The following is a 57,671-nucleotide window of genomic DNA, read 5'->3' as shown; positions in this document are numbered from 1 at the left end:
CCTTCGTACCGGGGTGGAGACCGGCAACCCTGACGCCGTGCTGGACGGGGAGCTGGAAGATTTTGTGGTCGCGTTTCTGATGGGCGTGCGCCGGAATGTCACCGATACCGATTGATAGTTTATGGCCCTTATGAGATTTTTTCGGATACAATTGATTGCAGCGGTAGTTGTCTTGCTGCTGGCTACTCCCGGGTGCGCGACCTCTCTGAAGAAGGGGCAATCCGGCCAACAGGGGATCAGCCGGATCGGTTTCACGATTCAGGTCGGCGCGTTTCGCGAGGTTAAGAACGCGGAGCGGCTCGCAGCGCGGCTACAGGAAAAAGGGGTCGAGGCGTTTTATTTTCGCAAAGAGGATGGGGTCTACGCGGTCCGTTTCGGTGATTTCCGTACCCGCAACGCGGCGCGGCAGGCTGCGGCAAAGCTGCAGCAGGAGAAGCTGCTCACCTCCTATTTTATCGCTTCACCCACGGAGCCGGTGCTGAAGAAAGGGTATCCGGCTGAAGTCAGAAAACCGGCGGAGCACGGGACCGTAAAACGGCACGCCTCCGCAGGTGGCGACATGGGCGGGATCGCGGCCCGGACCGCCGAACGGTTCGTGGGGATTCCGTATCGCTGGGGGGGCGACACGGTTGTCGAGGGGATGGATTGCAGCGGTTTCGTGCGTGCGGTCTACAACCTGTGCGGAATCAATATCCCGAGGACCTCGCGCGAGCAATACCGGGTCGGCGAGATTGTGGGGATCGACGATCTTAAAGATGGCGATCTGGTATTTTTCGGGGAATCCGAGGACCGGATCAACCATGTCGGTATTTATATCGGGGACCGTAAATTCGTCCATGCCCCGCGGCGCGGGGACGAGATCAAGGTATCGGCGCTCGATGAGGCGTATTTTTCCAAGCGGTTCATCGGCGCCAAGCGGTACTTTTAAATTGCTGCTCTAATAACGGAACGGATTGGATTCACAAGAGAGGGACCTATGGCAAAAATCAAGCCTTTCAGAGCAGTGCGGCCGGTCAAAAACCTGGCGAGCCGGGTTGCAGCTCCGCCTTACGATGTCATGGATGCCGCCGAGGCCAGGGAAATGGCTGCAGGCGAACCGGACAGCTTTCTGCATATTTCCCGGCCCGAGATCGACCTTGCTCCGGATATCGATCACTATAGCGAGGCGGTGTATGTCCGGGGGAGGGAAAACCTTGCGGAATTGATGAATCGAGGCGTACTGTTTCAGGACAAATCAGACTGCTACTATGTCTATCGCCAGCAGATGGGCGATGTCATTCAGACCGGACTGGTGACCTGCGCCTCGGTCGATGACTATGTCAGCGGCGTCATCAAAAAGCATGAACATACCCGGGCCGACAAGGAAGACGACCGGGTGCGCCACATCGACTATCTCGACGCTAACGATGAACCGGTTTTCTTTACCTACCATTTTGACAAAGGTATTGCCGACCTGGTCTCCCGGGCTGCTTCCGCTGCTCCGGAGTACGATTTTATTGCCAGCGACAATGTTCGCCACACCTTCTGGATCATAGACGATCCTGCGACCATCGAACGGCTCACCGCCATGTTCGCCGTGATCCCGAACATGTACGTAGCGGATGGCCACCATCGCAGCGCCGCAGCCGGCAGGGTTCGCGATCTCCGTGCCGCCGGCAACCCTGCGCACAGAGGGACCGAAGAGTACAATTATTTTCTGGCCGTTATTTTCCCGGACAATGAACTGAACATAATGCCCTACAACCGCGCCGTGCGCGATCTTAACAATCTTACGGTGGCTGAGTTCATGTCAAGGGTGGCGGAGAATTTCGATGTAACCCCGGTTTTATCTTCCGTGGCCCCTAAAGAGCGGCATCAGTTCGGGATGTACCTGGCGGGCAAGTGGTATGAACTGGTCGCCAGGGATGATTCTTTTGATGAAACCGACACGGTCAACCATCTCGATGTCTCCATCCTGCAGAATAATCTGCTCAACCCGGTGCTCGGTATCCGCAATCCCAGGACCGATCAGCGCATCCATTTCGTCGGCGGTATCAGGGGGGTGGAGGAACTGGTCCGGCTGGTGGACAGCGGCGACTATGCAGTGGCATTTTCCCTTTATCCAACTTCGATCGGGGAGCTGATCTCTCTTGCCGATGCCGACAAGATCATGCCGCCGAAATCCACCTGGTTTGAGCCGAAACTGAGGTCAGGGCTTTTTCTCCATCTGTTGAAATAGTTTTTTCCAGTGGTTTAATTTAAAAAAATAATGGAATCAAGAGGAGTTAACCAATGAGAACTGTTGAAAAAGTAATTGCCGTTCTGCTGCTTGTCGTTGCCATTGTCATACCGGCGTGCGCTCAGAAGGAGGCGCAGTCAGCAGGGACCGTCAAGTCCGCGATCCCCGAACTCAAGGCCAAGAGCGTGACCACACCGACCGGGCTTTCGTATCAGGATGCCAAGGTCGGCACCGGCGCCTCGCCAATAAAAGGAAAGCCGGTAAAGGTTCATTACACCGGATGGTTGGTGAACGGGACCAAGTTTGACAGCTCTGTGGACCGGAACGAGCCGTTTCAATTTGTTATCGGCGCCGGCCAGGTCATCCCGGGATGGGATGAAGGGGTTATGACGATGAAGGTCGGGGGCAAACGGCGTCTGACCATTCCGGCAAACCTCGGTTACGGCGCTCGCGGCGCAGGCGGGGTTATCCCTCCCAATGCCACACTGATATTTGATGTGGAACTGCTGGATGTTCAGAAATAGCATAATCTTCAAGGCCCTGCTGGGCCTGATTCTGCTGGGGGGCGCATCGCCAGCCGGTGCCCTGGCTGCTGGCGGCAAGACCGTAACCTGGTATCTCGACGGCGCCAAGGTTGAACAGGAACTCCCCGTGGAAAATTCTTACCGGGAATTGCTCCTTCCGCCTACGATGCGGCCCGGCTCATTCCGGGCCAGGCCGCTTGTCGGATGCCGGCTGGCCCGGGTGGAGCTGGAACCGGTAAAGCCGGGCAAGAGCGATGAAAAGGAGCTGGCCCGCCTGGATGAACGCCGGGAGGAGCTGCGGGACCGTCTCAAGGCGCTGGGGGTGAAAGAGGAGATATTCAAGGCCACAGCCAAGTCCCAGGGGAGCAAAGCGCCGAAACGCACCCGGACCAACCCGGAGCCGCTGACAGCGATCCGCCAGGGGACCGATTATGCGATCTCCCGCCTGGAAGAGGTCTATCGCGCCAGGCGCAAGGTGGAGCGTGACCTGAAAGAACTGGACCGGAAGGTCGTGGCCCTGAAAAAGAGTGAAAAGGTCTCCGGAACCGTTGCCCGGATCTGGATCGAGGGGCGGCGGGGCAAGGTCGGCATCTCCTACATTACGGGTGACCGGGGCTGGACCCCCTATTACGATGTCAGGATTGCCGGGGATGCGGCAGACGTTACCATGATGGCAAGGGTTCCGGATAGCGCCGGTGCCGACACCGTACAACTGGTTGCTGCCGGGATCTCCGGGGCCGGGAGCAGCGTACCGCTTGCGGTCAGGCCTGGCAATCCTGCCCGGGTTAATTCGGTGCGGTTGCCGGTGACGGCAGTGAAACCGATGCCGGACTTGCAGAAAAGTGTGGCAGTAACGATAACCAACAGTACCGACCGGTTTCTGCCGCCGGGAGATGCTGCCGGTTTCTGGCAGGAGGAGTTTCTCGGCCACAGTTCATTTGCCGGGCTCAAGCCGGGAGAATCGTGTTTGCTGACCTTCGGCGCAGTCGGGGAACCGCGGAGCGATATAAAACAATCGGAATGAATCCAAGAAAAGAGGACACCTATATGCATCGCTGGAAATCATGCCTGCTGCTTTTTGCCGGGGTTGCCGCATTAAGCGCCTGCGGCGGCGGTGGGGGGAATTCATCCGGGACCACCGCCTCGTCGGACCCGATCGTGTTTTATCCCCACATGGCAGTTTTACTGAACAATACCGAGCTTTATACCTGGGGCGGGAACGAATCCGGCCAGCTCGGCAACGGCAATACCAACAACAGCTCGTCTCCGGTGAAGGTGCCGTTGGGGTTTGCCGGTTACAGCGGCAACGGAGTCTCAGTCGGGTCCAACCATACGCTGGCGTTTCAGAAATACAGCACGGTCAGGGCCTGGGGGTTCAACCGGTACGGCCAGCTCGGCAACGGCCTGACAGCCGACAACCAGACCCCCAATAGTTCTGTCCCGGTTACGGTCAGGAAATACGGGACCACTGCATCTCTTTCAGGGATTACCGCGGTTGCCGCTGGAGGGTATTTCAGCCTTGCCCTGGACCGAAACGGCACGGTCTGGTCCTGGGGTAAGAACGACCATGGCCAGCTGGGACGGTTGTCAAACCAGAATACCTTCGGCAATTACAGCAGCCAGATGGCCGACAAAGTTGTCGTGGCCGCTGTTTCCAGCCCGCTGTCCGGGGTTACGGCGATTGCCGCCGGCGGCAGTCATGCCCTGGCGCTGAAGAGTGACGGTACGGTCTGGGGCTGGGGTTACAACCAGTGGGGCCAGGTGGGAGACGGCTTGCCCCGCGACAAGCCGAACCGGTTCTATCCGGCCCTGGTGCAGTTCCTTGACAATCCGGACCGCGCGGTAAATGTGGTAAAGATCGCCGCCGGCGGGAGCCACAGCCTGGCGCTCGACTCGGACGGCTATATCTGGGCCTGGGGTTACAACTACTTCGGCCAGCTCGGTAACGGCGTGCACGGGGAAAATATCTTTTCCGAAATCCCGGTCAAGATTACCATTCCAGGGCTGACCTCTGCGGCGCTTATTGCCGCCGGCGCCAGTCATTCGCTGGCCTACGACCCGGTCAGCGACGTGCTGTATGCCTGGGGGTATAATGTGTTCGGCCAGTTGGGGGACGGCACGACGGAAAACAGGTATACACCGGTGGCAATAGCCAATTTTCGCCTGAAAGCAGTGACCGGCATATTGCCGCCGACGATTTCGGCAGCCTGGGATCACAGCCATGCCAGAATGGCCGATGGTACCTTGTGGAGCTGGGGTGAGAATTCCAGCGGCCAGCTGGGGGTTGGTAACCAGACCAATCAGTTCAGGCCGGTCCAGGTGAAGGGAATTTAGGCAGGTATCAGATAACGGATTTTCCAGGGGGGCGTTCATGCCCCCCTTTTTTTATTTCTATCAGGAGCCGAGAGTGAAATAAAATGTTGCACCTTTGCCCGGTTCGCCCGTGGCCCAGATCCTGCCGCCGTGCCGGTCTATGATACGTTTTACGGTGGCAAGGCCAATGCCGGTGCCGTCGAATTCCTCGGATCGGTGCAGCCTCCCGAACGGTCTGAAGAGCGAATCCGCCATTGACATGTCAAAACCGGCGCCGTTGTCGGCAACATAATAGATCGCTTCCCCGTTATCTCTTGAACAATCGAATTTGATAGCACCGTCCTCTTTGTAGGAGGTGAATTTCCAGGCATTTCCGATCAGGTTTTCCAGCACCAGCTTGAGCAGCATGCCGTCTCCGCAGGCATGCAACTCTTTGCCGATCTCGACGTTTACCTTACGGCAGGGATGACGTTCCTGAATCTCGGCAACAACAAGACTGGCGATGAGGGTCAGATCCACCGGTTCGCAGCTGATTTCGTCCTCGGTCACCCGGGCAAGCTTCATAAGTGCACCGATAATTTCGGACATCTCTTCCGAGCTGGCGATAATCCTTTGCAGAGCCTCTTGGGTTTGCGGCTCAAGGGTGTCGGAGGCGGTCATCAGAAGAAGCTGACTATAACCGCTGATTGAAGAGAGTGGGGATCTCAGGTCGTGGCAGACCGATGAACTGAATAGCCGCAGGTCTTCATTAACCATGGCAAGCTGGGCGGTCCGTTCCGCCACTCTCTGTTCGAGGCCGGCATTTAGTTCGCGGAGGTCGGCATCGGTCCTTTGGAGGCTGTCGGTCATGCTGTTGAAAGATGAGGCGAGCTTCCCCAACTCGGTATTTGCCGGGATATCGATACGGTAGTCAAGATTACCGGCGGCAATGGCCGATGTCTCCCGTTCCAGCAGGGCAAAGGTTTTCAGTATCCCTCGCAATGATGCCAGCAGCGCAGCCAGCACCAGCATGGCGCCGACAGTGACAACCCCGATACCCTGCCACCCGACCGAGCTGCTCAACTCTTGAATCTCTCGGTTGCTTTCGTTGAGCGACTCTTTCAAGTTGGGGGTCAGACCTTCTTGCATGGCCTGTTCGACGACAATGTCGGCGAGTTGTGCCGCCTTGATGACATCGCCTGCCTGCCGGCTCGACATTGCCTGCTGGCAAAGGATGGTGAATTTGATGTACTGGTTTTCCAGCGTAGTGGCCTGGGACAGCAGCTTGCTGCTCTCGGGAAGGCCCAGTTCAACCAGTTTTCGCGCTGACCTCCGGAAATCGTTCAACGCAGTCTGTGTCTCATTGCCGGCCCAGCCAAACGGGCGGAGCGAGTTGACCGGCGACACCAGGTCATCCATTACTTCCTTCAGCTGCTTGCTTAAACCGGCATTTATCCTGCTCAGCGCAACTGCGGAATCAACGGTGGATTGTACCCGTTCCAGCTTGCGAAGCGCTTTATAGTTTGACCACGGGAGCCGGCCCAGAGCCATGACCAGCAGATGGAACTCGGTGACGACTTTGCTGTTGCCGTCCTCCAGTGCATTGTCAATGCCTTTGAGCAGGGCATTTTCTTGCACGAGATACGAGGTTTCCGACAGCACGGCTTTGGCGCGGCCGAATTCTTTCCTCTGGCAATACTCTATGACATTGACAGCCAGGCCGTGCCATTCCCGATAATTGTCCCTGATCTGGTTCAGGAGTTTCAACTCTTCATTGTCAGTAAAGTCGCTGCTGTCCCGTTTATCGCGAAGTGCTGATTCCCATCGGGAAAAATGCTCTTCAGTGGCCAATGAGATCTTATCGAATTCTGCTTGAGAGGTGGCGGATTTCGATACCATGCAATCCACGACCTCTTTCATCTGTCTTGTAATTCCTACCCTGGCGGATGCGATTGATTCCAGATGGACAACTGAGGGCATCAGCCGGTCCAGCTGATTGCTGATCCTGATCGTGCTCCACCCCATGTATCCTACGGTGGCAAGCAAGACCGAAACAACCAGCAATAGCGCGATCTGCATATTGGTTTTAATGCTCATGGTCCGGAAGATTAGCTTCTGTATGACTAAATTGCCAGAAAATTTTGCCCGGGATTTGCCTCATTAAAAAAACTCTCAAGTTTTCATTAGTGCGGCCGATATCTCTTCATGAATATCTATAGGAATTGGGGTTACCAGTTTTTTTCTATTTCAATGTGAGGGCAACTTATGAATTCGTGGCCGGTGCTTCTGGTGGAAGATCAGCCTGATGATCAGTTTTTGACCTTGAGAACCCTGAAAAAAATGAAAATCAGCAATGTCGCAGTTGCCAACGAAGGAGAAGAGGCCCTACGAGTTCTATGGGGGGGAATAGCATCTGATCAACGGGCTTCATCGTTGCCAGAGTTGATCATTCTCGACCTCAGAATGCCGAAGGTAGATGGTTTCCAGTTTCTGGAACGGATGAATACGGATGACCGGATGAAGCGCATCCCGGTAATCGTTCTCTCCTCATCGCCCCAGGAGAGCGATAAGGCCAGATGCCGCGCACTCGGGGTAAAGGCCTATCTGAATAAACCGCTTGAACCTGATGCGTTTAACCTGGTGCTGAAAAAGATTTCTCTCTCCTGACGCCAAATCAGCTGTCACCGATCCTACCCCCTCGGACCCTCCCCTGAGCCTTGTCCGATCTATGTCCGTAGTTCTGGAATCTTTCCGAACCAGGAAAATTACATCGAGCACTTGACTCTGCGCAAAAGCGAGGCGTAATTAAATTACAGGACAATGGACGGTGCTGAATATTTTTTGAAAGGAGGATCATATGCCGCATAATTTAATCCCATCCATTGAGCAGAGGCTCTCCGGGCTTGTCGAAGTAACCAGAAGGGTTCAGGGGGAAATATCTTCCAGCAAGCCGAAATTCAAGCCAACGGTGACCATTTCACGGGAATTCGGTTGCGAAGCCTATCCAATGGCGGAAAAATTGAAGTCATTGCTGGAGAAGAAGACCGGCAGTTCATGGGCGCTCATGGACAAGGCGCTACTCGAAGAGGTGGCAAAGAATCACAATGTGTCGGAAGAGATCCTGAAAAACCTCGGCACTAAACCGAGATTTCTGGACGACATCATCTCAACCTTTTCTCCTAACTGGAAAAGCGACAAGGATCACTACCGGATTCTCTGCCGTCACATTATATCGCTCGCCACAGCCGGAAATGTAATCATCGTTGGCCGGGGCGGGGCAGTTGTCACCAGGACACTGGAAAACTGCTATCATTTCAGGCTGGTCGCCCCCGGTGAATACAAGGTCGGATCAATAGCCAAACGGCTCGGGATTTCGCTTAACGAGGCTCAGGAGATGGTGTTGAGCCGCCAGCAGGTTCGGGACAAGTTCGTGAAGGACTTCCTGAACCGTTCGCTGGATGACCCGACCCTGTATCATATGGTCTTCAATAACGCCAGGAGTTCAACGGAAAAGATAGCGGATACCATCGTTCATTACATGTTTTAAGATAATGGGAGATGGATAAGATCAGCAGGCGGTTTTCTCGGGAAGACCGCCTGTTCTGTTACTGGATGACCGAGAAATATGCCCTGTTGCTGCCATTATTCGGGGCCTGAATCAGTGCCGCGTTAGCCTCTGAAATCAGTTTTTCCTCTGCTATGTCCCCTTTGCAGGTTACTACCCCAATGGTTACTGAAAGAGGAAATTTCCCCTCCGGATGTGGAAAGCTGATTTCATTAATTGTGTTGAAAACCCGGTCAACTATGGTGGGCATCTCGCTGCTGACTGTTTCCGGGAAGAGGATCAGAAATTCGTCGTCAGAGTAACGGCCGATGGAATCATAGGAGCGCACGGTCTTCTGGATTCGGTTCATGGCGTTGCAGAGAAATTCATCCAGATTCTTGGGGCCGATCTCTGCAAGCATATCAAAGTAATTGTCGATTTTTATTATGGCCAGGCTTTGTGTGCGCCCTTTCCGCTTTGACCGGTTGAGTTCAGCCTCAATGAGTGAAATTATCTTGGAGCGATTCCAGGTGCGGGTCCCCAGATCATTGGCAGAGCTAGATATGAGAGCCCTTTTGCTCTCGATCAGTTTTTCCTGCAATTCAACGATGCGTCTGCCGGCGTCAATCCTTACCTTGAGATCCTGGGGAATGAACGGTTTTATTATGTAATCGTCGGCGCCTGCGGCAATCCCGTTTACCATATCGTAAAGTGATGATCTGATAGTGAGGAGAATTATATAGGTATACCCATGCTCGCCTTCAGCGGATTTGCGCATCTCTTTGCATACATCAATCCCGTCCATTTTGGGCATCATCCAGTCAAGGATGGCGAGCTTTGGGGCATCAGGCTTTCTGAGCATCTCTAGAGCTGCGGCCCCATCGTATACAATCTCGGTTTCATAACCCCATTTGCCCAGGGACAGTTCCAGAAATCCCAGTGCAACCGGGTCATCTTCTGCTACGAGTATCTTCATTTATTACCTCTGAAACAGTATGTTGGGGCAAGTAAACCCCTTTCTGAACAATTATATCGGCTATGCCGACAAAATCCAGTGCGGTAATCGATTCATTTATTAAATTTTTCTATTTTGATTGATGCAAAATAAATAGGCAATTTGCGCTGCCGGCACCATATTCAAGCAGGGCTTCTCCTCTACTATTAGTTATTCTGTGATGCAACTATCTGATTAAGCAGTAAAAAACAGTAACGATGCTTTATGGCACACCCTGTGCTAATGTGAAGACAAATATCTGACCGCACAAGGTAGTGCGACAAGAATACACGGCAATGGCGCCATCTCACTCCAAGTGAGAGGCGCCATTTTTTTTGGGATATGATTGAAAGGGGGTAGCCAGGTAATTGATTCAAATTGTGATTGCATGACGGAAATCAATAGACATCAAAGGAGATTGGACATGAAAAAGACGATTTCAACGGTTGTAATGGCAGCAACAATAACGCTCTCGGCAGCCGGAGCGGCACTGGCAACACCTTCCACCCAGATATGGATTCCATCAACGGATGTGCAGGCATTTAAGACCCTACACTTGGGAATCGACAACTATTTCCGCGCCTCCGGTGTGCCCAAATCTCCCCCATCATCAGCATCCACCAGGGATGCCAATGTCATGGACATAGGTTTGACCGCTGGTGTGCTTCCGTATGAGAAGATTCAGATGGAAGTCGGAGTTGACTACTTAGCAATTGCCAATGATCCGAATGACAACCATCCTTTTAGCGGCAACTTCAAGCTAGGCACTCCTGAAGAATCTCTGTTTAAACATTCGCCGGCTCTGGCCATTGGTGGCTATAACCTTGGGTTCTCCCAGGACAAGGGTAACGCTCCTTGGGTTGTCTCCGGGCAGAATATATTATACGGCCTTGCTGCCACTACCCTTCCGGCAATAGGTCCGGTTCCTTCACTGGGCAGAATTTCAGCCGGTTACTACCATGGCAGCGAGCGGGCTCTTGTTGATGCAAACAATCCAACTAAAGGTGCTAACGACGGTGTCCTCCTCTCTTGGGACAGGACCATGAGCGAGATATCCGACAAGCTTTGGCTTGCAGTGGACTATATGGGTGGCAACAACGTGGACGGAGCTCTGAACGTCGGCTTCTCTTGGGCCTTTTCCAAGAACGTATCCGTAATTTTTGCCTATGACATTTACACGCAGAAGGCTCTGGCCGGAAACAACACTTTCACAACTCAGCTGGACATCAATTTCCCCTGAAACCTCCTTCATGGGGCTTGGGGGGGCTCACTCCCCCCCCATTTTTTCAACAAGCTGGGATAAGGGATGAAAGGGGTACGAAAATGAAACTGATCGAAGCGATAATCAAACCATTCAAGCTGGACGAAGTTAAGGACGCCCTGAACGAGATCGGTGTCGAAGGTATTACGGTCTGCGAGGTCAAAGGTTTCGGCAGACAGAAAGGCCACACGGAACTTTATCGCGGCGCCGAATATGTGGTTGATTTCATCCCGAAGGTGAAAGTGGAAATTGCAGTTGCCGACGAGCAGGTGGCAAAGGTAGTGGAGACGATCGAGCGGGCAGCCAAAACCGGACGTATCGGAGACGGCAAGATATTCATCCTTCCGCTGGACGACGCGGTGAGGATCAGGACAGGTGAAAAAGGTCTGGAAGCGATCTGACGGATCAAGGATTCAAGAAATGATTGGAGGTTTACCCATGAAAGCAAAACTATCGATTCTCTGGCTGTTCCTGGCCATCAGCCTGCTCACTGCCCCGATTGCTCTTTTCGCCGAAGAGGCAAAAACACCGGCAGCATCGGCTCAGGCAACGATTTCTTCCGCCAAGAGCGCGGTTGCAACCCCCGCAGTTGCTCCCGCGGCACCGGCAGAGGCTCCCAAACCGAAAAATGTCGATCCGGTGCTTAATACGGGCGACACCGCATGGATGCTGATTTCCTCTGCCCTGGTCCTCTTCATGATACCTGGCCTGGCCTTCTTTTACGGCGGCATGGTCCGCCAGAAGAACGTGCTCTCAACCATCATGCACTCTTTTGTCGCCATGGGGATCGTAGGGGTGCAGTGGGCGATCATCGGCTACTCCCTCTCCTTTGGCCCGGATGCCTTCATGGGGCTGATCGGCAATTCCAGCAAAGCGCTGCTGAACGGTCTGATTACATTCAAGGATGGCAATCCGGTCTTTGCCTTGTTTCAGAACGTGACCACTGAACCGGGCTCCATACCTGAGTATGTCTTTGCCATGTATCAGTGCATGTTTGCCATGATCACTGTGGCCCTTATCTCAGGTGCTTTGGCAGAGCGGATCAAGTTCTCGGCTTACTGTGTTTTTGTTCTGCTCTGGACCACCCTGGTCTATGACCCGCTGGCACACTGGGTCTGGATGACCGACGGCTGGCTCTTCAAGAAGGGCGCTCTTGACTTTGCCGGCGGTACCGTTGTTCATCTCTCTTCAGGTATCTCGGCTCTGGCCGCCTTGATCTTCCTCGGCAAGCGGCACGGGTTTCCGACTGAGCGGATGGCTCCCCACAGCCTTCCTCTTACCATGCTCGGTGTCGGCATGCTCTGGTTCGGCTGGTTCGGCTTTAACGCCGGTAGTGCGATTGTTGGCGTCAACTGTTCGGATGCTGCCGGTGGCCTTGCCGGTCTCGCCTTTGCCACCACGACCATCGCACCGGCTGCCGGCGGGTTGTCATGGATGATCGCCGAATGGGTTCATTCCGGCAAGCCTTCTGCCCTCGGTTTCGGTTCCGGTGTAGTTGCCGGTCTGGTCGTCATTACACCGGCAGCCGGTTTTGTTCAGCCTGGCGCTGCCATCATCCTCGGTCTCGTTGCCGGAGTGGTCTGCTATGGTGGTGTGCTCATGAAAGCAAAGCTGAAGTACGACGACTCCCTTGACGCCTTTGGCGTGCATGGTATCGGCGGCACTACCGGCGCCCTGCTGACCGGTGTCTTTGCCACCGTCGGGGCAACCGGCCTCACCTCCGGCAATGTCAAGCAGTTCATCATCCAGCTGATTGCCGTTGCGGCAGCCGGCGCCTATGCGTTCATCGTTACCCTGGTCATTTCGTTCATACTCGAAAAGACCATCGGTCTCAGGGTTGAGAAAGAGGATGAGATCATGGGGCTCGATCAGACACAGCATTCGGAAAGCGCATACAACTAAAGGCGCTTTGCCTTGCCTGAAAAAGGCCGCCCCTCTGGCGGCCTTTTTTTTGTGCATAATCCATGTTTTTGATGATGAAAAAATAAGCGGTGATGCGGCTCGGAATGTTTGTGCTGGCCGAAATAATGCATGAATTTAAGGGGTTAGTTTGATGGCACGGCTTGTGCGTCTCACTTGATGGTATAGTTTTTTATAGTGGAGCTGTTTCTGCGTTTTGGGTCGGATCTGCTTTTGTTATCCAGGTACGGGCACGGCTTATGTTACTAATTTCCTGGATATTTCTACGAATCAATCCTTGATGGCATTTGCTGCAGATGTCCAGAGGCCAAATGGAACCGAAGCTGATTAAAAATATCATAGAGAAAGACACGGCCATTGACAGCCGTTTTCTTAATCAGCTGGCTTACAACGAGAAGATGGCTGAACTCGGTCAGCTTGCCGTGGGGGTAATTCATGAGCTTAACACCCCGTTGTCGGTAATTGCTGCGGCCACCCAGTTGATCATGCGCGAGGAAAGGCTTCCGGAGCACGTATTTGAACTGCTTGAGCGTATCGGTACTGAAGCGCAGCGGTTATCGCAAATCAGCCGCAGCATCCTCACCTTTGGCCGGCTGGACAGCGGTGAGGGGTGCGAAGCAGATATAAACCTCGTTATCAGGGACGTGCTGCAACTCCTAGTCTATGAAATCCAGAAACGATCGGTGCAGATATCGCAACGCCTTGACCACGGCATCCCGATCCTGTCGCTTGATGCCGGCCGCCTGAAACAGATATTCATAAATCTCGTGATGAACGCCCTTCATGCAATGGAAGGGGGCGGAGCCATTACCATTACCAGCGCCAGATCCGGTGACGACATCTGCGAAATCCGGGTGTCCGATACCGGTCACGGAATTCCGCCGCAGGAGCTGGAAAACATCTTCGAGCCCTTTTATACTACCAAGAAGGCGGGCGAAGGGACCGGGCTGGGTCTGTTCGTGACCAGGGAGATCGTTACTGCCATGGGCGGGAGCATCGCTGTTGAAAGCCGCCAAGGTATCGGTACCTGCTTTATCCTTCGCTTCCCGCTATCCCTTCCATAACACCGGATTATCCACTCGTTGGTAAATATACGGCAGCAGTGTATAGTTTGTAGGCAGGCTGCCGTTTTTGCATCGCAGGTGGCGATTAATACATCGGAGCAGAGAGATGAATGAGTATCTCATGGTTGCGGAACAGGCGGCGAGAGCGGCCGGCAAACTCCAGCTGAAGCGCCTGGGGGGCGATTTCAAGGTCTCGCACAAAGGTGCGATCGATCTGGTGACCGAGGTGGACCGGGAAAGCGAATCATTGATAGTGAAGATGCTGCGCGCTGCCTTCCCTGGCAGCGATATCCTGGCCGAGGAAAACGACTATGGTGCCCGCCGGGGCAATGCGGCCTGGATAGTGGACCCGCTTGACGGAACGACGAACTTTGCCCACCGGCTGCCATGGTTCTGCGTGTCCATCGGACTGGAGATCGATGGCGAGATTAGCGTTGCTGCCCTTTATCACCCCTGTATGGACGAGATGTTCACGGCAATAAGGGGGGAAGGGGCGTTTCTGAACGGAAACAGGCTGGCGGTGTCGGCAATAACGGAGTTGAAGAGCAGCATCCTAGCGTCCGGATTTCCGTATGACCGGACCTGGGATAACGAGAACAACCTGGAGCTGTACGCCCGGTTCACCATGGCGACGCAAGGTGTGAGGCGATTCGGCGCGGCAGCGCTGGATCTTGCTTATGTCGCCGCCGGCCGGCTCGACGGTTTCTGGGAGTGCAAGCTGAAACCGTGGGATGTGGCAGCCGGAAAACTGCTTGTTCAAGAGGCCGGAGGGCGGGTCACAAACTATTCGGGTGACGCGTACTCGGTATACGACCACAGGATTGTTGCCAGCAACCGGCTGGTCCATGATGAAATGCTGGAGATCATCAGTTCCCGTCCCGGCAAACGTCGATAGTGAACGTGCCGGTGACTTTGTACTTGGCATTCTTTTCCGTGACCACTACTGTGCAACTGCCGTCGTAACGGGGGGAATAGGCGTATTTCCCTTCATACAGGAGCGGCATGAGCGGCAGCCTCTTCTCTTTTGCCTGTATGGCGACTTCGCGGGCGTATTGTTCCCGTTTGTCCTTTTCCTCTTCGGTTTGTTCGATGAATTCCGGATAACTGACCGCAATGACGGTTTCTTCCTCGAAGCTGTACAAGGTCCTCACCGTATTCTCATCTTTGTCCGACTTCTTCTCGTCCACGGCAACGATGGCAAACGGTGGATCTTCGGACATCAACCAGGCAAACAGCCCTCCGGATTTCTGTGAAGTTCCGCCGCTTTGCAACACCTTTGCCGCGAGCAGTTGCGCATCTCCGGAGGGAGCTCCCCGGTTCTGACTGACCCACTTGATCTGGGTTGATTCGCCAGGGGCCAAGTCCATATTCACGGCATTGTCGACTTCAAACGCACAACCCCCTATCAGCAGCGCCATTCCAAGAATGATATTGATCGTACGCAAGAGCAGACCCCCTGTCGTTGATTCGGAAAATAGATCTACTGAGAAAATTCTAGCGCGAAATGTCGCATCGGCAAGGTGAGATAATGCCGGTCATGGCCGCAACATCTTTTTGGCGGACTTTTGCAGCCGGTCAAAGTAATAGTACACAACCGGCGTGATGTACAGGGTGAGAAGCTGCGAGAGGAGCAGACCGCCGACGACCGCAAGCCCCAGCGGCCGTCTCGACTCGGCGCCGGCGCCGAATCCCAGTGCGATCGGCAGGGTACCCATGAGTGCGGCCATGGTAGTCATCATGATCGGACGGAAACGGACCAGAGCCCCCTGGTAGATGGCGTCCATCGGGGTCAGCCCCTGGCCGCGTTCCGCTTCCAGGGCAAAGTCGATCATCATGATGGCGTTCTTCTTGACGATACCGACCAGCATGATGATTCCGACGAAAGAGTACAGGTTGAGATCCTTGCCGAAGATCATCAGGGTTATGACCGCGCCGAGTCCGGCGGACGGCAGGCCGGAAAGGATCGTCACCGGGTGGATGTAGCTTTCGTAAAGGATGCCGAGCACGATATAGATGACGACAATTGCCAGTAGCAGCAGCAGCGCCAGCCCTTTGGTGGAAGCCTGGTAAACCTGGGCGGTTCCCTGGAATCCGGTGGTGATTGCGGCCGGCAGACCCTTTGCCTCTTTTTCTATGGCGGAAACGGCATCCCCCAGTGGTGTGCCGGGTTTGAGGTTGAAGGAGATCGTTACCGAGGTGATCTGGCCCAAATGGTTGACCGAAAGCGGCCCGAGCCCCTTTTCCAGGGAAACCACCGTCGACAGCGGCACGAGCTGGCCTGCAGAGGAGCGGATGTACAGCATGCCGAGCGCAGTGGGGTCCATCTGGTACTCCGGCTCCAGCTCCATGATCACCTTGTACTGGTTGGACGGTGAGTAGATCGTGGTCGTCTGCCGTGAACCATAGGCCGAATAGAGGGTGTTTTCGATCTGGTCGGCGGTGATCCCCAGGCTGGCGGCACGGTTTCGGTCGATTTGCAGATTTACCTGCGGGTTCTTCATCTGCAGGTCCGAGGTAACGTCCTGCAGCATCGCTAGGCCGCGGAGCTTCATCTCGAACTCGGTGGCAGCCTTATACAGCTCGGATGTCTCCGGACTCTGCAGGACAAACTGGTAGAGCGCCTTGCTCTGGGTCGTGTCAAGCTGGATCAGTGGCGGGTTCCGCATGAACATCATGATGCCCGGCACCCCCATCACCTTGGGCCTGAGCTTTTGAATGATCTGGTCGGCATTGAGCTTGCGCTCATCTCTGGGTTTCAGCTTCATGAACAGGAAACCGCTGTTACCGCCGACCCTGCTGCCGGTGGCGCCGACCGATGACATGAACGCTTCGACGTTCGGTTCCTGCAGTACTATGTCCACCAGCTTCTGCTGCTGGCGCTTCAACTCTTCGAACGAGATCCCCTGGGCGCCTTCGGTGGTGGCGAAAATCGCCCCGATATCGTCGGAAGGGAGCAGCCCCATCGGTATCTTCGTAAACAGCCAGACAGTCGCCACGGCCATCAGCAGGGTTATTACCACAGTCAGACGACGGAACTTCAGCACGCGGCTGAGGGTTCGTTCATAGAGGTGGAGCATGCCGTCAAAGAACCGCTCCATGAAGTTGTAAAGCCTGCCGTGACGCTCTTCCGCAGGCGGTTTAAGGAACCTGCTGCAGAGCATCGGCGTCAGCGTAAGCGACACGACCCCGGAGATCAGGATGGCAATGGTGATGGTGACCGCGAATTCGTGCAGCATCCTGCCGAGCATTCCGGCCATGAACAGGACCGGGATGAAGACCGCGATCAGAGATATGGTCATGGAGAGGATGGTGAAGCCGATCTCTTTTGACCCCTTGTATGCGGCTTCCAGCGGTGTTTCGCCATGTTCCATGTGCCGCACGATGTTCTCAAGCATGACAATGGCGTCGTCGACAACGAAACCGACCGACAGGGTCAGGGCCATCAGGGTGATGTTGTTGACCGAGAAGCCGAAGCCGTACATGGCCGCAAAGGTGCCGATGATGGAAAGGGGGAGGGCAAGGCTCGGGATAACGGTTGCCGAGATGTTGCGCAGGAACAGGAAGATCACCATGATGACCAGGCCGATGGTGAGCAGCAGGGTGAATTTGACATCGGCCACTGACTCGCGGATCGATATGGTACGGTCGAACAGGATGTTCAGATCGACCGTGCCGGGCAACTGGCTCCGGAATCCGGGAATCTGCCGCTTGATGCTGTCCACGACCTCGATCGTGTTGGTGCCGGGCTGACGCTGGACCGCAAGCACGATCGCGCGCGTCGATTTCCCTTTGGTGTTGTACCAGGCTGCGACCTTGTCGTTTTCGACGCTGTCGACAACTGTGGCTATGTCCCGGAGCCTGACCGGAGAACCGCCCCGGTAGGCAACGATCAGCGGCTTGTACGCCTCGGCATTGTAGAGCTGGCCCGAGGCCATGATGGTAAACGCCTGCCGGTTCCCCTGAAGATCGCCGGTCGGGATGTTCACGTTCCATTTTTCCAGGGCAGCGGAAACTTCATCCAGGCCGATCTTCCGGCTGGCCAGCGCCTTGGGATCGAGGTTCACCCGTACGGCATATTTCTGCGAGCCGTATACCATGACCTGTGCCACGCCGTTGATCATGGAGATGCGGGGGGCAATGATGGTGTCGGCAAACTCATTGATTTCCGAAAGCGGCATGGTGGGGGAACTGAGGGCGAGATAGAGCACCGGCTGGTCGGCCGGGTTGACCTTCTGGTACGACGGCGGGCTCGGCATGTCCTGGGGAAGCTGCCGGGCAGCCTTGGAAATGGCGGCCTGGACATCCTGCGCCGCCGCGTCGATGTTCTTCTCAAGGGTAAACTTCAGGACAATGATCGAAATCCCCTGGCCATTGGTGGAACTCATGGAATCGAGGCCGGCAATGGTCGAAAACTGGCGCTCCAGAGGGGTGGCAACCGCGGACGCCATGGTGTCGGGGTTGGCGCCGGGGAGGTCGGAACGCACCTGGATGGTGGGATAGTCGATATTCGGCAGGTCATTTACCGGCAGCAGGCGGTAGGCAAAGATACCGAAAATCATGACCGCCAGCATTATCAGGCTGGTCATTACCGGACGTTTAATGAAGATGTCGGAAATGTTCATGATTAATGTGCCGGTTGCCGGCTTTGCGCTGTTGCTGGTGCGGGCGGGCTTTGCCCGGGTTTTTCACCCTGCTTGCGAACCGTGACCTGTGCCCCTGGTATCAGGCGCATCTGGCCGTCTATGACCACCTGCTCCCCGGGATTTATCCCCTGTTCGACCACGGTCACGCCGTTATGGGCCGGACCTGCCTTCACCGGCCGGAGTTCGGCGGTATTGTCGGCCTTGACCACGAAGACGTATTGTCCCTGCTGCCCGGTCTGCATGGCCTGCGTCGGTACTACGGTCGCATTGGCAAGGGTGGCGAGCGTCATCCGCACCGTGGCGAACTGGCCGGGCCAGAGCCGCCGGTTGGCATTGCTGAAGGTCGCCTTGAGCTTGATGGTTCCGGTTGCGGGATCGACGGTATTGTCGAGAAACGTCACCCTGCCGGTCTCGGGTTTGCCCATGTCTCCTGACGGCAGGGCCGCAACGGTCATATTGCCGGATGCCAGCTGCGGCCGTACCCGGATCAGCTCCTTTTCCGGGATATTGAACGCGATGGTAATCGGGCTCATCTGGTTGATGGTCACAAGGGAGATCGAGTCGTTGGCCTTGACCACATTTCCTTCGTGTATCATCAGGTTGCCGGTCCGGCCCTGCAGCGGGGAGCGGATCGTACAGTAGGAGAGCTGGACCCTGAGGTTCTGAATCAGCGCTTCCTGGGCCGAGACGTCCGCGCTGAGAGAGTCGGCCTGGGTCCTATAGGTCTCGTACTGGTCCTGGGTCACAATCCCGTCTTTTACCAGCTTTGCGTAACGGTCCGCATCGGTCCTCGCTTTTACCAGCTGGGCCCTGGTCCTGGCTATGGCCGCCTCCGCCTGCCTGAGCGCTGCCTCCGGCTGTCGCGGGTCGATGGTGAACAGCAGCTGCCCCTTGGCGACATCCTGCCCCTCCTTGAAATGGACCCTGGTCACCTCGCCGTTTACCATCGACTTTACGGAAACGGTCGTAAGCGGTTCCACGTTGCCGATCGCCTCAAGTTGCACCGGCACGCTTTGTTTCGCCGCAAATGCCGTCAGCACCGGGGAGGGAGGGCGGCCTTTGGGCGCCTCTTTCTTCTTGGCGTCGCTGCAGGCTGAAACCGAAAGGGCCAGCAGAGCGGCAAGAATGATCCGTATTGACAGAGGCCATACCTTCCCGGCAAGACTGGAACGGTTGCGGCCGGAGCATATTGCTGCGGAATGCGGTTCAGGCATTGATGCTACCTCGTGCGGTCATATAAATTGTCTGCCTGGGCACTGCTCACTGTAATCCCCTCCCGATCCAGCAATTCGCCGGTTGACTTCAGGTACTGCGAAAGGGCGTTCGTATAGGCAACCTGGGCCTTGATCTGGTTGGTCCGGGCCGTAGACAGGTCGTTTTCGACATCAAGCACGTCCTTGGTCGTGGCCAGACCGACCTCGCTCTTTTTCAGGTAGGCATTGAGCCGCTCCTCGGCGTAAGCCTTGCCCCGATCGGCAACGTCAAGCTGCTTGTAACTGGATGTTACGGCACGGATTGCCGTTCGGACCTCGCTGGTCAGGGAAGAGTTGAGGGCTTCCAGTTGGGTGCGCAACTGTTCGGTCTTAAGCCGGTTCTTGAGATAGTCGTTTTGTGCCGCCTGATTTCCCAGAGGGTAATCGAGTTTGAGACCCACGCTCCAGACCGGGTACTGCGCCGAACCGGTCCGTTCCAGGTCGCGTCCGTAGGTCTGCCCGAGACCGGTGACCGCAACGCTTGAGGCAAGCGAGAGATCAGGCAGGGTCCGATCCCTTGCTACCTTGGTCTGGATCTCGCTCGATACAAGCTGGCTCTTCAGGTCATCCAGTTCGGGACGTCCCGAAATCGCCTTTTTGATCGCATCTTCCTCGGTTATCGCATATTCCCCCCGGCTCGGCAGATCTGTAGGGACGATATCCGCGGAACCGTCTAGTTGGAGGAGCACCCTCAAGATGTCCTCCTCATCCCGCACCGCTTTTTCGGCATCGATGAGATCTTTTTCCCGGGATGATACCCCGTACTGGGCATTCAGAATCTCCATGGCCGGAAGAACCCCTGCCTTCACGCGGGCTTCCGTTTCTTTCAGAATCCGTTGCGCCAGTTCCAGAGATGTCTTCTTTGAGACCAGATCTTCTCTGAGGCTGTGCAGCTGGTAGTATTCGGTTCTCACCTGGGCAACCACGTTCAGCAGCTTTGTTTTGAAACGCTTTACTGAGGCGTCTTTGCTTAGTTCCGCAACCCGGATGTTCAGCTCCGTGCTGTCCCTGCCGAAGTTCTTCAGCAACGGCTGGTTGAATGTGAGCGTCAGGTCCGATTGCCAGTAATCCTTAAGTGCGAACGATGACTGGGAATTACTGCTGGTATAGAGGTTGTCAAAGGTAAGCCCCACTGTTCCGCCGGTGGGAACGAGCCGGTAGATCCCCGGAGACAGCCTGAACTGCTGTTGTTCGTAGGATGAAACGCTTCCCGAGGCAACGGTGCTTGCCGGATAGGTGGTCGAGTCCTCATAGCTTGTGTCCAGCGTCAGATGGGTTTCGTATATCGCCCGGTTTTTCCGGATATCGGCCTCTGCCTGTGCCGGGTTATACAGTTCCGCCTTGACATCGAGGTTTTTTTCGACGGCAAACTTGACTGCCTCTTTAAGGGACAGTTTCAGCTGGTTTTCCTGGGCGTCTGCATTGCCTGTCAGCATAAGGGATACGGCAGCAGCCGTGATCATGTATTTCACTCTTTATTCCTCCTTGTGAGTGCTTTACGTCGGGAAATACAGAAGTTTGCACTTTACGGAATGTATAGTCAATAAGAAGCTTGGGATTTGAGGCAGAAACCTACCATAAGGGTTATAGCTCGCCGCGCGCCCGTTTCACCCTTGCCAGGGCCACCTGGTAATCATACAGCGCCTGGAAATGTTCGGTCCTGATCCGGGTCAGGAGGGTCTGGGCGTCAATGACGTCTGTGGCGGTTCCGACCTGCTCCAGGTAGCGGTCCTTGTTGATGCGGAGGTTTTCTTCGCCCTGCCTTATGGAGGCTTCGGTGACGGTTATCCGTTCTTGCGCAACCCTGGTGTCGTTGACCGCGGTCCGGTATTCCAGGGCAAGATCTGATTCCATCCGGCGGAGCCGCTCCTCGATCTGCATCCGGCTTTTGATCGCCTGGCGGTAGCGGGCCGTGGTCGCCTGGCCGTCAAAAAGATTGACCCTCAGTCCAACGGTGGCCGACATGATGGTTTGTTCCTTTATCCTGTTGTTTTGCACATAATCGAGCCCCAGCTTGGTGAAGAGTTCGGGATAAAAGCCGGTGCGCATCTCCCTGATCTCAAGTTCAGCGGCGTCGAGGAGTTTGCGTTGCGCCCGGATCTCCGGCCGCATGGCAATCGCCGTTGGCGCCGGTTTGTCGAGGTCGGCCAGCTCGATCCGCGTATCTTCGACCAGCACTGTGCGGGATTCCGGCGGCTCGCCGATCTGATCGTTAAGGTCGAGCCAGCCGTTTTCCAGTCGATTCGTGATTTCCAGGCGATGCTGCTTGCTGCTCGCGAGTTGCACTTCCGCCTGGAGCAGGTTGTTGCGGGTTACCGCTCCCTGCTCGTACAGGTTCTGCACGGTCCGCAGGTGGTCGGTCATCTGCGCAACCTCTTCATCGGCGACCTTGAGGAGTTTCTGTACCTGCAGAATACGGAAATATGAGGTCACGGTCTGGAGGAAGACGTTCTGTTCCTGGTTGTTGTAGGCGAAGCGGGTCACTTCGAGGTTTGCGCGGGCCTTGTCGTAGCGGGCGCCGGTTCGGCCGAAGTCGTACAGGATCTGGGTGATGCCGAGGTTCAGGAAACCGTAGTCCGCTTCTTGGGACTCGAACGAACCGAACGGCGTCTTGACCGCCTGGGGGGCCTGCTGGGCGGTGTACCCCGCCTGGAGGTCCACGCGCGGGAGGTAGCCGCTACGGTTGGCCTGCACGTTGTCACCGGCTATCTGCAGATCGTAATCCGCTATCTTCAGAGTCCGGCTTGCTGCAGCCCTCTTGACCAGGGCCTCTGCCAGGGTAAGCTGCACGGCATGGGCAGTGAGGGCTGTAGTGTAGAAGAGTAATAAGGTGATGAAGACGGTTCTCGTCATCTCTTTCTCCCGTCCTGCAGCGGATCTTGGTAGAGACCGGCGCTATTCTCGATGTCGATCATGGCAGATGCCTCCGGGACGTTATTATACAGATGGTCAGCATGCATGCAATAGGGGTTTTGGTGGTCCACTGACAAAAAGAAAGTGCTATTTTATAATTGTCAACGTGCTGATTTTGCAGCTGAAACCGGTTTCGTTATTTCACTGCGTCACGGTCGGACCCAAACTTCAAACGTCACCGGCTAAGATGGAGGTTTCAGCAATTGCCTTCATGGTGCTAAAATAGAGACAGAAGGAGATACGTGCCATGTCAGACAATATCATAGAAGATAGCAATAAGACAAAGCCAGTTCTCTGGGTCATGCTCCTCGCATGGCTCGCGATTGTCCTGATCCTCGGCGCAAACGAGACGTTTGCACGCGAACCTGGCATCCCACCCATACCACTGCTTATAGCGGTTGTGGCACCGATAATAGTGTTCCTCGCCGCGTACCGGTCCGTGGCTCAGTTCCGTGAGCTAGTATTGTCGACGGACCTTCAGTTCGCTGCCGGCATCCAGGCATGGAGGTTCGGTGGTCTTGGGTTCATTGCCCTTTATGCCTACGGGGTGCTGCCGGGCCTGTTTGCTTGGCCTGCCGGTCTTGGAGACATGGCCATCGGCATTACTGCGGCATGGGTCATACGCGCGCTCAGAGACCGGCCCGACTTCGTGAAAAGCAAAGCATACCGTGCATGGAACCTGCTGGGGATACTAGACCTCGTGACCGCGGTCAGTCTTGGGGCGCTCAGTGCGTACCTCGGTATCGGGATATCGGAGACGATCACCACATTCCCGATGGCGCGGCTTCCCCTAGTCCTGATTCCGGCATTCCTTGTGCCGCTCTTTATCATGCTGCACGTAACCTCGCTGATACAGTCGAGGAAGCTGGCCGCAACAGGTAAAAGCTGCGCTTGGGTCGGACAGCGGATACTGTGCGGAATGGAGGAGAGAACGACACACGCGTAATGAGCGCTTAACAGAGGGACGCCTGCCCTTTGCCTCTCCTGTCGTCTCTGGGGATTGCTTCAGAAATATGGGGGGCTCCTCATTTTTTAGTTTTTCTTATGGGATTCTCTCGGGAAGCCTGCTGCCCGAGCTGTTGGGCGAGCCCGATGAGAATTCCTTCGGGACCCCGGATGTAGCAGAGCCGATACATGTTTTCATAGCGGACCACTTTCCACTAATTTCCCCCCCCTGTCGGATTTTTTTCCAAGCCGCTAAATATTAGCCAGCTCAAAATCAAATAGTTCAACAATTTCAAGTAGATAAAATTAGGCACTGTGTTTGCAATACCTGCAAGACGAAGCTTTTATAAATGAGGGGGACAATCAATGTTTAAGAAAATAGCTCGCATAATCGCCGCCAGCAGTGCTGCACTGCTTATCTCGTCCACCGCTTTTGCAACATCCTGGATAGACTGGAATGGCAGTACCGGTACGGGAACTTTGACAATTGGCTCAGACATTATCAATGTATCGCTGGCAGGTATGGCCGGGGCTTATGTACAGGGCGATTATTATTACAATAACGGGTCAACCGGGGGCATATCTCCTTCCGGAACCTATGCAGGGTTGAAACCGTTTGACATGGTGCAGGAATGGGGAACCGGTTCAGTAACTCTTACATTTTCCAAAGCTATTGTAGACCCATATATTGCACTGGTCAGCGTGGGCCAAGGCGGACTCCCTGTTAGTTACGCCTTCACAAACAGCCAGGGGACCATTGATGTTATATCTTATGGCCCCAATTATTGGGGTTACACAGGCTATACCGTTAACGGCAATATATTCACCGGTCGGGAGTACAATGGCATCCTGCAACTGGATGGGGCATATACGAGTCTGTCATTCGATATCAGGCCGAATGAATTCTGGCATGGCTTCAATATAGGTTCCAATAGTACTTCCGCCCCGGTTCCGGAGCCGTCAACAATCATTCTTCTGGGCGCTGGCCTTGCCGGTCTCGGTCTGGCACGAAGGAAATTCCGGAAGTAATCGTCAACACGCTTGCATCAAAAAAGGCGGCTGGGGTAATCCCCGCCGCCTTTTTTATATACTAAGGCTCCCATCCGGTTCCCCGGTCGGCACCTCCATGCAGATTTCTCCACACTGTCCGAAAGATGCCACCGTAAAGAATACCGACAGGTATGTCGGGATATCTTACAAATAGGAGGAGGCCTTTTCTTTAAAATACCGCCTGTCCTTTTCGACATTCATAATCTTCTCTCTGCCTTCAACAGTTGGAACCGGTTGGGGGAAATTAGGGGCACTCCCAATTAATGAATGACTAATTTACTCCGACGTTGTCCATACGCATGACTGTCCTGATGTCTCCTTGGCGTCGTAAGGCCTGGTTATGTGATCTCGTTCCTTACATTGCGCTGACAGCTCGCCCGAATGAGTCAACCTGTTCCCAATCAGTGAACTCCACTATGGCCTTTGGGTCCGTTGGCCCCTTGGTTATCCACATGATCAGCCGGATCATCAAACGGTCAAAAAACCTGTAGCTGGGAAAATCAATTTTCCCTGCAAAAACGGCCAGCATGCGGGGTTTCCAGGATATTCGTTTGAGAAATTTCTGAAGATAGGGATTTTTTTCTGGTTTACTCTTCTCTGGTTTTCTAGCAACGACATTGACTGAAAAAAATGCGTTGGGTTTGTTTTCCAATAGGTTTCTGTTCTTCTCGATGAACTCAATAATACGCGGGCTGTGTTTTCCGTATCGGATACTGGCTCCAATGACAACTTTATCAAAGGATGCTAAGTCAACCTGGGCTTCATCCTGAATGGAAATAACTGTGGCTCTATGTGACTGCTGCTCTATAACTTCTCGCAGCCTGTCGCATATCTTTCTCGTTTGCCCGTCAGTGGTTGAGTATATGATGAGAATTTTCGCCATTTAGTTTATTCCTTCATAAATTTGTCTTGTCACATGACGGGCATGGCTTTGACCCAGTGGCGTAGCGTCAGCGAAGCCCGTCTGCCGCCGCCTTGTTGGGCGAATCTTATGGTTCATTATAGTCTTCAGGCTTGTCCGTACTTTTGAAGCCTTCGACGTTAATAAAATCGTATGACTTGCCGCCCAGCTTGACTGTGACTTTGTCTGTACCTTCGATCTTAATTTCAGAAACGCATTTCTCTTTGATGCAGTACCAGTCACTGACTGTTCCGTCCTTCAGTAGCTTGAAATCAAGTCCCCCTTCCTGCAGGTTACCTATATGAAAAACGAGCCACTCCTTCTCCTTTTCCAACATTAAGTCGGCGGGAAATGGTGGAGCATTCCACGCTTTCGCTATGGAGTAGGTCTTTTTCGAGCGGTTCACAAACTTAGGGATCAAATGGAAACCAAGCTTTGGCGTGATTCCTGGAGCGATTATTAGTTTGATGCGTTTTATGTTCTCGGTTTTGGCAAAGCCGGTTACTTCGCCTTGAAGTGTCCCTTGTTTGGTTTTCTTCGGCTTCTGTACCTGGACAGACGAGACCGTCATTCCGTACTTGTTGCCTCCGAAGTCAAATAGAGATTGATTTGGTTTGATCTTGACACCGTCCACAGCAGCCAATGGCTGCTCGACAACCCATGATATTTTTTGCCAATCCCCCTTTTTTTCAATAACGTTGACCATCTGTCTGTCTTGGATCGTGAAAATAACACTTCCGTTGGGGGCAGAATAGATATTTGTCGTACCATTTATGATTTCACTCATGCAGGGCTTATACAAAATCAGAGAGAAAAAGATGACAAGGGGGATAACTCTAATTATTCGGAATCTCACAAATCCTCCCTTAATTGCCCAACGGGCCTGGGTTTGACCCGCCTATCTTTTCGGCGGGTCGTAACCCTGGTTAGCATCTATACTTCAATGGCCTTTTGATTCATATGGAGCATGAAATAAATTTCGATGTCTTTTACCGCTGCATCAAATTCTCTCTGAAAGTTGTTATCATTGGGGGGCTCTCCATCTTGTTGAAGATCAGGCATGTTAAATTCATTTATTCCGTAGATGATATTGAAGTATTGGTCATGCTGAGCAGTGACCTTACCTCTGTACATGAGTTTGTGATAAACAGTAATAGCTGCATTGAGCTTGGATGCAACGGCTGTTAATGCCTCTGCCTTATGTTTTGCTTCAGCCCCAAATATCGCTTCAGCCTCAACTATTGCCGGATACCAAGCCTCAATGGCCTCGATTACTTTGTTAAATCTTCTGACGTAGGCAAAATAGCTCTCATCTGCATGACGTTGTTGATCTGATTCTCCCGGTACGGGTGTTCTTTCAGCCCACTCATTTGCCGACATAAACGCACTTTGGCAGCGTTTTATCGAATCACGGACTCTATAGGCACCAGCGACTACGCTCTTAGCAACCTCATATGTTTGTTTCCCGATCATTTGTGCGCGCCATGCATTTAAGCCGATGACGGCTACAGTGGCAGTAACTCCATAAAAGGCCATTTGCACTAGCTTGCTTACTTCATCTATTGTCATTCGTTCCTCATCTCGCTAACGTCTCAAGGCACCAGCGGCGGAGCGTTAGCGGAGACCGCTGTCGACGCTTGTTGGCCTTCAGCCTCTACAGCCTCTTTCTGCAATTTATAAAAATCATTCACCGACCCATTCCAGCCGTTACATCTTGCAAATAGATTTAAAGCCAAAGCTGAAACTCCGATATGTGCAACCAAATCCTGTGCATCTGATTGAAAGCCAGAGTTCTGCCAAAGTAGTTCAATAGATCTAAGATGATCCAACACTACGTCTAATTGTTCATGGTTTTCCAAATCTGACACCTGGTATAATTCTTCTAAGCTAGGACTAAACCACTCTGATTGTATCAGCCCACACTGAGATAGTTTCTTCTCACATTTGTCAGCAAAATAATTAATCAACTTAGCCTCAGCGCTTGTGAGTTTGGATAGGATATTTATGAACAGTAAATTTGATTCATCCTTACCAGTCATAGTGCATGATGAAGCCAGTAAACCAGCCCACATTTTCTGTATCTCAATTGAATCTGACCAGGAGCCTTCATCCATAATTTTCATAACCAAACGAGGATGAGCATGAATATTCTCACCGTAATCCTTCGCATCAGTTATTTCTTTAGCCATCAACGTGATATTCACGGCATTTTGTTTTCGCCAGTTGCTTACCTTGTCCTTAAGTAGCAAGCCAAATTCCTCAGAAGCCGGCAAACATATTCGACTTAAGAAAGCTCCTGCACCTTCCAACATCCCTTTAGCCAAGGTATTTAAGGCTTCTCCGTATGGTGCCAACCCAAGCACATCGGTGACTTCTTTTGTCTCTGGCATAAAATTTCCTTTGTGGCCAACTCGTAACGTAATTTGAAAAGTTTCAACATGAAGAACAATTCCACGGCTGCATTAACAAAAAAGCCGCTCCGTCAGCTCGAAGCTGACCCAAGCGGCCTTGTCCTAACTTGAATGGTCCCACCCGCGTGAAACCATTTTCCCCCCGTTATCCAGTCAAACAGCCTGGAAATGCATAGCAATATTTAGCAGCTAACCATCTCAAATTAATGGGAATTTATTACACTGTTACGCATATTGTGTCAATGGTTTTGCTGGTACGGAAATCATCATTACAACTCGCAGAAGCGGCGGCAGGTTTTCATCCAAACTCTTTCTGCACAGGCAAGACAATTATATTCACCCCGCAACCCGGAAATTAGCTCTTGTCAACCGAATCCGTATACAGGATAATCCGCCAATCATGCACCGATACCTTTTCAAATTCATGGACAACCTGAAGCTGCGCTGGAAGATGCTGATTGTCGTCATGCCGCAGGTGGTTATTCCGATATTCGTGGTCGGCAGTCTCGTCGGGCTGATCGCATCGCGCCAGGCTTACCAGGGGATCACCAAAACCAGCAAGGATGACCTGCAGCATATGGCGTCATTCAGTACCGACCTGCTCAACGCCCACCACCAGCAGTTCCAGGTCTACAAGAAGGACAAGCAGAGGACCATCAACCTCGAACTCGCCACCCTGGCCAATCTCTCATACAACCTGGTGGAGAGCCAAAACGACCAGGCACGAAAGGGGAGCATCGATCTCGCTACTGCCAAGGAGGAGGCGCGCAAGGCGCTCAAAAAGGTGAATGTCGGCGCCACCGGTTACATCTATGCGATGAATACCAAAGGGGACCTGATGGTCCACATCGCACGCGAAGGGGAGAACGTCTTTAACGAAAAAGACGAGAACGGCCGGTATTTTATCCGTGAAATCTGCGAATCGGCCAAAAAATCGAAGCCCGGCGAGATCCTTTACATAACCTACCCCTGGCGGAACGCGACTATCGGCGATCAGCACCCGAGAATAAAGGTAGTGGCTTACCGCTATTTTCGCGAGTGGGACTGGATCATTGCTGCCGGTAGCTATGCCGACGAGACTTATGAGGATGCCGCGTTTGAAAAAAGCGCCTTCGAAGAGTTGAGGAGTAGACTGAAGAGCAAGAAGGTCGGCGATACCGGCTATATCTTCTGCATGAACCGAAAGGGTACGCTGACCATTCATCCGGACAGCGAAGGTCTGAACATCTATGATGCCCGCGACCTGAGCGGTTCCTACTTTATTCGCGAGATGTGCACCAAGAAGAGCGGCTGGATCCGTTACCCCTGGAAGAACAAGGGGGACAAGGCGCCGCGGATGAAGATCGTGCGATACGAGTATTTCGAGCCCTGGGACTGGATCGTTGCGGTGGGGTCGTACGAGGACGAGTTTTATCGCGATGCCAACAAGATCAAAGGGACGATCCTCGGTGCCCTTATCCCGCTGGTGCTGGTTATGGGGGGGCTGGCGGCAGGGATGGTGACGCTCGCCGCAAAGGTCCTGACCGATCCGATCAACCATATGATCGAGGTCATCAGGAAGGTCAAGCGGGGGCGGCTCGATGAGCGGATGGCGGTCGAGAGTGGTGACGAACTCGGGGAACTGGCTTCCGCGTTCAACCGGATGACTGAGATGATTCGCAACAACAAGGAGATGGAAGCGACCCTGGCGCAGCAGGGGAAGATGGCATCGCTCGGTGTCCTTTCTTCCGGTGTTGCGCACGAGATCAACAACCCGCTCGGGGTTATTCTGGGGTATGCGAGCTATCTGGAAGGTAAGATGCCCCCGGAAGATCCGGGTTATAAATATATCCACGAGATCAAGAGAGAGAGCAAGAGGTGTAAAAAGATCGTCCAGGATCTGCTCTCGTACGCCCGCACTCCCAAGCCCGATATGGAGATGACCGATATCAACGGGCTTCTGGAACAGATTGTGACTTTTGCCGCCAACCACACCGATATGCACCATGTTACCGTGGCAAAGGAGTTGGGTGAGGGGATCCCGGAGATCGAGGTCGATGGCGACCAGCTGAGGCAGGTGGCGATAAACCTGATTCTCAATGCCGGAGCGGCCATGCCTAAGGGGGGGCAACTCGTTGTCAGCACGCATCTCAGCGATGACGGTTTTGTGGAGATCGCCTTTGCCGACACCGGCGCCGGCATTGCGGCGGAATATCTGGAAAAGATATTCGAGCCTTTCTTTACCACCAAGGAGAAGGGGACGGGGTTGGGGCTGGCCATAACCAAACAGATCATTGAGATGCATCACGGGACCGTGAAGATCCGGAGTGCGGTGGGTGAAGGGACCACCGTCACCATCCGGCTGCCGGTGGAACAGGAGCGGTTTTTGTAAGCAACAGAACAGTGCTGATATTGAAACCCCGGCGGCCACTACCGGGGTTTTCATTTTTTTATGGAATAATTCCTTCAAGTTGGGTAAGTTCTGGGAAATTGTATACAGGACGGGTCGAGGGCAATGGCGGACAAAAAACGAATCATGCTTATTGACAACGAAGAGGGGCTGTGCCGGATGATGGAGGCTGTTCTTGCGGACAGCGGCTATGAGGTAAAGGCATATGTCCGTTCTTTCGAGGCAGTGGAGGATTTTAAACCGGGTGACTGGGATCTGGTGGTCTCAGATATAAAGATGCCGGGCATGGACGGGCTTGAGGTCTTGCAGAAGATCAAGCAGAAAGAGCCCGGCATCCCGGTGATCATGATTACTGCCTATGCTACGGTCGAGATGTCGATACAGGCCCTGCGCAAAGGCGCCTACGATATGCTGACCAAGCCGTTCGAGCCTGAGGAACTGCTCTACCGGGTCAAAAATGCCCTGAAACACACCCAATTGCTGGCGGAAAACCGGGAACTGCGCGAAGAGCTGGTGGGCAAGTTCAGGTTTGACAATATCATCGGCGCTTCGGCCGCCCTGAAGGAGGTTCTCGACAAGGTTGAGAAGATCGCCATCAGGGACACTTCGGTGCTGATCACCGGAGAATCCGGCACCGGCAAAGAGCTGGTCGCCCAGGCAATCCATTACAACTCCCTCCGCAAGGACAAGAAGTTCCTTGCCATCAACTGCGGCGCGCTTCCAGAGACGCTGCTCGAATCGGAACTGTTCGGTTCGAAGAAAGGGGCGTTTACCGGCGCCAACAGCGACCGGCAAGGGCTTCTGGAAGCGGCTGACGGCGGCACGCTGTTCCTGGACGAGGTCGGGAACCTGCCGATGAATGTGCAGAAGACCCTGCTCAGATTCCTGCAGGAGCAGGAGTTCCACCGCATCGGCGACACGAAGACGGTCAAGGTCGATGTGAGGATCATCTCGGCCACCAATGCCGATCTCAAGGGGAGCGTCAAGGACGGTTCCTTCCGCGAGGATCTCTATTACCGGCTCAATGTCGTCAATCTGCACCTGCCGCCGCTGCGGGAGCGGACCGCCGACATATCGCTCCTGGCATCGCATTTCATAACCCAGCAGAACAAGAAATTCGGCATCCGGATCAAAGGGTTGGACCCGGACGCCCTTGAAGCGGTGCTGAATTACCCCTGGCCGGGCAATATCAGGCAGTTGAAGAACGTTATCGAGGCGTCGATGGCCCTGGAGTCCGGAGATTATATCTCCCTGAACTGCCTTTCCCAGTTTATCGAGGTCCACCCTGTGCAACAGGAAGACGGCTCAATGTCGGTGGTTGACGAGAGCGATTATTCAAAGGCGCTTTCGCGCTTTGAGATGGAATACCTGAAGGGGCTGCTCCGGAAAAACAAGGGGAACATCGAATCCGCAGCCAGGGAGGCCGGCATGAACATGGCCACCATTTATCGAAAGATCAAAAAGTATAATATCCGGAAAGAAGATTGTCAGTAACAGCGGATTTGCATATTTGCAAAAACCATCTTTATCATCCTCGCGCAGTTGCCACCTGAAGGGTGCTTTGTGGTAATAGCGTTGTAATACCCTGTAAATATTACTCTTATTGATGTTGTTAACACAGTAGTTCGTAATGAGCCCATTCAAATAATCCTTCCGTCCTATTTGCACTCCTGCAAAATTTTAATCTCCCGTAAAAAGATATGATCCGGTATTGCTGGTGTAATTAGTTGAATTGCAAAAGCTTTCTCCTCTTTATGTAAAAGCGGACTGTTTGGTATGACGGTTGCTCTATTGACATCAGTTACTCCTGACTTGGGAGAATGCAGGGTCGGTGACGACCGGCCCTGCTTCCCCTACCCGCAGGGGGAAAGAGTTGATACCAGACGGCGGAGATGAGGTTTCCATGAAGAAGGATAAATCGGTCTGCCCCTTCTACGGCAAAAGTGACGATTACTGTGATGTTGGTTGCGGATACATCTCACCGTATGACGTCAATCTGATAATCAAGTTTTGCAGTTGCAGATACAGGGAGTGTTTAAAATACCAGGAACTGGCGGAACGATTTCCCGGCGAACTTATAGAAATGGTGAAATGTTGATCCAAGGGGGAAGACAATGCTTTACATAACAACACTACATATTAGCGAATTTCCTCTGGCATTGGCATTGGCAACAGCGGTAGCTTTCGTTGTCTTCAGCATAGTAAAGGAGAAGTGCGATGAGCGAAAGAGAGCTTGAACTGCTGAACAGGATTGAGGAGCTTGAGCGGCATACCTGGCGCAACAGCGCCATTCTTAGAGCCGTGGCCATGGTCGCCTTCACCGCCCTGATCGGAATTGTCGTAGCTTCCGGGGTGGTCGGCGGCGGTCGCGGCAGCCATTGGTCCGGTCCGGCATGGAACACCATGTGGCTTTACGGCCTGTTTGCCGCCAATGCGGTATCGATGTTCTGGACAACGCATAAGGAATAACGGGAGCGGTGCTTCCGCAATTCCGATGCAGATCCGCAGGGTTCCCTGTCCGGAATACTGGATGAAGTACGCCCCCCCTGCACCCTCGATCGCCTCGGCCTTGCAAAAATACCGCACTCACTCAGGAGGGAATGGTTATGTCACAGCCAATGAGTATCAAGAACGCAATCCTGCTGCTGGTGGTGGTGGCGCTCTGTACAACCTTCTCGATGCGTATATTCCAAGGGCTCGACGAGATGATGGGGGCTCAGTACTGGGTGGTTGACACGAACCAGGGTGACCACGGCTGGTACTTTATCGGTCTCTTGCCGCATGTGAAGTTGATGCCCAAAGATGCGGTCAAGGCGGCAAACACCGATGACGATCCCGACAATAATTACATCATCTATTCCCAGGCCGGCGATTTTGCCGGAAACAACGTCTACGGCATCTGTTTCGGGATTCCGTTCATAATGTTCCTTATCTGGTTTGCCTTTATTCTCGGCTTCCCGGACAAGGTTGACCCTTATCTGCTGCCGCGGCGGATCTTCACTGTTACAGTAATCATGGTCTGTTCCATCGTGGCCAATCTCTTCCTGATGCGGATCGCTGCCGATTTTGCCCGCGATCCGATGGCCCGGATCGCAAATGTCGCCGGAAACCATGCCTCGCTGCTTTTTCACAATGCCGGCATCTGGTTTGCCATCCTTTTCTCGGCACTGGGAACGCACACCCATGCGGCGCGGGAGATAGCGGCCCCGGACAGCCGCTCCTGGCAGAGCCAGGCCGACGAGAAATTTTCCTGGATGTTTACGCTGTTGGCTGCGGTCACCGTGCTTGAAGTATTTCTGGTCAAGGGCCGGCTCGCGCTTCCGGATGCGGCAGTCGATTACTCCGTGTGGCTCATCTGGGTGGTGATTTTCATGCGGATGTTCGGTTTCTCCCCCAGGTACTGGGTCAAACGGACCCGCGGCATTGCGATAATGCTGGTCGGCACGGCGGCAACCCTGGCGTTTTTCTATATGCTTGAGCGGGTAACCGGTACGCTCGGTGCCGGTTTCGCCTCGCCGATCCTGGCAAAGGCGCTCGGTCCGGAAAACCAGAATATCGGCCTATCGGCCATGATCTCCATTTACCTGATCTTCTGGATGGAATTTGCCGCAGCAGTCAGGATGAACGGTCCGATCAGAAAGCAAGCTACACACCCAACTTTGAAGGCTTAACAAGAACTCAACATCATTACCTCCTGGGTGGCGCGAGCCGCCCTTTTTTTTAGCTTTTTGCCATATCCCGCGGTATCTTCTTCCCATGTTCCCATCTGACCGGAAATCCCTTCATCTCCAACTTTCTCACTGGCGAACCGGGTTAACGACGATCTTATCGCCAAGGTGTCGGAACTTCTTACTATTCTCAGAAACAGGTGTTTAACATGCAACAGGTTATACTTGGCAGAACCGGAATATCCGTCAGCCGGCTTGTGTACGGGACCCTCCCGATGGGACCTTTACAGGCCGCTCTCTCGCCTGAGGAAGGGGGGAGGCTCATACGGCACGCCCTTGAGCAGGGAATTACCATGCTGGACACGGCCGAGCTTTATGGTTCCTATCCCCACATCCGCGCCGGAGTTGAGGGTTACCGCGGCCAGCTTACCATTGTCAGCAAGACCCATGCACCTGATGCCGCAACGGCCAGGAGTCATGTTGAACGAGGATTGCGGGAGTTGGGTCGGGAGCGGATCGACATAGTCCACTGTCATGCGGCACGGGTGGCCGATCCCTTCGTGGACCGTTCAGAGGTGATCGAGGCGCTGCTGAAGATGAGGGACGAAGGAAAGATAGGCCATGTCGGGCTTTCCACTCATTACATTTCTGCTGTGCGCAAGGCAGCCCGGCATCCGGAGATCGAGGTCGTGCACCCTTTGATCAACCGCACCGGGATGGGTATCATCGACGGAACTGCAGAGGAAATGTCAGCGGCAATCTCGGATTGTGCCGCTTCCGGAACCGGCATTTACGCCATGAAGGCGCTCGCCGGCGGCAACCTGATCTCCTCCGCACGGGAGAGCATCGGTTACGTCCTGGGGCTCCCCGGTGTTCATGCCGTTGCCCTGGGTATGCTCTCGACAGAGGAGATCGAGGCGAATGTCCGGCTGTTCTCCACAGGTGGAATTGATCCGGATGTCTGGCAGCAGCTGGAATCGCGCACCCGCCATCTCCGGATAATGGAACGTTTCTGCAAGGGGTGCGGCCAGTGCGTGCCGGCATGCGTCAACGGCGCTCTTTCCCTGGTCAACGACAAGGCGACCGTTGACGAAGGCGTTTGTGTCCTTTGCGGCTATTGCGGGGCTGCGTGCCCGGAATTCATAATCAGAGTTGTCTGAAGCAACACTGCACCCGCAGATTAGGCTTTATACCGGCTGATAGCCTAACCTTTATCTCGTGCTCAGTCTGCGTGTATCGGCAACCCGCGGTTGAAATATTTTGACAATCGTATTTGTGAGGTCTGAATGGGTCTGAAAATACTTATGGCTGCTTCCGAATGTGTGCCTTTTGCCAAGGCGGGCGGCCTAGGCGATGTGGTCGGAGCGCTTCCCAAGTACCTGGAGAAACTCGGGCATGATGTCAGAATTGTCATGCCCCGTTATTATTGCATCGACAGGGAGAAGTACGGATTGAAACTGCTCCCCGGAGTGTTGGTCGTCCCAATGGGAGTGATGGGGGACCAGTATTGCGGAGTCTACGAAGGTCGCGTACCGGGAAGCAACGTTGCGGTCTATTTCCTGGAGCATGAAGGGTATTATGGCCGGGAAGGTCTTTACGAGGTCGATAATAAAGGTTTCCTGGATAATGACAACCGGTTTGTCTTCCTCTCCAAAGCGGCTTTGGAGATCTGCAAGATGCTTGATTTCCGGCCGGACGTCGTGCATGCTCACGACTGGCATACTGCAGCTATTCCCGTTCTTCTTAACACATCTTACCTCAGCGACCCCTACGTCGGCGGCAGACCGTCTCTTCTTACCGTGCACAACATGCAGTATCAGGGGAATTTCTATGAAGGGGTGATGGATGTCCTCGGTATTGGCTGGGAGTGGTTCAATTTTCTCAACCTGGAAAAAGATGGCGAAGTGAACCTGCTGAAAGGGGGGCTGTATCATGCCACCCTTATCAACACGGTGAGCGAGGGGTATGCCCGGGAGATGCATACCGCTGAATACGGGTGGGGGCTAGAAGGAGTGGTTCTCGAGCGTTCGGCAGATCTCTTCGGCATCCTTAACGGGGTTGATTACGACGAGTGGAGCCCTGAAAACGACCCATTTATACCGGCAACCTACTCAGCCCGGAACCTTTCCGGCAAGAAGGTCTGTAAACGGGAACTGCAGATGGAGATGGGGCTGCCGGTACGTGACGATGTCCCACTGTTCGGCATGGTATCCCGAATGGTCAAGCAGAAAGGGATTGACATCCTGGCCGAGGCGATCCCCCGGATACTCGCACTTGATGCCCAATTTGTCATGCTCGGCGGCGGGGAGCCCTGGGCGCATTTCTATTTCGGCGATGTAATGGCAGCGCATCCAGATAAGTTCAGGGTCAAGATTGGCTATGACAATTCTCTTGCCCACCGGATCGAAGCCGGTGCTGATTTCTTCGTCATGCCGTCTGCATTTGAACCATGCGGGCTAAATCAGATGTACTCCCTGAGATACGGGACCCTGCCGATAGTCAGGGCAACCGGAGGGCTTGATGACAGCGTTGAGAATTTTAGCGAGTCGGCTCTGACCGGAACAGGGTTCAAATTCTGGGACCTTACAGCCCAGGCCCTGTTCGATACCGTCGGGTGGGCCTTGCACACCTGGTACAACCGCAGAGACGCAATGAAGCGGCTTATCGCCAACGCCATGAAGCAGAGGTTCACCTGGGAAGACGCGACTAGCAAGTACGAAGCGCTTTACCGGCTCGCCATCGAGCGGAGGATCGGCGGGGAGAACCTCAAGGGCCGTCTGGCTTCGGTCCATCCACAGGACCGGAAGCCTGTTTCCGTAAGCCTGATCCGGCGGCGTGCTCCTGCAAGGAAGCGATGAAGTCGATATGGTGGTTGATGAAGGTCAGGTTGTAGCGGCTCTCGAACAGCAGGAGCGCGCTGGCAACGAACAGGAAGGCGCCGCCGGACAAGGCGAATAGTGTTGCCAGCCAGGCCAGGTGGCCGAGGGCCACGGAAAAGGCGACGGTAAGGCTTGCGGCAATGAACATCAGTGTGGCGCTGTAAAGTGAAGCAAGTGCCCGCTGGATAAGGACACCGCGGCGTCTCTGCAGCCGCAGCTGCTCATGCGCATAGACAATCCGCTCTTCAGGGAGGTTCAGTCTCCCTGCCATCACCCCTTCGAGTTCACCCTTTAACGTGTTCAGCCTGTCATATAGTCGGCCCAACCGGCCTGATGTTGAGAATATCAACGTCCCGCATGCGGATATCAGCACAACCGGCGTAATCATGGCTGTCAGCACCTGGGGACTGGCAAATATTTCGAGCAGGTTACGCACGGACATCAAAACCCTCCTAGTTCACATCGTTTATTAAGTATCATAATGCTGGTCTTGGCAAGTTGATTTATCCCCACTTTGACCGTTCGGAATATTCTGTTCAAACTTTGGGTTCTCTTCCAACATTGCGCAATGGGTAAACAGATATTCGGGTCATTTTTGCCGGATCTCTCCGGATAATTGTATGTAAACACTGTCATGTCAATATGTTGCGGCAAAGGTATCAGGATTGCATGTTAGGTGAGTAAGTGTGAGAATTTTGGGGTGACAATATGCCATACAAGAGACGATCAAGGAGACGGAAAAACCGTCAGGCATTTATAAAAGGGTTCGCCATTTCAGCGGTAATCGCTTTGGTTGTAGTGATTGCTTCCCTGTTTGTAACCGCGCTTTCAGCAAAGGATCATATCTTTACCAGGAATAAACCGATGCAGACTGCCCGGGCTGAAATCAATGAGCCGGATGTCAGCAGCGAAATGGACGGCAAATACTATGGCCTGTGCAAGAAGAACAGTATAAAGTCAGTAGAGGATTTCCGGAGAACTGTGGCACAGGATCCCGCGCTGTCCGCCTATTTTGCAGGGTTTAACTGGGAAAGCGCAAGACTCGGAAAGCTTGATAAAGAACTCTGGACCTACGTTGCCTACCGGAAAGGGGATACCATCAGACGGACCTCCAAGCCGATCAGGCTTCCAAAGGGGGATGGCTATATTTCGGATGGCGTTAGAACTGTCCGGACTTACTGTTGCAACGATTACGTTATTGCCCAACCTCCGGTCGAAATCAGCTTGTCGACGAAACCGGATGAATGTGTTGATGGACCACAAATAAGGATGGCCAAGAGTGCCGAGCGAGTGGATGGCCCGCCGCGTCAACATTCGGTCGGCGCACCTTCAGAAGAGTCGGTCGGTGCAGTTCCTGAAGCACTGGCAAAAGTTTCCTACTACGATCCGATATCCTATTCAAATTTTCACGAAACTACTTTCAGGGTGTACTCTTCGCCACAACACGAAACGATTGTTACCCCGGAGCCCGGCACCATGTATCTGATGGGCGGAGGAGCGGCTGTTATCGCCCTTCTACGGCTCCTGCGCAGAAAGAAGGAATAACCATCAATCCCGGAATCTCTTCACGATATCCCCGTATTCATCTATCCTCCTGTCTCTCAGGAAGGGCCAGATACGCCGGACTTCTTCGCTTCTAGTCATCTTTATCTCAACAATCAGGAGCTCTTCCCCGTTACTGCCGGCGCGAGCGAGTAGTTCTCCCTGCGGTCCGGCCGCAAAGCTGTTCCCCCAGAACTGGATTGCTCCCTTGTCGTCGGCAGAATGTTCCAGACCAACTCTGTTGGCACAGATTACAGGTATGCCGTTGGCAACGGCATGACCGCGCTGTACAGTTACCCATGCGTCGATCTGGCGGTTTTTTTCTTCCTGCGAATCAGCCGGGTCCCACCCTATAGCTGTGGGATAAATCAGCATTTCCGCGCCGGCCAGCGCCATAAGCCGTGCTGCTTCCGGGTACCACTGGTCCCAGCAGACCAGTACCCCCAAGGTACCGAGCGAAGTTTTTATCGGGGTGAATCCAAGATCTCCGGGAGTGAAGTAGAACTTCTCGTAAAAACCGGGGTCGTCCGGGATATGCATTTTACGATAAATACCGGCAATGGATCCGTCTTTATCGAGGACTACGGAGGTGTTGTGGTAGAGCCCTGCGGCACGACGCTCGAAAAGAGATGAAACTATGACTACCCGGAGTTCTTCGGCAATTTTCCCGAATTCAAAAGTGGCCGGACCGGGGATAGGTTCGGCAAGGTCGAATGCGGCTGTATCCTCTGTCTGGCAGAAATACGGCCCGCAGTGCAGCTCCTGCAGCACCACGAGCTCTGCCCCTTTTTCTGCCGCCTTTCGTATCGATTTGATGGTTTTATCGATGTTTTCCGATCGATTGCTGCTGCAACTCTGTTGTATCATTCCGACAACAAGTTTCTGGTTCATGTTAAATCTCCTCGCGTAGCGAAAACTGCAACCAGTTTGGCGCGCGGCCTGATCAGTTCTTGTTCAACGTACCTGCCGGCATCTGCATGGTGACGCAATGCAGCGACCCGTGCTGGCTTATGAGCGGCAGGCAGTCTATGCCGATGATTTTCCTGCCGGGGAATGCCTGTTGAATAACTGCAAGTGCCGATTCATCAGCCGCATCACGATAGGTAGGGACCAGCACAGCGCCATTAATTACCAGAAAATTTGCATATGTGGCGGGGAGCCGTCCTCCGTCCTCGTCATACTTCGGATCCGGCCAGGGGAGGGGTAACAGTCGGTAACGCCTGTCATCGCGTGTCCGGAAATGTTCCAATTCCCCCCGCATTGCGTTTAATGATTGGTAATGCTCGTCTTCAGGGTCGTCGCAGGCTATGTACAGTATCGTGTCTTCCGGTGCAAGCCGTGCCAGAGTGTCGATGTGTGAATCGGTATCGTCTCCGGAAAGGTAGCCGTTTTCCAGCCATAGAATCTTTTCTGCGCCGAGCAGATGCTTGAGTTCCTCCTCGATCTCTTGCCTGGAGAGATGGGGATTGCGGTTCTGGTTCAGCAGGCATTCGGCTGTCGTCAGTATTGTCCCTTTGCCATCGCTTTCGATGCTGCCACCCTCCAGAATCAGACCGACGGTTTCAAGCGGAAGATCGCTGAAAGCGCCCGCAGCGTACAGGTGGCTCGTAATGCAGTTGTCCAGGTATGCAGGAAACTTGAGCCCCCATCCGTTGAAGCCGAAATTGAGCAGGGTCGGCTCAAGTTGGTCCACTACCGTGATCGGGCCGTAATCACGGGTCCAGGTGTCATTAGTGTCGAATTCGAAGATCCGGACGTTGGCCATGTTGGCCCCTGCCGTGATTAGAAGGTCTTCGACACCTGACGACTCCGGCGACACGATAACGACTTTTTCTGCACGGCTTATCTCGGCTGCGATTTTAGTGTAAACCGGTGTGACTTCGGGTAGCAGTGGCTGCCAGTCCGTTCCGGCATGCGGCCAGGCTATCAGTACTCCATCCTGTGTTTCCCATTCTGCAGGCAGTCTGCGGATCATTTTTTCACTCCGGCAAAGTATTCTAAAGGATCAAATCCTATATAATTCGGCTCTGAAATGCAAACAGCTTGATGTCGTGAGATAATTATCCGTGCAAAAGCAAAATTTTAATCACTTGATTGACCTTAAGATAATTATAACATTTTTATGTATAGCCGGCTTTCGACGATAAGCCGCTTTTTCAACTTGTTGAACCAAATATAATAATCGGGAATTAGAGAAGGATTAATTTGTTTCAAGTAATTGCTCCTCTTTCCGATAATTATTATCTGAAGGTCAACCTAAGAACTAAGATCATCATAATTATTCTAGGTAGGAGGCGACTATGTTTGCACAAATGAAAATCAGTACCAGGTTGACACTCAGTGCGGTCCTCAGTCTTATCTTTCTCCTGATCGTAGGGGCAACCGGTTTCTGGGGCACGAATAAGGTCTTCGTTTATCTCGACAGAGTAGGCAACAAGGAGAGCAAGCTCGTGGAAAATGCCCAACGTTCCAGGGCCAATATAAACATGCTCCGCCGTTATGAAAAGGACATGTTCATAAACCTGGGGGATAGCGGCAAGGTCGAGGAATACGGCAAGATGTGGGATGAGGCGCACAAACTGTTTAATGAACGGCTCGACACGATTCTAAAGCTTTCCGACTCGGCAAAAGACAAGGAAGCCGTGGTAGAGATCAAGAAGAACATGGAAGAGTATCTGGGCGCATTCGGAATGACCCGCGACAGCATCAAGAGCGGCTCCATTAAGAACGTCGGCGATGCCTACAAGGAGATGGAGGTATCCAAGGCTGAGATGCACAAGGCCGAACAGTTGATTGTCACTTTGGCCGAATCGATCGACAAGCGGATGCAGGAAGATCTCAAGGATGCCGACGCTGCGGGAAAAGGGGTTAAAGGGGTGCTGGCCGGAATGGTGCTGATGGCGTTTCTGGTCTCGGTCATCCAGGTGTTTCTGATAATCCGGTCGATCAAGAAACCGCTTGGCGAGATCCAGTTTATGGTCAACGATATCGCCCAAGGCGAGGGTGATCTTACCAAACGGCTGAGTTACACCGGCAGGGACGAACTCGGCATGATCTGCAGCGGCTTCAACCAGTTCATCGAGCGTCTTCAAGAGATAATAACCAAGGTTGCGAGCAATACGAGCCAGGTTGCTTCAGCGTCCTCACAGCTGATGGCCACTGCCGAGAAGATTGCGACCGGTGCCGAAGAGGTGGCTGCCCAGGCCAGCACGGTGGCAACGGCTGCCGAAGAAATGTCCGCAACAAGCGGCGATATCGCCCAGAACTGTCAGATGGCTGCGGAAGGAGGGCAACGGGCCAGTTACACCGCTTCCTCCGGCGCAGAAGTGGTAGAAAAGACGGTACAGGTAATGAGCCGGATATCTGAGCGGGTTACCGACACCGCTCATTCGGTAGAAAGCCTCGGGTCACGTTCCGATCAGATTGGCGCGATTATCGGTACAATTCAGGATATTGCCGATCAGACCAACCTGTTGGCGCTGAATGCCGCAATTGAGGCGGCCCGTGCCGGCGAACAGGGGCGCGGTTTTGCGGTAGTGGCCGATGAAGTCCGGGCACTGGCCGAGCGCACCACGAAGGCGACCAGGGAGATCGGCGAGATGATCAAGGCGATCCAACAGGAGACCAAAGGGGCTGTTTCTGCAATGGAAGAAGGTGTTACCGAGGTGGAAAACGGCACTGCAGAGGCCTCCAAATCCGGCCAGGCTCTGCAGGAGATACTGGAGCAGATCAACGCCGTGACCATGCAGGTGAACCAGGTTGCGACCGCGGCCGAAGAGCAGACTGCAACTACCGCCGAAATCAGCAACAACATCCACCAGATCACCGAGGTCGTGCAGGAAACCGCCAGGGGAGCCCAGGAGTCGGCGTCGGCTGCCGGCCAACTCGCCCGCACTGCAGAGGAGTTGCAACGGCTGGTAGGTCAGTTCAGATTGTAAAATCGTCTCAAGTTTCTTGAATTTTCGCCGAAACAAGGCTTAATTAGAACACAGGCAATCAAAGTATCAACGGAGGCGAATCTATGGCATACGACGTTTCTACGCAGGTGGTTTCCAATGGCCGGGCAAGCAGCGAATCCCTTCACATGGTCGGGTTTACGGTGGGTTCGGAGGAGTTCTGCGTTGATATTCTCAAGGTTCAGGAGATCATCCGGATGGTTGAGATTACCGTAATGCCGAATTCCCCCGACTTCGTTGAAGGGGTTATTAATCTCCGGGGCAAGATCATTCCAATCATCGATTTCAGGAAAAGGATGCACCTGCCGTTCACCGAAAATCTCAATGAACAGAACCGGCGAATTGTTGTGGTATCTTTTGGCAAGGTCACGGTCGGGCTGGTGGTGGACAAGGTTTCTCATGTCATGAAGCTATCTCCTGACCAGATATCCCCGACCCCGGATGTCATCAAGGGGTTTGATTCCGAGTGCCTCATGGGAGTGGGACGTTCCGGGGACCGATTGTTGATATTGCTTGACCTGGAGAAGATGTTCAAAGAAGATGAATTCAATCAACTGGCCGATGCTGCCTGACATGGTCAGGCAAATCTTACATCCAAAAGGCGGCCTCTGGTCGCCTTTTCTTTTTGGAGAGTTCAATGCGTTATCCGGAAGCAGCAAATCTGCCTTTCAACAACAGCAGCATTGAGAACTGCTTTGTCAGGGGTGTACCTGGCGATCCCGTACCTGCGGGAAACCCCTGGTATGCTGTCATCAAAGGCAATTCTCTGGTTGTCGAACAGACTTCAGGCGGTATCTCTCTCCTCAGGGGGGTTCCCGATGGCTGGTATGATGGGGATATAAATGCCATGTTTCTGGGTAGATGGGATAGTGAACCGCTTTATGCCATCCGCATAAGTAACGATGTTGTTGTTGCCCCGCCGCATTTTGCCGAACCGTTCAATGCGGTGGACGAACGTCTGGACGAACGCCTCCTTACAATTGGCGGCCTCAGCCAACAGGTGTTGCACTGGGAAAGCACGAGCAGTCTCTGTGTGAAATGCGGCGGGAAAACAGCTAGGATTGCCGGCTCCTGGGGGAAGCGATGTCTGTCCTGTTCGCATGAGCGGTATCCGGCTATCCATCCTTGCGCAATAGTATTGGTAAGGCGGGGCAATGAGTTTCTGCTGATCCGGAAACCGGAATGGGGCGAGGGACGATTCAGCCTGGTAGCCGGTTTTCTCGACTTCGGCGAATCGCTGGAGGAGTGCGCAGCTCGGGAAGTCAAAGAGGAGACCGGCGTTGAAGTCTGCAATATCCGTTATGTCGGTAGTCAATGCTGGCCGTTTCCGAGTCAACTGATGGCTGGGTTCGTTGCCGATTATGCCGGCGGCGAGATTGTTGCGGATACCACAGAGATCGTCGAAGCGCGCTGGTTTTCCAGGGAGAATCTCCCTGGTTCATTCCCCCCCTTTCGCAGTATCGCAAGATGGATTATCGAGCGGTATGCATTGTCGGAGCGCTAGGTATTCAAATAACAAACCGTTAATTTGATACGGGTTGCGCTTCAATTTGGCTGCGGCTCTTTCTAAATCCTCCCGGCACAGCTATAATCTTAAGTATGGACAGCAACTTACTCCCGAAATTCCCAGACCGCAGGCCGATCGCACTGGACGACAAACCGTTGCTCGACCGGATCTTTGCCGATCTTCAGCCGGCTGTTTCCGAGCTGACTTTTGCCGGGCTTTATCTCTTCAGGCAGGCGCACGACTATCGTCTCTCTCTTGTCAACGATTCCCTGGTTGTGCTGGGCAAAGGGTATGACGGCGAGGATCGTTTTCTGCCGCCGCTTACCGGAGATATCCCCGGGGCGCTCCGGGTTCTGTTCGCTTCAGGGTTGACTCTTTACGGAGCAGACGATGACTTTGCCGAGCATTACCTTAACGATGAAAAGCTTACTGTGTTAGAGGACCGGGATGCCTTTGATTATCTCTACCTGAGAAGGGATCTTGCCGAACTGCCGGGCAATAGATATCACAAAAAGAAAAATCGGATCAACTACTTCTCCAGCCGCCATGATCATGCAGTGGAGCTGTTTGCCGAGAGGCACGCAACCGGTTGTCTCGATCTGCTGGAAGAGTGGCTGCGGGTCAGGGGAGGCGAGGTGCCGGCTTCTGCGCTCCTGGAGGTGGAGGCGACGGCCGAGGGGATAAAAATGGCGGCAAATTTGGGGCTTGAGGGTGTGGTGGTGCTGGTCGACGGGGCGGTAAGAGCGTTTGCCCTTGGGGAGCAGTTGAACGCAACAACCTCGGTCTGCCACTTTGAAAAGGGTGATCCCTTCATGGAAGGGGTGTCACCGCTAGTTGACCGGGAATTCAACCGGGTCCTGTTTACGGGGTGCAGCCATGTCAACCGCGAACAGGATCTCGGAGAGCCCGGTCTCAGAGGGGCGAAGCTTTCCTACCACCCTGTTGGATTTGTCAAGAAATACCGGGCATGTTTGGAGAATGTCTGCAAAATGCCTTAGTATTGACATTTAATGATATGTAAGTGATAGTTAATTTGCAAATTTTACAACCATTGCAAGGTTATCGACTCAGTAGTCGTTTGATTGTGACGTCCAAGAGGAGCTCAGCATGAAAACTCTCTGCTTGATGGTTTTGATAATGACGCTGATTTTTGTGGGTAACCCTTTCTGCATGGCGGCAGGGCCGGAGTATATTGGCATTGTCAAGTCATTGTCCGGAGATGTCGTGGTTTTGAGAAACAACTCCTCTGTCAGAGCAGAGGGGAACATGAAACTCCGGCAAGGCGATCATGTCAGGACCGGAGCCAACGGCAAGGCCGGCCTGATATTCGAGGACGACACGGTCATCGCAATCGGACCGAACAGCAGCATTGTCATTGACAGTTTCCTGTTTCAGCCGAACGAAAAGAAGCTGTCATTCATTGCCAGGATAATCCAGGGAACGGCATCATATCTGTCGGGACAGATAGCCAAACTGGCGCCGAACAATGTCCGTCTTGAGACTCCGCACGCGACTGTCGGCATGCGGGGAACGCACCTTCTTGTTAAAGTGGATTGATGGCGGTTGTAGCCCCTAATCGCGAAGAAATGAACAGAGTTACATGGAGGATATGCCTTATGCGTTACTGCATGCAGATTCCCCTGCTTGTCATCCTGATGCTTGTTATCGCCGGTTGCGCCAGTAATGGCACCATGGTGGTCCTGACGCCAGATCCGGACGGAAAGACCGGTTCGGCCATGATTTCGAATCAGGCCGGGAATGTGGAACTTACAGCTCCCAATCAGGCAACCACGGTAAGTGACAGTTCGAAATTACCGACCACTCCGGCACAAATGGACAAAGAAGCGATTGCCAGGCTGTTCGCTGATACCCTTTCGATCGAGCCTAAACCTCCGGTGCACTATCTGCTCTATTTTGAGAAAGACCTGACCCTTACATCAGACTCGTCAGGATTGCTCCCGGAGATCCTGCGGGTCATAGGTGAGCGCGCATCGACCGACATATCCGTTGTCGGCCATACGGATTCTGTCGGCAGCAGGGAGTACAATCTGACCCTTTCGAGAAGCAGGGCGAATTCTGTCAGGGATAAGCTGGTTGAAAATGGTGTTGATGCCAACCATATCAAGACAACATCTCATGGTAAGGAAAATCCCTTGATAAAGACCGGGGATAATGTTAACGAACCGAGGAATCGCAGGGTCGAAGTGGTAATAAGATAGCGAACTCAATGTGAATAAAAACCCCCACCTTAATTTCTCAAAAAAATTGACCAGGACAATACACCTTTACGGCTTTGTATTGACTCTGGTTGTGGTTACGGCCTACCTCATCCATCCCCGCTCTATCAGAAACATCAACAACAGAGCTACCGATGCTGTCATGACTTTCAGCAAGGCAAAGACAGTATCTGGTTCGGTCGTGATCGTCGATCTTGATGAAAAAAGCCTGGCACAATACGGTCAGTGGCCATGGCCCAGGTACCGCCTGGCGCAGCTGCTCAGCAAAATCAATGGCCTTGGTGCCGGCAGTGTCGGTCTCGACCTGATTCTTGCGGAACCGGACCGGACATCGCCTAAAAACTGGCAGGCGGCCGTTGGCCGTGAACTCGGTTATCAGGTCGATATTTCCGGGATTCCGGAACAAGTGGCGGACCATGACCGGTTTCTGGCCGAGACCCTGGCAAAGGGTCCATTTGTCCTGGGTTATGAGTTTTTGTTCAAAGAGGATGCACCGAAGGGGTTATCATGCTCACTGCATCCGGTAAATCCTGTCTGGGTAAACAGTGTTGAAGCAAGTCAATGGCAGTCAGGGTTTTTCAAGGCTCAAGGCATTGTCTGCAACCAAAAGCTCTTCTCGGATGTTGTAACCTTCTCCGGTTTTCTTAATGCAACACCCGATTCAGACGGCATTCTCCGGCGTATCCCATTATTGATAAGATACGAGGGCCGGCTGTACCCGTCACTGGCACTGGCAACACTCATGCAGTCGCGGAATGTCTCGCAACTCCATGTTTTGCAGAAGGAAAGCGGTTTCCTGAACCTTGTTGCCGGGGGCGCAGTTATACCGATCGACCGGCACGGGAATATGGTCGTCAATTTCGGCAGCGGCGGGGAGACTATACGGCATGTCTCAGCTGGTGATCTCCTTGGCAATGCTCTGCCAGCTGATAGTTTCAAGGGGAAAATTGTCCTGGTCGGATCTTCGGCTGCCGGATGGGCGCAGGTTTACCAGACACCGGCCAGACCGGTACACAATCATGTCGATGTACACGCCATGTTGCTTGAGAACCTCCTCACAGGCCAGATGGTTATCCGCTCCCAGGAGTTTCTGATCTGGGAGGCGCTGTTCGGATTTCTGGCTTCGGCCCTGCTTGCGGTCTGCATTGCAAAGATGGAGATCCTGGGGAGCGCGCTCCTGGGGACGGCGTCTCTGCTTGCCATCTGGTCCGGTGCCGGTTTGATTTTCCAGCGAACCGGGCTGTTATTTTCGCCATTATTGCCCAGCACGGTTATTCTGTTTAATTATGCCGCGTTGACAATAATTAAGACCTGGAAAAGCCAGCGGGCCGCAAAAGCAACTGCAGACGATACCCTGGTGCTTCTCAAGGCCAGTGAACATAATCTCAATTCCATCATTAAATCAGTCCCTGATATTATCTTCAGGCTTGATGCAACAGGCCGCATCACCTTTATCAGCCCGGCAATAACGAAATATACCGATTCTCCCGAACAGCTGATTGGCCACCCCATCTTCGATCTGGTGGCACCGGATGATCTTCCCAAGGCCCAGTATCGGCTGAATGAAAAACGCACCGGCGAAAGGGCCACCTATGGATTGGAGATCCGGCTGCTGCTGCCCCACAAGCATGACGGGAATGTTGAGGAGGCCGGATATTTCTCCGTCTCCGCTGAGGGAATATACCGGGGCGAAACCCCATGCTCGAAAGAGTTCATCGGCACCCAGGGGATCATAAGAGATATCACCGAGCAGAAACGGCTTGAAGAGCGGCTGCTCCATGCCCAGAAGATGGAGGCGGTCGGTAAACTGGCGGCTGGGGTGGCCCATGATCTGAACAATATTCTTGCCGGTCTGGTTACCTACCCGGATCTGTTATTGCTGGAGCTGCCGGGCGACAGCCCGATCAGAGACAAGGTGGCAATTATCCAGAGGTCCGGCCAGAAGGCGGCTGCAATCGTGCAGGACCTGCTGACGCTGGCCCGCCGAGGGGTCAAGGTTTCCGAACCGGTAAACCTGAACAGGATCATATCCGACTATCTCGCCTCTCCGGAATTCGGCGTTGCTTCAAGATACCACAGCAATATAACGATCGAGACGGATCTGGCCCCGGACCTGATGAACATCAAAGGGTCCCGGGTGCATCTCTCCAAGGCGATCATGAATGTCTTGAACAATGCTGCGGAGGCCATGCCTGCCGGAGGGACCATACTGCTCTCGTCCTGCAACAGGTATTTCGATGTCCCGCTGCATCTGTACGAAGAGATTCCGGCCGGGGAATATGTCTGCGTAAGTGTTGCCGACGAAGGGGTCGGCATCAGCGATGGGGATCTGAAAAAGATCTTCGAGCCGTTTTACAGTAAAAAATCGATGAGACGCAGTGGCTCCGGATTGGGGATGACCGTTATCTGGGCCACGGTAAAGGATCATGACGGCTATATCGACCTGCAAAGCATTGAAGGGGAGGGGACCAGGATTGTGATGTATTTCCCGGTAACCCGGGACAGGGAGGAACTCATACCACACCGGATCGCCCTGGAGGAATACCTGGGGACTGAGCATGTCCTGGTGGTTGACGATATGCCGGAACAGATCGAAATCGCATCCAAGATGCTGTCAAAACTTGGCTATCGGGTTGCAACCGCAGCCAGTGGCGAGGAGGCGGTTGTATACCTGCGCAGCAATAAGGTCGATCTGGTTGTGCTGGACATGATCATGCCGGGTGGCATGGATGGTCTTGAGACCTATAAGCGGATCAAGGAGATTCATCCCGGGCAGCGGGTCATTATTGCCAGCGGTTTCTCGGAATCCGAACGGGTCGTAATGCTTCAGAAGCTTGGCGCCGGGGAGTACGTTCAAAAACCATACACCCTTGAAAGGTTCGGTGTTGCCGTCAGGAAAGAGCTGGATCGGATGGAGAACCGGTAATTTATCCAGAACGTCAGGGTTTCGGGATATGGTGCTCCAACTGCCGTTCAAGCTCATCCGCCGCAGCTTCGAAATCCTCAAGTGACAGGGCAAAATCCTCGGTCCAATCCCGGGTCCGGTAATATGTCCGGTCGTAATACCGCTCCATCAGCCCCTGCATGAAATGCCCCATCTCCCAGCGCTCAAGATGGCCCAGAAGTTCCCGGTGGTTGTCGCCGCCGAGTTTTTTCTTGATCCGGTCGAGAGCCTCAGTCATGTCGTCCATGAATTCCGGCTTGCCGTACTCATTGATCAGCCGCTTGACACGGGTCTCCAGCGAGGCTGCGCACCAAACCTTGATGCTGTCGCGCATAACGTCATGGAGGTTTCCCGGCAGGAACAGCTTGCCGATCCGACGGCTCTCCCCCTCAAGAATTATCGCCCTGACCGGACCAACAGAACGGAACTCTTTCCAGAGAGCAGTTTCAAAGCTCTTCTGCGTCAGATGTGCCTGCGACAGGCCGAGAGCCCCGAATGCCGAACCGCGATGGCAGGCAATCCCCTCAAGATCGATAACGGCATGGCCACGCCCTTTTAAAAGCTCCAGAAAAGTAGTCTTGCCGATTCCGGTCATCCCGTGCAGGACGACCAGGGGGGCTGGCGGAGTAAAAGGATCGAAATACTCCACCACCTGCTGACGAAACGCCTTGTGGCCACCTGAAAGCTGGAAGGCATGGTATCCGGTCAGATCAAGGATCTCGGTAACGGTTCGGCTTCTCAGCCCGCCACGCCAACAGTAGACAAGTATTGGCCGCCCTGCTGCATTTGCCGCAATTTCGGCCACCATGGCCGGGAACTTTGCCGCGGTAAGCTCCAACCCCCTGATCCGGGCGATGTTCGGCCCCTGTTGCTTGTACAGGGTGCCGATTTCGACTCGCTCCTCATTGCTGAGCAGGGGTACATTGATTGCGCCGGGGAGATGATCTTCGGCATATTCCAGCGGTGTGCGGACATCTACGAGCAGATGGGTATCCAGCAGGCATTCTGTAAACGGTACGGTTTTCGGCATTCCTGATCTCCTGAAATCAGCGTGAGTATAGTGCAGGGCAGAAGTTTATGCAAGGAGGGTTGAAACTCGCGCGAGGGGTTGTATACTGACCAATGACCTTGAAGATTGATTTTTTCAGATTAATAATAGCTGTAAGTCTGAAAAACAGCAGGCCAATAAATAACTGTTTCTAATCGTAGGGAAAGGGAGGAATCATGAAAAAGAGAATCGTATCAATGGGGGCCGTATTGCTGCTTGCCGGTGCTGCAACCGCCGGGGCGGAAAACAGGGCGGAAACTTTTTCTTTGACGCCATTTGTCGGCGGATATACCTTTGATGGCAAACAGCATCTCGAAACCATGCCTGTTGTCGGAGTGCGCGCCGGGTATAACTTTACCGACCGGGTCGGCGCCGAGGCGGTCTTCGACTACGGCAGGACCGAAGGGACGCTGAACTCGAACAAGACCGATGTCTACAATTATCACCTTGATCTCCTTTACCACTTTTTCCCATCAGCCAAGGCGGTGCCGTTTCTTATGGCCGGATTTGGCGGGGTGGGGATTGAACCGGACAACGGCCCACGTTACAGCAGGGGCGCCTTCAACTACGGCGTCGGCCTCAAGTACGCGCTGAGCGAGTCGATAGATCTGCGTGGCGAAGTACGGCACCTGATGTACAAAACGTCCGAAACCCTTAATAACGTTGAATACGGCCTTGGCCTGGGATTCCTGTTCGGCGGCTCGAAACCTGCTCCTCCTGTAGTTGCTCCGGCGCCGCCGCCGCCACCCAAACCGGCACCGGTAGTCGAACAGCCAAAGGCCGCCCCTGCTCCTCCTGCCTCACCTTCCGCTTCTCTTTCGGCTTCTCCGGCAACGGTAGAGATGGGGACCCCGGCAACGCTTACCTGGGCATGCCAGAACGCGACAGCTGCTGAGATCGCTCCGGGTATCGGGTCTGTCCAGCTCCAGGGATCGAAGAGCGTGACGCCTGCCGACTCTTCTGCCTATACCCTTACCTGCTCCGGTGCCGGCGGTGAGGCAAAAAGCTCGGCCAATGTCGCCGTAATCAAGGATTCTGACAACGACGGCGTGTTTGATAACAAGGATAAATGCCCTGACACTCCTGCAGGGGTCAAAGTCGATGCCAACGGTTGCCCGCCGGACAGTGATAGGGACGGCGTGCCGGATTATCTTGACAAATGTCAGAACACCCCGGCTGGAATGCCGGTAGACAAGGACGGGTGCAGCCCCGAGACCCTGACCATGAAGCTGAACGTGCAGTTCGATACCGCCAAGGCAGATATCAAGAAGAAATACCACGACGAGATCGGGCGGGTCGCAGCGTTCCTGAAGAAGTATCCGACCGTCAAGGGGACCATCGAAGGGCATACCGACGATGTCGGCGATGCTGATATGAATAAGAAGCTTTCTCAGCGCCGCGCTGACAGCGTCATGAAATATCTGGTCGACAAGTACGGGATCGAGAAGGACCGCCTGACAGCTATAGGGTATGGCGAGGAACGGCCGATAGCAGACAACAAGACCGCAGATGGACGGCAGAAGAACCGCCGGACAGTTGCAAATTTCGAGACGGTTATCAAAAAGTAGCAGTAATGTCTGAAGAATTACCAAGGGCCGCCCCGGAAATGGAGCGGCCCTTTTTAAACCTCATCTTTTTTGCAGCTACACAACTCCCCGGTTCAATCTTATTTGGCTGATCCGAATTTCTGGTAAAACTTCTTTGTCAGAAGGATTGACTTGCTTTCCAGAATCTGGATAACTTCTTCCTTTTCCAGCCGGTTCAAGACCCTGGTGACGGTTTCCCGCGCGACCGAGGCGAAGCTTGCGATTTGCTGATGAGTCAGTTTCACATTGATTATCGCACCCCGGTCGTCAAAAACGCCGTAAAGCTCCTGGAGCCTGTCAAGCACCGCCATTACCCGGTGTTCCGCATTGTCGAAGCTCAGGATCTTGATCATGGCCCAGGAATCGCGCAGACGGGAACAGAGAAGGTCAATGATCTTGCGCCTGATGGTCTCATGACTCAGCAGGTATCTCTCGAAATCCAACTTTGACAGGAGCCCGATGATGCAATCTTCATGGGCAATGACCGTTGCCGGCGAGGTCTTGCCGTCGAGCAGCGACATCTCCCCGAAGAAGTCATTTTTTTTATGGATGGATATGATCTGCTCCCGCCCTTCGTCATTCAGCTTTACGACCCGCACCTTGCCGGCATAAACGACGTACATGTAGTTGGCGGTATCTTCCTCGAACAGCACTATCTGGTCTTTGGAAAATCTTTTCCTGATGATGAGCCGGTCTACATGCTCGACTTCTTCGGGCGAAAGAGACGCAAAGAACGGGATGTTCTTGATCAGATTGCTTTCCGTCCGGGTTTTGGGCTCAATTTTCATCATCATTGCTCTTTCGGATCAAATTGGTGCAATAAAACGATATCATGTAACGACGGTAAAGCAACCGGCACGGCTCAGATTCCGCGTGACTTGCCGTGCATCTCCAGCCAGTAGATCCAGGCAAGTATTTCGGCAACTGCTCGATAAAGTTCCGGCGGAATGTCCCTGTCAATGTCGACCTGCAACAGCATTTCCACCAACTCCCGCGATTCGTGGACATAGACCCCGGACTCGCGGGCTATTTCGATTATTGCTTCCGCCTTGGCGCCTTTACCTTTGGCGATCACCCGAGGCGCATAGTCGCCTTTCTGATAGGAAAGCGCTGCGGCCTTCTTGTCTTCATGACGACGGTTCATGCTTTACCTCCATGCCTGCAAGCATTAGTCCGCCGCTTTCCATGCCGTCAGCAAGTCTTTGCCGGTGTTTTGTCATGACCTCCGCTGCGCCCGGGTCCGAAGCGATTATGGCCAGGCGGACCTGATTCCCGCTCAGGGTCACCGAGGCGGAGACCGCACCCAGTCCGGGGAGCTCCAGGCGGAGTTCCGTATCCCATGAGCCGCCACCCCTTGGCCTATTCCGTTTTTCATCCCTGCGTATAGCCCACTCCATCTTCTGGCCCTGCCATGCCTCCCCGAGCCATACAAATTGGCCGGAATGAAGGGTTTCCAGCTGTTGTCTGATCACCGGGAGCGTCTGACTGTCCGGCGGCTCAAATTGTTGGGCCGACTTGGCCGGGAGCGGTATCTCCCGTGGCTGATTCAACAAGCTATCGGGTTTTGGAATTTCCGGGGCAATAAGAGGCAGCGGCCTAATGGAATAAGGCTCGCCGGGTTGCCGCCGCATACCGGGTTGAGCAGCGGGGCCATCTCCGTTTTGTGCCGCTGGGCGGGGCGTCGGCTCTACCGGGGGATCCGTAAGCACGGGCTGCCTAAATTTAGCCGATTCACCGGAAGTAGCCGTATCTGGCAGGGCGGCATTCTGAAATGGTGCGAGCGGTCTTGGTGGCGCTGTTTCCGAATCTGTGGGTAATCCTTGAGTTGTCGTATTTGAATCCGCTGGAATGGTGATCTGGCTGCTTTTTGCCGCGGTCCTCCCTTGGGGTTCCGTTGGGCTGCCGGTTCCCTCTTTTTCTCTTGTGGTAGTTGAGCCCGGGCTTGTCTCGCGCCCCTCTGTTTCCCCCTTTTTAGCCGGTTCACCGGTGGCCGGCTCGTTGGGATTAGCGGCTGACGCTTTCTCCATTACCGGCGCTGCCGGGGATTCCTGCTCCGAATTCCCGGTCGCTGGTGGTACGACGGCGGCCGAATCCGGCATTTTGGCCCCCTGATCCAACTGCTGTTTCTCGGCAAGCGGTTCCTGTACAGCAGAATCGGCAGGAGAGGGGCGATTCGTTGACACGCCGGGCAGCATCGGTTGCTTGGCGGCCGAAGTGGTTTCTCCCCGTGGGGCTGAAGGCATGGCGGCAAACAGAGAGCGGGTTGTGGCGACCAGGCGCGGCGGTTCGCTCTCCGGCGCGCCATTTTCAACGCCCGCCGCGGTCGGAGAGTCGGCTGCGTCCTCTTGTTGTTGGCCGGTAACGCCAGCGGTTTGTCTTTGGCTGCTGCGGATTTCCGGAAGTTTTACGCTGACCTTCTCCAACTCCGGGGAGTCGCCGGATTCGGTCGTTGCCGTTTCGGCAGGAGGAGGGCTGTTGCCTGGGGCGGCTTTTGCCGTTACTGCAGGCGATTTGCCGGTGTCAGGCGCATTGGTTGCCGATCCCGCCGGCGCTTGCGGTTGTGCAGCCAACCGTGAGAGCTTTCCCTGCGGTTCCTTGAGCAGCTCCTCGATGGGGTAGCTGCCGTCGGCCCAGCGTTCGAGGTGAGATTCATAGAATACGCCGCTTCTTCTGACCTGCTCTTTCAGCTTTGCCGCGATTACACCCGTGTCCGCAGGAAGGGAGTCGAACATCCTGACGCTGCGCAGATTACCGCTGCCATCCGGGCTCGCAGATTCCGGGGCGCCGGTGACGAAACTGCCGAGCCAGCGGCTGGTGCTGCTGATGTTCACCTCCGAACCCTTGACCGGCTGAGCCAATACGGCAAAGGTCAAACGGGGCTGGTCGCCGATATAGGTCATTTTCAGGGTAATGCCGACTTTGGTGTCGCTTGGCAGGGCCATGTCCAGCAGCTCACCGTTGACCCGGACAATGAACCTGCCGTTTTGCTGTTTTGCCAGAACTTCTCCGGATACATCGGCGCCCGGTGTCAGCTTCAACCCTGGCGGCGCGCCTCCGGCGGCCTCAAGTATCGAGGCCGTACCTTCCTTTACGGCGGCAATGACTGCCTTCATGGCTTCGCGGGAAATCTCCATTATGCCCTTTGTCCTTCAGAAAGGATTTATTGTCCTAAGGTGAATCATAGCCGTATGGCTGCTTGATGGCAAGGGATGGAGTTAATGAACCGCTTGTATCCTGAAGGCGCTCCGGCTATACTCCGCCTATGTCCCAAAAAGTAACCGTCATCTCCGTAAACGGCAAGGTCGTGCAGTCTGAAGCCGAAGTCCCACATGAGCTGCCGCTCAAGTTGATCGTCAATGACGTTGTCCTGGCGACTCTCATCTGTTCCCCGCATGATCTTCGTTTTCTCGTTGCCGGTTTTCTCCTCCTGCAGGGGTACGTAAAGGGGGTCGAAGATTTCGAGATGCTCGCTGTCTGTGAGGATTTCGGGGTTGCGAACGTCCGGATAAAAGGGGACCTGCCGGCGAGGCAGGCACCGGTCCTGACCAGTGGTTGCGGCGGCGGGATAACCTTCTCCGTTCCGGGAGTGGAGGGGAGAGCGGTACGAAACAACCGCTGCTCAGCGCAAGTAATCTATGCTGCTTGTGAAGAGCAGAGCAAGATTGCCGGCCGCTATCGCCGCCACGGCGGCATCCATTCTGCCGCAATAGCCGATGATAGCGGCATTCTGGTTCATGCCGAGGATATCGGCAGGCACAATACCGTCGATCGTCTGGCCGGCGAAGCCTTGCTGAAAGGGTTAACTCTTGACGGAACCCTGATGGTCACTTCAGGACGAATTTCCAGTGAGATGGCTGCCAAGGCTGCGCAAATGGGGGTTACCGCCATTGCTTCCCGTACCTCTCCAACCGATATGGCGGTCAGGATATGCGAGGAAGCCGGAATTGCCCTCATTGGGTATGTTCGCGGTGGGAAATTTTCGGTGTATGCTCATCCGGAGAAGATTTTACTCCCCGAATCTTCGGAGTGACCTGAATATATGAAATTCCTACCGGTTGATCACTGCCAGAATTATGGCGACAAACACTCCAATACCGATCAACACCAGAGCTAGGCTTGGAAGTTCCGAGCGCTTCTTGTTGTCCGACTTTTTGGCCGCTTTCTTTCGATTCATGGCAGTTTCCTCCCCGATAATCTTACCACTTTCTTCCCGATATAGAATATGCACCATTTGATGGGTTGGGGAACATCCAGCCGGTTTGGTTAGATGTGACCGGTCTGCCGCCCATTGTAATACCTCTCGTTTCTTACAATTTATCACCTATACCTACAATCAAAAAACGTGGCACAGCAGCTGCTCTGTACTATAGCCATAAAGTGCCTGTAATTACGGTATACTTAATACTTAAGTCGTAGGAGTAGCATACATGACTACTTGTGATCTAATCACCACCTGCAGTTTCATCAACAACAAAATTTCAACCATGCCAGCAACGGCTAAACTTATAACGAGTTCATATTGCACTAAGAATCCGGCAGAGTGTGCTCGAAACAGAGTAGCAGATATAATCGGTCTCGATATGATACCTGCTGACCTGTCCCCGAGTGACTATGAAATGGCAGACAAGTTACTGGCGGAAGCATAAAAGCCATATGAACTGGCCATTAGATGAGCTTCTAGCGTGAAAAGACAGGTAGCTGGTTGTTATTTAAGGTTCAACAAGAATGCCGGAAGCGGGTAACTGGGGCTTGCCAAAACTGATTCTATGGGCTATATCTGTTGACACAAATCCGATGCGCCCGTAGCTCAGCTGGATAGAGTACCTGGCTTCGAACCAGGGTGTCGGGAGTTCGAATCTCTCCGGGCGCGCCAAACTTCATTGAATCCGATAACCCCTTGCGGGGTTGTCGGATTCTTTTTTTCAGCCGCAAACTTGATGGCGCCTACCAGGACGCGGCTGTCGCCGCTGATCGTGATTTGATTCCCGTTGACTCCAATCTTGTTGATCAACAGTTTCAGATACTCCTTGGAAAAACCGCTTGACTGGTCAAGCAATTTTCCCCGCAGCAGGGCAGACCACCGCTTCACCTCATCCATTTTCACTTGTTCAAGCATTGCCCGTGGCGATTTGTCATAGGATTCGATCTTTGCCGCAATTTCAGCCCTTTTATGCTTAAACCCGTCCATTCTTGACTTTGTGTCTTCATCGTTCTCAACAATGCCGTTGATAATCGCATCATACAACCGGTCAATCTTGTTGTTGACAATAGCCAGTTGCTTTTCAAGCGATTTCTGATCGTCGCCACTCCCACCGCACATCTGTTTTTTCATTTCTCGCAGAATTGCAGTCACACGTTCATTGGTGAACACCTGATCGGCAAGTGCCCCCAGTATCATATTGTCGAATTTTTCCATCGATACTGGGCGGGATGAGCACAGATGCTTGTGTTTCTTTGTTTTGGTCGTGCAGCGATAGTAATAGTATGTGCCGCCCTTTTTACCAGTGCCGGTTGCCATTGTCATAGCCGCGCCGCACACCTCACACCGCAGCAGCCCCGTGAGCAGGTGCGGGGAAGAGAGCACACGAGGGTGTGAACATTTGGGGCTACGCTTCTTGCGTTTGTGCTTGGCAAGTTCAAAGGTATCCTGGCTGACAATCGCCGGAACAGCCATTTTGACGACTTCCCCATTTTCTTTGGCGGTTTTGGTTTTCCAGGTTTTCTGGTTAAACAATTTTTCGCCGTGATACATTGTGTTTTTCAAGATCAGGTTGACAGTGCTTGTACTCCAGGGCACCCCACGGCGAAAAATGTTTCTCTCGTTGAGGTGCGAGGCGACCGCCTTAAACCCAAGGTTACGCTCAATATACAAATCAAATATCTGCCTGACAATCTTCGCCTCTTCCTCATCGATAATCAGGATTTTTTTACGGCCAGTTCGTGCTGGTTCATCAGTTTCCTTGATTTGAAATCCGAACGGCA

51 protein-coding genes, 1 tRNA gene and 2 pseudogenes (1 of these 54 running past the window's edge) are annotated in these 57,671 nt (G+C 53.7%); 33 read left to right on the top strand and 21 right to left on the bottom strand.

The genetic code is table 11. The features are described 5' to 3' along the window. The 6 genes from prfB to OR1_RS01955 all read left to right on the top strand — a co-directional run. Positions 1–115 (top strand): peptide chain release factor 2 gene (prfB, locus tag OR1_RS01980; protein ID WP_152609777.1); it begins 1,002 nt to the left of the window's first position. Within the gene, positions 1–115 belong to an annotated coding region that runs on past the window's edge; the region does not span the whole gene. Positions 116–130: 15 nt separating this feature from the next. Next, complete coding sequence (locus OR1_RS01975; RefSeq protein WP_041969999.1) at positions 131–928, top strand: NlpC/P60 family protein; 798 nt, start codon at positions 131–133, stop codon at positions 926–928. A 48-nt stretch (positions 929–976) separates the two neighbouring features. Continuing rightward, a complete protein-coding gene (locus OR1_RS01970) occupies positions 977–2,218 on the top strand; it encodes a DUF1015 domain-containing protein (RefSeq protein ID WP_041969638.1) in 1,242 nt (413 codons plus the stop codon). Positions 2,219–2,271: 53 nt separating this feature from the next. Next, on the top strand, positions 2,272–2,742 hold the full coding sequence (locus OR1_RS01965; RefSeq protein ID WP_041969637.1) for an FKBP-type peptidyl-prolyl cis-trans isomerase: 471 nt from the start codon (positions 2,272–2,274) through the stop codon (positions 2,740–2,742). Beyond that, positions 2,729–3,766: a hypothetical protein gene (locus tag OR1_RS01960; protein WP_041969636.1), complete on the top strand. Its 1,038-nt coding sequence runs from the start codon at positions 2,729–2,731 to the stop codon at positions 3,764–3,766. The genes OR1_RS01965 and OR1_RS01960 overlap by 14 nt, the downstream gene beginning before the upstream one ends. Before the next feature lie 23 nt (positions 3,767–3,789). Next, on the top strand, positions 3,790–5,076 hold the full coding sequence (locus OR1_RS01955; RefSeq protein ID WP_160295193.1) for a hypothetical protein: 1,287 nt from the start codon (positions 3,790–3,792) through the stop codon (positions 5,074–5,076). A gap of 60 nt (positions 5,077–5,136) precedes the next feature. Here the strand turns inward: OR1_RS01955 and OR1_RS20510 are convergent, their stop codons facing one another. Beyond that, on the bottom strand, positions 5,137–7,131 hold the full coding sequence (locus OR1_RS20510) for an ATP-binding protein (RefSeq protein WP_052440196.1): 1,995 nt from the start codon (positions 7,129–7,131) through the stop codon (positions 5,137–5,139). A gap of 168 nt (positions 7,132–7,299) precedes the next feature. On the opposite strand from OR1_RS20510, the gene OR1_RS01945 reads away from it, so the two are divergent. Together OR1_RS01945 and OR1_RS01940 are read left to right on the top strand one after the other, a co-directional pair. Continuing rightward, positions 7,300–7,701, top strand: coding sequence for a response regulator (locus OR1_RS01945; protein ID WP_041969634.1), 402 nt, complete (start codon positions 7,300–7,302; stop codon positions 7,699–7,701). 190 nt (positions 7,702–7,891) lie between these two features. Then, complete coding sequence (locus OR1_RS01940; protein WP_041969632.1) at positions 7,892–8,581, top strand: AAA family ATPase; 690 nt, start codon at positions 7,892–7,894, stop codon at positions 8,579–8,581. 58 nt (positions 8,582–8,639) lie between these two features. On the opposite strand, the gene OR1_RS01935 is transcribed toward OR1_RS01940, so the two are convergent. Then, positions 8,640–9,554: a response regulator gene (locus OR1_RS01935; protein WP_041969631.1), complete on the bottom strand. Its 915-nt coding sequence runs from the start codon at positions 9,552–9,554 to the stop codon at positions 8,640–8,642. Between the two features lie 442 nt (positions 9,555–9,996). Between OR1_RS01935 and OR1_RS01930 the strand changes: the two genes are divergently transcribed. From OR1_RS01930 to OR1_RS01910, 5 genes are all read left to right on the top strand, one after another. Then, positions 9,997–10,812 carry a hypothetical protein gene (locus tag OR1_RS01930; protein ID WP_041969630.1) on the top strand — a complete coding sequence of 272 codons (816 nt, stop codon included), beginning with the start codon at positions 9,997–9,999 and terminating at the stop codon, positions 10,810–10,812. Between the two features lie 83 nt (positions 10,813–10,895). Continuing rightward, entirely contained in the window at positions 10,896–11,234 is a 339-nt protein-coding gene (locus OR1_RS01925; RefSeq protein WP_041969628.1) for a P-II family nitrogen regulator, read from the top strand. Between the two features lie 37 nt (positions 11,235–11,271). After that, on the top strand, positions 11,272–12,735 hold the full coding sequence (locus OR1_RS01920) for an ammonium transporter (RefSeq protein WP_041969627.1): 1,464 nt from the start codon (positions 11,272–11,274) through the stop codon (positions 12,733–12,735). A 329-nt stretch (positions 12,736–13,064) separates the two neighbouring features. Continuing rightward, positions 13,065–13,817 (top strand): sensor histidine kinase, encoded by a 753-nt coding sequence (locus OR1_RS01915; RefSeq protein WP_041969626.1) that lies wholly within the window; start codon positions 13,065–13,067, stop codon positions 13,815–13,817. 106 nt (positions 13,818–13,923) lie between these two features. Beyond that, positions 13,924–14,712, top strand: a complete 789-nt coding sequence (locus OR1_RS01910; RefSeq protein ID WP_041969624.1) for an inositol monophosphatase family protein — start codon at positions 13,924–13,926, stop codon at positions 14,710–14,712. On the opposite strand, the gene OR1_RS01905 is transcribed toward OR1_RS01910, so the two are convergent. The 5 genes from OR1_RS01905 to OR1_RS01885 form a co-directional block, all read right to left on the bottom strand. Continuing rightward, positions 14,684–15,262, bottom strand: a complete 579-nt coding sequence (locus tag OR1_RS01905; protein WP_041969622.1) for a hypothetical protein — start codon at positions 15,260–15,262, stop codon at positions 14,684–14,686. The two genes, OR1_RS01910 and OR1_RS01905, sit on opposite strands and share 29 nt — an antisense overlap. Before the next feature lie 90 nt (positions 15,263–15,352). Beyond that, a complete protein-coding gene (locus tag OR1_RS01900) occupies positions 15,353–18,439 on the bottom strand; it encodes an efflux RND transporter permease subunit (RefSeq protein WP_041969620.1) in 3,087 nt (1,028 codons plus the stop codon). 2 nt (positions 18,440–18,441) lie between these two features. Continuing rightward, positions 18,442–19,674: an efflux RND transporter periplasmic adaptor subunit gene (locus OR1_RS01895; RefSeq protein WP_082002761.1), complete on the bottom strand. Its 1,233-nt coding sequence runs from the start codon at positions 19,672–19,674 to the stop codon at positions 18,442–18,444. Between the two features lie 5 nt (positions 19,675–19,679). After that, complete coding sequence (locus OR1_RS01890; RefSeq protein ID WP_152609794.1) at positions 19,680–21,176, bottom strand: TolC family protein; 1,497 nt, start codon at positions 21,174–21,176, stop codon at positions 19,680–19,682. Between the two features lie 121 nt (positions 21,177–21,297). Beyond that, positions 21,298–22,566, bottom strand: coding sequence for a TolC family protein (locus OR1_RS01885; protein ID WP_041969617.1), 1,269 nt, complete (start codon positions 22,564–22,566; stop codon positions 21,298–21,300). A 307-nt stretch (positions 22,567–22,873) separates the two neighbouring features. Between OR1_RS01885 and OR1_RS01880 the strand changes: the two genes are divergently transcribed. Next, on the top strand, positions 22,874–23,572 hold the full coding sequence (locus tag OR1_RS01880) for a hypothetical protein (protein WP_193377081.1): 699 nt from the start codon (positions 22,874–22,876) through the stop codon (positions 23,570–23,572). Positions 23,573–23,651: 79 nt separating this feature from the next. Here OR1_RS01880 and OR1_RS23150 read toward each other — a convergent pair. Continuing rightward, a pseudogene (locus OR1_RS23150) lies at positions 23,652–23,783 on the bottom strand (VOC family protein); the annotation flags it as partial. A gap of 154 nt (positions 23,784–23,937) precedes the next feature. On the opposite strand from OR1_RS23150, the gene OR1_RS01875 reads away from it, so the two are divergent. After that, complete coding sequence (locus tag OR1_RS01875) at positions 23,938–24,600, top strand: PEP-CTERM sorting domain-containing protein (RefSeq protein WP_041969616.1); 663 nt, start codon at positions 23,938–23,940, stop codon at positions 24,598–24,600. A 376-nt stretch (positions 24,601–24,976) separates the two neighbouring features. Here OR1_RS01875 and hemG read toward each other — a convergent pair whose 3' ends face one another. The 4 genes from hemG to OR1_RS01855 form a co-directional block, all read right to left on the bottom strand. Beyond that, complete coding sequence (gene hemG / locus OR1_RS01870) at positions 24,977–25,504, bottom strand: menaquinone-dependent protoporphyrinogen IX dehydrogenase (protein WP_041969615.1); 528 nt, start codon at positions 25,502–25,504, stop codon at positions 24,977–24,979. 106 nt (positions 25,505–25,610) lie between these two features. Continuing rightward, on the bottom strand, positions 25,611–26,309 hold the full coding sequence (locus tag OR1_RS01865; protein WP_152609776.1) for a hypothetical protein: 699 nt from the start codon (positions 26,307–26,309) through the stop codon (positions 25,611–25,613). A 146-nt stretch (positions 26,310–26,455) separates the two neighbouring features. After that, positions 26,456–27,091 carry a hypothetical protein gene (locus tag OR1_RS01860; protein ID WP_041969612.1) on the bottom strand — a complete coding sequence of 212 codons (636 nt, stop codon included), beginning with the start codon at positions 27,089–27,091 and terminating at the stop codon, positions 26,456–26,458. 23 nt (positions 27,092–27,114) lie between these two features. After that, positions 27,115–27,912 carry an Abi-alpha family protein gene (locus tag OR1_RS01855; RefSeq protein ID WP_052440195.1) on the bottom strand — a complete coding sequence of 266 codons (798 nt, stop codon included), beginning with the start codon at positions 27,910–27,912 and terminating at the stop codon, positions 27,115–27,117. A 421-nt stretch (positions 27,913–28,333) separates the two neighbouring features. Here OR1_RS01855 and OR1_RS01850 point away from each other — a divergent pair, with 421 nt between their 5' ends. From OR1_RS01850 to glgA, 7 genes are all read left to right on the top strand, one after another. After that, positions 28,334–30,304, top strand: a complete 1,971-nt coding sequence (locus OR1_RS01850) for a cache domain-containing protein (protein WP_041969610.1) — start codon at positions 28,334–28,336, stop codon at positions 30,302–30,304. A 123-nt stretch (positions 30,305–30,427) separates the two neighbouring features. After that, on the top strand, positions 30,428–31,816 hold the full coding sequence (locus OR1_RS01845; protein WP_041969609.1) for a sigma-54 dependent transcriptional regulator: 1,389 nt from the start codon (positions 30,428–30,430) through the stop codon (positions 31,814–31,816). A 409-nt stretch (positions 31,817–32,225) separates the two neighbouring features. Then, a complete protein-coding gene (locus OR1_RS23145; protein ID WP_041969990.1) occupies positions 32,226–32,420 on the top strand; it encodes a hypothetical protein in 195 nt (64 codons plus the stop codon). 119 nt (positions 32,421–32,539) lie between these two features. Further along, on the top strand, positions 32,540–32,791 hold the full coding sequence (locus tag OR1_RS01835; RefSeq protein WP_041969608.1) for a hypothetical protein: 252 nt from the start codon (positions 32,540–32,542) through the stop codon (positions 32,789–32,791). Between the two features lie 137 nt (positions 32,792–32,928). Continuing rightward, positions 32,929–33,993: a hypothetical protein gene (locus tag OR1_RS01830; protein ID WP_041969607.1), complete on the top strand. Its 1,065-nt coding sequence runs from the start codon at positions 32,929–32,931 to the stop codon at positions 33,991–33,993. Between the two features lie 206 nt (positions 33,994–34,199). Beyond that, on the top strand, positions 34,200–35,150 hold the full coding sequence (locus OR1_RS01825) for an aldo/keto reductase (protein ID WP_041969605.1): 951 nt from the start codon (positions 34,200–34,202) through the stop codon (positions 35,148–35,150). 126 nt (positions 35,151–35,276) lie between these two features. Further along, entirely contained in the window at positions 35,277–36,848 is a 1,572-nt protein-coding gene (gene glgA / locus OR1_RS01820; protein ID WP_082002760.1) for a glycogen synthase GlgA, read from the top strand. Here the strand turns inward: glgA and OR1_RS01815 are convergent. Then, positions 36,757–37,311, bottom strand: a complete 555-nt coding sequence (locus tag OR1_RS01815) for a DUF2721 domain-containing protein (protein ID WP_041969604.1) — start codon at positions 37,309–37,311, stop codon at positions 36,757–36,759. The two genes, glgA and OR1_RS01815, sit on opposite strands and share 92 nt — an antisense overlap. A gap of 266 nt (positions 37,312–37,577) precedes the next feature. On the opposite strand from OR1_RS01815, the gene OR1_RS01810 reads away from it, so the two are divergent. Continuing rightward, a complete protein-coding gene (locus OR1_RS01810; protein WP_041969603.1) occupies positions 37,578–38,414 on the top strand; it encodes a PEP-CTERM sorting domain-containing protein in 837 nt (278 codons plus the stop codon). Positions 38,415–38,417: 3 nt separating this feature from the next. On the opposite strand, the gene OR1_RS01805 is transcribed toward OR1_RS01810, so the two are convergent. Together OR1_RS01805 and OR1_RS01800 are read right to left on the bottom strand one after the other, a co-directional pair. Then, positions 38,418–39,302, bottom strand: coding sequence for a carbon-nitrogen hydrolase (locus tag OR1_RS01805; protein ID WP_041969601.1), 885 nt, complete (start codon positions 39,300–39,302; stop codon positions 38,418–38,420). A gap of 52 nt (positions 39,303–39,354) precedes the next feature. Further along, positions 39,355–40,386: an agmatine/peptidylarginine deiminase gene (locus tag OR1_RS01800; protein WP_041969600.1), complete on the bottom strand. Its 1,032-nt coding sequence runs from the start codon at positions 40,384–40,386 to the stop codon at positions 39,355–39,357. A gap of 325 nt (positions 40,387–40,711) precedes the next feature. On the opposite strand from OR1_RS01800, the gene OR1_RS01795 reads away from it, so the two are divergent. The 7 genes from OR1_RS01795 (at position 40,712) to OR1_RS01765 (ending at position 49,037) form a co-directional block, all read left to right on the top strand. Continuing rightward, positions 40,712–42,349, top strand: coding sequence for a methyl-accepting chemotaxis protein (locus OR1_RS01795; RefSeq protein ID WP_041969599.1), 1,638 nt, complete (start codon positions 40,712–40,714; stop codon positions 42,347–42,349). Positions 42,350–42,432: 83 nt separating this feature from the next. Continuing rightward, positions 42,433–42,939, top strand: a complete 507-nt coding sequence (locus tag OR1_RS01790) for a chemotaxis protein CheW (RefSeq protein ID WP_041969598.1) — start codon at positions 42,433–42,435, stop codon at positions 42,937–42,939. A 65-nt stretch (positions 42,940–43,004) separates the two neighbouring features. Beyond that, positions 43,005–43,871, top strand: a complete 867-nt coding sequence (gene nudC, locus OR1_RS01785; protein ID WP_041969597.1) for an NAD(+) diphosphatase — start codon at positions 43,005–43,007, stop codon at positions 43,869–43,871. 95 nt (positions 43,872–43,966) lie between these two features. Further along, positions 43,967–44,872, top strand: a complete 906-nt coding sequence (locus tag OR1_RS01780; RefSeq protein WP_041969595.1) for a DUF2156 domain-containing protein — start codon at positions 43,967–43,969, stop codon at positions 44,870–44,872. A gap of 109 nt (positions 44,873–44,981) precedes the next feature. After that, positions 44,982–45,431: a FecR domain-containing protein gene (locus OR1_RS01775; RefSeq protein ID WP_052440194.1), complete on the top strand. Its 450-nt coding sequence runs from the start codon at positions 44,982–44,984 to the stop codon at positions 45,429–45,431. Between the two features lie 59 nt (positions 45,432–45,490). Next, positions 45,491–46,093 (top strand): OmpA family protein, encoded by a 603-nt coding sequence (locus OR1_RS01770; protein ID WP_052440193.1) that lies wholly within the window; start codon positions 45,491–45,493, stop codon positions 46,091–46,093. A 46-nt stretch (positions 46,094–46,139) separates the two neighbouring features. Beyond that, the gene (locus tag OR1_RS01765) at positions 46,140–49,037 is read left to right on the top strand and encodes a CHASE2 domain-containing protein (protein ID WP_160295192.1); all 2,898 of its coding nucleotides are present in this window, start codon (positions 46,140–46,142) and stop codon (positions 49,035–49,037) included. Between the two features lie 13 nt (positions 49,038–49,050). On the opposite strand, the gene mnmH is transcribed toward OR1_RS01765, so the two are convergent. Then, on the bottom strand, positions 49,051–50,085 hold the full coding sequence (gene mnmH / locus OR1_RS01760; RefSeq protein ID WP_041969593.1) for a tRNA 2-selenouridine(34) synthase MnmH: 1,035 nt from the start codon (positions 50,083–50,085) through the stop codon (positions 49,051–49,053). 194 nt (positions 50,086–50,279) lie between these two features. On the opposite strand from mnmH, the gene OR1_RS01755 reads away from it, so the two are divergent. Next, positions 50,280–51,671 (top strand): OmpA family protein, encoded by a 1,392-nt coding sequence (locus tag OR1_RS01755; RefSeq protein WP_041969592.1) that lies wholly within the window; start codon positions 50,280–50,282, stop codon positions 51,669–51,671. A 98-nt stretch (positions 51,672–51,769) separates the two neighbouring features. Here the strand turns inward: OR1_RS01755 and OR1_RS01750 are convergent, their stop codons facing one another. The 3 genes from OR1_RS01750 to OR1_RS01740 all read right to left on the bottom strand — a co-directional run bounded on the left by OR1_RS01750 (position 51,770) and on the right by OR1_RS01740 (position 54,823). Continuing rightward, the gene (locus OR1_RS01750; RefSeq protein WP_052440192.1) at positions 51,770–52,483 is read right to left on the bottom strand and encodes a Crp/Fnr family transcriptional regulator; all 714 of its coding nucleotides are present in this window, start codon (positions 52,481–52,483) and stop codon (positions 51,770–51,772) included. A gap of 68 nt (positions 52,484–52,551) precedes the next feature. After that, positions 52,552–52,833 (bottom strand): EscU/YscU/HrcU family type III secretion system export apparatus switch protein, encoded by a 282-nt coding sequence (locus tag OR1_RS01745; protein ID WP_041969590.1) that lies wholly within the window; start codon positions 52,831–52,833, stop codon positions 52,552–52,554. Then, complete coding sequence (locus OR1_RS01740) at positions 52,817–54,823, bottom strand: flagellar hook-length control protein FliK (protein ID WP_041969588.1); 2,007 nt, start codon at positions 54,821–54,823, stop codon at positions 52,817–52,819. Before OR1_RS01740 ends, OR1_RS01745 begins: the two co-directional genes overlap by 17 nt. A 128-nt stretch (positions 54,824–54,951) precedes the next feature. Between OR1_RS01740 and fdhD the strand changes: the two genes are divergently transcribed. Next, positions 54,952–55,719 (top strand): formate dehydrogenase accessory sulfurtransferase FdhD, encoded by a 768-nt coding sequence (fdhD, locus tag OR1_RS01735; protein WP_041969586.1) that lies wholly within the window; start codon positions 54,952–54,954, stop codon positions 55,717–55,719. Positions 55,720–55,737: 18 nt separating this feature from the next. On the opposite strand, the gene OR1_RS22985 is transcribed toward fdhD, so the two are convergent. Further along, positions 55,738–55,863: a hypothetical protein gene (locus OR1_RS22985; RefSeq protein WP_272946185.1), complete on the bottom strand. Its 126-nt coding sequence runs from the start codon at positions 55,861–55,863 to the stop codon at positions 55,738–55,740. A gap of 622 nt (positions 55,864–56,485) precedes the next feature. Here OR1_RS22985 and OR1_RS01720 point away from each other — a divergent pair. Beyond that, a tRNA-Arg gene (locus OR1_RS01720) sits at positions 56,486–56,562 on the top strand. A 519-nt stretch (positions 56,563–57,081) separates the two neighbouring features. Here the strand turns inward: OR1_RS01720 and OR1_RS23140 are convergent. After that, positions 57,082–57,603: pseudogene (locus tag OR1_RS23140) on the bottom strand (recombinase family protein); the annotation flags it as partial. Between the last annotated feature and the right edge of the window lie 68 nt (positions 57,604–57,671).

The organism is Geobacter sp. OR-1 (assembly GCF_000813145.1).
Classification (GTDB): domain Bacteria; phylum Desulfobacterota; class Desulfuromonadia; order Geobacterales; family DSM-12255; genus Geoanaerobacter.
Note: the sequence above shows the minus strand (reverse complement) of the source record. Positions and strands in the feature narration are given on the sequence as shown.

Bases quoted from the DNA above. Each gene is read 5' to 3' on its own strand.
- OR1_RS01975 (WP_041969999.1), top strand. From the start codon at position 131: ATGAGATTTTTTCGGATACAATTGATTGCAGCGGTAGTTGTCTTGCTG.
- OR1_RS01970 (WP_041969638.1), top strand. From the start codon at position 977: ATGGCAAAAATCAAGCCTTTCAGAGCAGTGCGGCCGGTCAAAAACCTG.
- OR1_RS01965 (WP_041969637.1), top strand. From the start codon at position 2,272: ATGAGAACTGTTGAAAAAGTAATTGCCGTTCTGCTGCTTGTCGTTGCC.
- OR1_RS01960 (WP_041969636.1), top strand. From the start codon at position 2,729: ATGTTCAGAAATAGCATAATCTTCAAGGCCCTGCTGGGCCTGATTCTG.
- OR1_RS01955 (WP_160295193.1), top strand. From the start codon at position 3,790: ATGCATCGCTGGAAATCATGCCTGCTGCTTTTTGCCGGGGTTGCCGCA.
- OR1_RS20510 (WP_052440196.1), bottom strand. From the start codon at position 7,131: ATGAGCATTAAAACCAATATGCAGATCGCGCTATTGCTGGTTGTTTCG.
- OR1_RS01945 (WP_041969634.1), top strand. From the start codon at position 7,300: ATGAATTCGTGGCCGGTGCTTCTGGTGGAAGATCAGCCTGATGATCAG.
- OR1_RS01940 (WP_041969632.1), top strand. From the start codon at position 7,892: ATGCCGCATAATTTAATCCCATCCATTGAGCAGAGGCTCTCCGGGCTT.
- OR1_RS01935 (WP_041969631.1), bottom strand. From the start codon at position 9,554: ATGAAGATACTCGTAGCAGAAGATGACCCGGTTGCACTGGGATTTCTG.
- OR1_RS01930 (WP_041969630.1), top strand. From the start codon at position 9,997: ATGAAAAAGACGATTTCAACGGTTGTAATGGCAGCAACAATAACGCTC.
- OR1_RS01925 (WP_041969628.1), top strand. From the start codon at position 10,896: ATGAAACTGATCGAAGCGATAATCAAACCATTCAAGCTGGACGAAGTT.
- OR1_RS01920 (WP_041969627.1), top strand. From the start codon at position 11,272: ATGAAAGCAAAACTATCGATTCTCTGGCTGTTCCTGGCCATCAGCCTG.
- OR1_RS01915 (WP_041969626.1), top strand. From the start codon at position 13,065: ATGGAACCGAAGCTGATTAAAAATATCATAGAGAAAGACACGGCCATT.
- OR1_RS01910 (WP_041969624.1), top strand. From the start codon at position 13,924: ATGAATGAGTATCTCATGGTTGCGGAACAGGCGGCGAGAGCGGCCGGC.
- OR1_RS01900 (WP_041969620.1), bottom strand. From the start codon at position 18,439: ATGAACATTTCCGACATCTTCATTAAACGTCCGGTAATGACCAGCCTG.
- OR1_RS01895 (WP_082002761.1), bottom strand. From the start codon at position 19,674: ATGCCTGAACCGCATTCCGCAGCAATATGCTCCGGCCGCAACCGTTCC.
- OR1_RS01890 (WP_152609794.1), bottom strand. From the start codon at position 21,176: ATGATCACGGCTGCTGCCGTATCCCTTATGCTGACAGGCAATGCAGAC.
- OR1_RS01885 (WP_041969617.1), bottom strand. From the start codon at position 22,566: ATGACGAGAACCGTCTTCATCACCTTATTACTCTTCTACACTACAGCC.
- OR1_RS01880 (WP_193377081.1), top strand. From the start codon at position 22,874: ATGTCAGACAATATCATAGAAGATAGCAATAAGACAAAGCCAGTTCTC.
- OR1_RS01875 (WP_041969616.1), top strand. From the start codon at position 23,938: ATGTTTAAGAAAATAGCTCGCATAATCGCCGCCAGCAGTGCTGCACTG.
- hemG (WP_041969615.1), bottom strand. From the start codon at position 25,504: ATGGCGAAAATTCTCATCATATACTCAACCACTGACGGGCAAACGAGA.
- OR1_RS01865 (WP_152609776.1), bottom strand. From the start codon at position 26,309: ATGAGTGAAATCATAAATGGTACGACAAATATCTATTCTGCCCCCAAC.
- OR1_RS01860 (WP_041969612.1), bottom strand. From the start codon at position 27,091: ATGACAATAGATGAAGTAAGCAAGCTAGTGCAAATGGCCTTTTATGGA.
- OR1_RS01855 (WP_052440195.1), bottom strand. From the start codon at position 27,912: ATGCCAGAGACAAAAGAAGTCACCGATGTGCTTGGGTTGGCACCATAC.
- OR1_RS01850 (WP_041969610.1), top strand. From the start codon at position 28,334: ATGCACCGATACCTTTTCAAATTCATGGACAACCTGAAGCTGCGCTGG.
- OR1_RS01845 (WP_041969609.1), top strand. From the start codon at position 30,428: ATGGCGGACAAAAAACGAATCATGCTTATTGACAACGAAGAGGGGCTG.
- OR1_RS23145 (WP_041969990.1), top strand. From the start codon at position 32,226: ATGAAGAAGGATAAATCGGTCTGCCCCTTCTACGGCAAAAGTGACGAT.
- OR1_RS01835 (WP_041969608.1), top strand. From the start codon at position 32,540: ATGAGCGAAAGAGAGCTTGAACTGCTGAACAGGATTGAGGAGCTTGAG.
- OR1_RS01830 (WP_041969607.1), top strand. From the start codon at position 32,929: ATGTCACAGCCAATGAGTATCAAGAACGCAATCCTGCTGCTGGTGGTG.
- OR1_RS01825 (WP_041969605.1), top strand. From the start codon at position 34,200: ATGCAACAGGTTATACTTGGCAGAACCGGAATATCCGTCAGCCGGCTT.
- glgA (WP_082002760.1), top strand. From the start codon at position 35,277: ATGGGTCTGAAAATACTTATGGCTGCTTCCGAATGTGTGCCTTTTGCC.
- OR1_RS01815 (WP_041969604.1), bottom strand. From the start codon at position 37,311: ATGTCCGTGCGTAACCTGCTCGAAATATTTGCCAGTCCCCAGGTGCTG.
- OR1_RS01810 (WP_041969603.1), top strand. From the start codon at position 37,578: ATGCCATACAAGAGACGATCAAGGAGACGGAAAAACCGTCAGGCATTT.
- OR1_RS01805 (WP_041969601.1), bottom strand. From the start codon at position 39,302: ATGAACCAGAAACTTGTTGTCGGAATGATACAACAGAGTTGCAGCAGC.
- OR1_RS01800 (WP_041969600.1), bottom strand. From the start codon at position 40,386: ATGATCCGCAGACTGCCTGCAGAATGGGAAACACAGGATGGAGTACTG.
- OR1_RS01795 (WP_041969599.1), top strand. From the start codon at position 40,712: ATGTTTGCACAAATGAAAATCAGTACCAGGTTGACACTCAGTGCGGTC.
- OR1_RS01790 (WP_041969598.1), top strand. From the start codon at position 42,433: ATGGCATACGACGTTTCTACGCAGGTGGTTTCCAATGGCCGGGCAAGC.
- nudC (WP_041969597.1), top strand. From the start codon at position 43,005: ATGCGTTATCCGGAAGCAGCAAATCTGCCTTTCAACAACAGCAGCATT.
- OR1_RS01780 (WP_041969595.1), top strand. From the start codon at position 43,967: ATGGACAGCAACTTACTCCCGAAATTCCCAGACCGCAGGCCGATCGCA.
- OR1_RS01775 (WP_052440194.1), top strand. From the start codon at position 44,982: ATGAAAACTCTCTGCTTGATGGTTTTGATAATGACGCTGATTTTTGTG.
- OR1_RS01770 (WP_052440193.1), top strand. From the start codon at position 45,491: ATGCGTTACTGCATGCAGATTCCCCTGCTTGTCATCCTGATGCTTGTT.
- mnmH (WP_041969593.1), bottom strand. From the start codon at position 50,085: ATGCCGAAAACCGTACCGTTTACAGAATGCCTGCTGGATACCCATCTG.
- OR1_RS01755 (WP_041969592.1), top strand. From the start codon at position 50,280: ATGAAAAAGAGAATCGTATCAATGGGGGCCGTATTGCTGCTTGCCGGT.
- OR1_RS01750 (WP_052440192.1), bottom strand. From the start codon at position 52,483: ATGATGATGAAAATTGAGCCCAAAACCCGGACGGAAAGCAATCTGATC.
- OR1_RS01745 (WP_041969590.1), bottom strand. From the start codon at position 52,833: ATGAACCGTCGTCATGAAGACAAGAAGGCCGCAGCGCTTTCCTATCAG.
- OR1_RS01740 (WP_041969588.1), bottom strand. From the start codon at position 54,823: ATGGAGATTTCCCGCGAAGCCATGAAGGCAGTCATTGCCGCCGTAAAG.
- fdhD (WP_041969586.1), top strand. From the start codon at position 54,952: ATGTCCCAAAAAGTAACCGTCATCTCCGTAAACGGCAAGGTCGTGCAG.
- OR1_RS22985 (WP_272946185.1), bottom strand. From the start codon at position 55,863: ATGAATCGAAAGAAAGCGGCCAAAAAGTCGGACAACAAGAAGCGCTCG.